63 protein-coding genes (2 of these 63 cut by a window edge) are annotated in these 56262 nt (G+C 43.7%); 45 read left to right on the forward strand and 18 right to left on the reverse strand.

Translation table 11 applies throughout. From position 1 onward, the window contains the following. The 5 genes from sigW to glmM all read left to right on the forward strand — a co-directional run. Positions 1–16, forward strand: partial view of an RNA polymerase sigma factor SigW gene (gene sigW / locus ACTHPA_RS04770; protein ID WP_440499018.1) — the 3' portion only. It extends 548 nt beyond the left edge of the window; only the last 16 of its 564 coding nucleotides appear in the window; its start codon lies off the left edge, out of view; its stop codon occupies positions 14–16. A 13-nt stretch (positions 17–29) separates the two neighbouring features. Then, positions 30–659, forward strand: a complete 630-nt coding sequence (locus ACTHPA_RS04775; RefSeq protein WP_440499019.1) for a zf-HC2 domain-containing protein — start codon at positions 30–32, stop codon at positions 657–659. A 206-nt stretch (positions 660–865) separates the two neighbouring features. Beyond that, the gene (gene cdaA, locus ACTHPA_RS04780) at positions 866–1702 is read left to right on the forward strand and encodes a diadenylate cyclase CdaA (RefSeq protein WP_440499020.1); all 837 of its coding nucleotides are present in this window, start codon (positions 866–868) and stop codon (positions 1700–1702) included. Further along, positions 1695–2966, forward strand: coding sequence for a CdaR family protein (locus tag ACTHPA_RS04785; protein WP_440499021.1), 1272 nt, complete (start codon positions 1695–1697; stop codon positions 2964–2966). Before cdaA ends, ACTHPA_RS04785 begins: the two co-directional genes overlap by 8 nt. A gap of 40 nt (positions 2967–3006) precedes the next feature. Further along, positions 3007–4359 (forward strand): phosphoglucosamine mutase, encoded by a 1353-nt coding sequence (gene glmM, locus ACTHPA_RS04790; RefSeq protein WP_440499022.1) that lies wholly within the window; start codon positions 3007–3009, stop codon positions 4357–4359. A gap of 361 nt (positions 4360–4720) precedes the next feature. Here the strand turns inward: glmM and pstA are convergent, their stop codons facing one another. The 5 genes from pstA to ACTHPA_RS04815 form a co-directional block, all read right to left on the reverse strand. After that, entirely contained in the window at positions 4721–5605 is an 885-nt protein-coding gene (pstA, locus tag ACTHPA_RS04795; RefSeq protein ID WP_440499023.1) for a phosphate ABC transporter permease PstA, read from the reverse strand. Between the two features lies 1 nt (position 5606). Further along, positions 5607–6560: a phosphate ABC transporter permease subunit PstC gene (pstC, locus tag ACTHPA_RS04800; protein WP_440499024.1), complete on the reverse strand. Its 954-nt coding sequence runs from the start codon at positions 6558–6560 to the stop codon at positions 5607–5609. A gap of 104 nt (positions 6561–6664) precedes the next feature. Then, the gene (locus tag ACTHPA_RS04805; RefSeq protein WP_440499025.1) at positions 6665–7645 is read right to left on the reverse strand and encodes a PstS family phosphate ABC transporter substrate-binding protein; all 981 of its coding nucleotides are present in this window, start codon (positions 7643–7645) and stop codon (positions 6665–6667) included. Between the two features lie 175 nt (positions 7646–7820). After that, positions 7821–8642: a phosphate ABC transporter ATP-binding protein PstB gene (gene pstB / locus ACTHPA_RS04810; RefSeq protein WP_440499026.1), complete on the reverse strand. Its 822-nt coding sequence runs from the start codon at positions 8640–8642 to the stop codon at positions 7821–7823. Positions 8643–8768: 126 nt separating this feature from the next. After that, on the reverse strand, positions 8769–9209 hold the full coding sequence (locus tag ACTHPA_RS04815; protein ID WP_381441689.1) for a YtoQ family protein: 441 nt from the start codon (positions 9207–9209) through the stop codon (positions 8769–8771). 107 nt (positions 9210–9316) lie between these two features. On the opposite strand from ACTHPA_RS04815, the gene ACTHPA_RS04820 reads away from it, so the two are divergent. The 3 genes from ACTHPA_RS04820 to ACTHPA_RS04830 all read left to right on the forward strand — a co-directional run bounded on the left by ACTHPA_RS04820 (position 9317) and on the right by ACTHPA_RS04830 (position 11979). Continuing rightward, on the forward strand, positions 9317–10885 hold the full coding sequence (locus ACTHPA_RS04820) for an amidohydrolase (protein ID WP_440499027.1): 1569 nt from the start codon (positions 9317–9319) through the stop codon (positions 10883–10885). Positions 10886–10960: 75 nt separating this feature from the next. Further along, positions 10961–11311 (forward strand): NIPSNAP family protein, encoded by a 351-nt coding sequence (locus ACTHPA_RS04825; protein WP_440499028.1) that lies wholly within the window; start codon positions 10961–10963, stop codon positions 11309–11311. 110 nt (positions 11312–11421) lie between these two features. Next, entirely contained in the window at positions 11422–11979 is a 558-nt protein-coding gene (locus ACTHPA_RS04830) for a GNAT family N-acetyltransferase (protein WP_440499029.1), read from the forward strand. A gap of 81 nt (positions 11980–12060) precedes the next feature. Here the strand turns inward: ACTHPA_RS04830 and ACTHPA_RS04835 are convergent, their stop codons facing one another. From ACTHPA_RS04835 to ACTHPA_RS04850, 4 genes are all read right to left on the reverse strand, one after another. Continuing rightward, positions 12061–14712, reverse strand: a complete 2652-nt coding sequence (locus ACTHPA_RS04835; protein WP_440499030.1) for an MMPL family transporter — start codon at positions 14710–14712, stop codon at positions 12061–12063. A gap of 2 nt (positions 14713–14714) precedes the next feature. Then, positions 14715–15161, reverse strand: coding sequence for a MarR family winged helix-turn-helix transcriptional regulator (locus ACTHPA_RS04840; protein ID WP_440499031.1), 447 nt, complete (start codon positions 15159–15161; stop codon positions 14715–14717). Between the two features lie 204 nt (positions 15162–15365). Next, positions 15366–16520 carry a signal peptidase I gene (lepB, locus tag ACTHPA_RS04845; RefSeq protein WP_440499032.1) on the reverse strand — a complete coding sequence of 385 codons (1155 nt, stop codon included), beginning with the start codon at positions 16518–16520 and terminating at the stop codon, positions 15366–15368. Continuing rightward, positions 16501–17016, reverse strand: a complete 516-nt coding sequence (locus ACTHPA_RS04850; RefSeq protein ID WP_440499033.1) for an RNA polymerase sigma factor — start codon at positions 17014–17016, stop codon at positions 16501–16503. Before ACTHPA_RS04850 ends, lepB begins: the two co-directional genes overlap by 20 nt. A gap of 97 nt (positions 17017–17113) precedes the next feature. Here ACTHPA_RS04850 and ACTHPA_RS04855 point away from each other — a divergent pair, with 97 nt between their 5' ends. Then, positions 17114–17575, forward strand: coding sequence for a DUF2691 family protein (locus tag ACTHPA_RS04855; protein WP_440499034.1), 462 nt, complete (start codon positions 17114–17116; stop codon positions 17573–17575). A gap of 85 nt (positions 17576–17660) precedes the next feature. Here ACTHPA_RS04855 and ACTHPA_RS04860 read toward each other — a convergent pair whose 3' ends face one another. After that, positions 17661–19226, reverse strand: a complete 1566-nt coding sequence (locus tag ACTHPA_RS04860; protein ID WP_440499035.1) for a DUF4179 domain-containing protein — start codon at positions 19224–19226, stop codon at positions 17661–17663. Beyond that, positions 19204–19770 (reverse strand): RNA polymerase sigma factor, encoded by a 567-nt coding sequence (locus tag ACTHPA_RS04865; protein ID WP_440499036.1) that lies wholly within the window; start codon positions 19768–19770, stop codon positions 19204–19206. Before ACTHPA_RS04865 ends, ACTHPA_RS04860 begins: the two co-directional genes overlap by 23 nt. Positions 19771–20128: 358 nt before the next feature. Between ACTHPA_RS04865 and ACTHPA_RS04870 the strand changes: the two genes are divergently transcribed. Continuing rightward, positions 20129–20323 (forward strand): YwbE family protein, encoded by a 195-nt coding sequence (locus tag ACTHPA_RS04870; RefSeq protein WP_440499037.1) that lies wholly within the window; start codon positions 20129–20131, stop codon positions 20321–20323. A 385-nt stretch (positions 20324–20708) separates the two neighbouring features. On the opposite strand, the gene ACTHPA_RS04875 is transcribed toward ACTHPA_RS04870, so the two are convergent. Next, entirely contained in the window at positions 20709–22025 is a 1317-nt protein-coding gene (locus tag ACTHPA_RS04875; RefSeq protein ID WP_440499211.1) for a solute carrier family 23 protein, read from the reverse strand. 182 nt (positions 22026–22207) lie between these two features. On the opposite strand from ACTHPA_RS04875, the gene ACTHPA_RS04880 reads away from it, so the two are divergent. From ACTHPA_RS04880 to ACTHPA_RS04930, 11 genes are all read left to right on the forward strand, one after another. Beyond that, complete coding sequence (locus ACTHPA_RS04880; RefSeq protein WP_440499038.1) at positions 22208–23182, forward strand: Rieske 2Fe-2S domain-containing protein; 975 nt, start codon at positions 22208–22210, stop codon at positions 23180–23182. A gap of 142 nt (positions 23183–23324) precedes the next feature. Continuing rightward, entirely contained in the window at positions 23325–24128 is an 804-nt protein-coding gene (locus ACTHPA_RS04885; protein ID WP_440499039.1) for an ATP-binding cassette domain-containing protein, read from the forward strand. Beyond that, complete coding sequence (locus ACTHPA_RS04890; protein WP_440499040.1) at positions 24128–24832, forward strand: hypothetical protein; 705 nt, start codon at positions 24128–24130, stop codon at positions 24830–24832. Before ACTHPA_RS04885 ends, ACTHPA_RS04890 begins: the two co-directional genes overlap by 1 nt. 99 nt (positions 24833–24931) lie before the next feature. Beyond that, entirely contained in the window at positions 24932–26080 is a 1149-nt protein-coding gene (locus ACTHPA_RS04895; protein WP_440499041.1) for a PstS family phosphate ABC transporter substrate-binding protein, read from the forward strand. Positions 26081–26102: 22 nt separating this feature from the next. Continuing rightward, the gene (locus ACTHPA_RS04900) at positions 26103–26342 is read left to right on the forward strand and encodes a hypothetical protein (RefSeq protein WP_440499042.1); all 240 of its coding nucleotides are present in this window, start codon (positions 26103–26105) and stop codon (positions 26340–26342) included. Next, positions 26339–27358, forward strand: a complete 1020-nt coding sequence (locus ACTHPA_RS04905; protein WP_440499043.1) for an NAD(P)H-dependent flavin oxidoreductase — start codon at positions 26339–26341, stop codon at positions 27356–27358. Before ACTHPA_RS04900 ends, ACTHPA_RS04905 begins: the two co-directional genes overlap by 4 nt. Beyond that, positions 27358–27534: a hypothetical protein gene (locus ACTHPA_RS04910; RefSeq protein WP_440499044.1), complete on the forward strand. Its 177-nt coding sequence runs from the start codon at positions 27358–27360 to the stop codon at positions 27532–27534. The genes ACTHPA_RS04905 and ACTHPA_RS04910 overlap by 1 nt, the downstream gene beginning before the upstream one ends. Positions 27535–27594: 60 nt before the next feature. Continuing rightward, complete coding sequence (locus ACTHPA_RS04915) at positions 27595–28062, forward strand: LytS/YhcK type 5TM receptor domain-containing protein (RefSeq protein ID WP_440499045.1); 468 nt, start codon at positions 27595–27597, stop codon at positions 28060–28062. Positions 28063–28085: 23 nt separating this feature from the next. Beyond that, positions 28086–29339, forward strand: coding sequence for a histidine kinase (locus ACTHPA_RS04920; protein WP_440499046.1), 1254 nt, complete (start codon positions 28086–28088; stop codon positions 29337–29339). Further along, positions 29336–30070: a LytR/AlgR family response regulator transcription factor gene (locus ACTHPA_RS04925; protein WP_440499047.1), complete on the forward strand. Its 735-nt coding sequence runs from the start codon at positions 29336–29338 to the stop codon at positions 30068–30070. The genes ACTHPA_RS04920 and ACTHPA_RS04925 overlap by 4 nt, the downstream gene beginning before the upstream one ends. Positions 30071–30200: 130 nt before the next feature. Next, positions 30201–31658: a carbon starvation CstA family protein gene (locus ACTHPA_RS04930; RefSeq protein WP_440499048.1), complete on the forward strand. Its 1458-nt coding sequence runs from the start codon at positions 30201–30203 to the stop codon at positions 31656–31658. 39 nt (positions 31659–31697) lie between these two features. On the opposite strand, the gene ACTHPA_RS04935 is transcribed toward ACTHPA_RS04930, so the two are convergent. Next, the gene (locus ACTHPA_RS04935; RefSeq protein ID WP_440499049.1) at positions 31698–32447 is read right to left on the reverse strand and encodes a DUF3888 domain-containing protein; all 750 of its coding nucleotides are present in this window, start codon (positions 32445–32447) and stop codon (positions 31698–31700) included. Positions 32448–32585: 138 nt separating this feature from the next. On the opposite strand from ACTHPA_RS04935, the gene ACTHPA_RS04940 reads away from it, so the two are divergent. The 5 genes from ACTHPA_RS04940 (at position 32586) to ACTHPA_RS04960 (ending at position 36536) form a co-directional block, all read left to right on the forward strand. Continuing rightward, positions 32586–33467: a DMT family transporter gene (locus ACTHPA_RS04940; protein WP_440499050.1), complete on the forward strand. Its 882-nt coding sequence runs from the start codon at positions 32586–32588 to the stop codon at positions 33465–33467. A gap of 23 nt (positions 33468–33490) precedes the next feature. Next, positions 33491–34258 carry an aminoglycoside 6-adenylyltransferase gene (locus tag ACTHPA_RS04945; RefSeq protein ID WP_440499051.1) on the forward strand — a complete coding sequence of 256 codons (768 nt, stop codon included), beginning with the start codon at positions 33491–33493 and terminating at the stop codon, positions 34256–34258. A 187-nt stretch (positions 34259–34445) separates the two neighbouring features. Continuing rightward, positions 34446–35189 (forward strand): GyrI-like domain-containing protein, encoded by a 744-nt coding sequence (locus ACTHPA_RS04950; protein WP_440499052.1) that lies wholly within the window; start codon positions 34446–34448, stop codon positions 35187–35189. 25 nt (positions 35190–35214) lie between these two features. Beyond that, positions 35215–35634 (forward strand): GyrI-like domain-containing protein, encoded by a 420-nt coding sequence (locus tag ACTHPA_RS04955; protein WP_440499053.1) that lies wholly within the window; start codon positions 35215–35217, stop codon positions 35632–35634. A 101-nt stretch (positions 35635–35735) separates the two neighbouring features. Next, the gene (locus ACTHPA_RS04960) at positions 35736–36536 is read left to right on the forward strand and encodes a hypothetical protein (RefSeq protein ID WP_440499054.1); all 801 of its coding nucleotides are present in this window, start codon (positions 35736–35738) and stop codon (positions 36534–36536) included. A 36-nt stretch (positions 36537–36572) separates the two neighbouring features. Here the strand turns inward: ACTHPA_RS04960 and ACTHPA_RS04965 are convergent, their stop codons facing one another. Continuing rightward, on the reverse strand, positions 36573–37547 hold the full coding sequence (locus ACTHPA_RS04965) for an MraY family glycosyltransferase (protein ID WP_440499055.1): 975 nt from the start codon (positions 37545–37547) through the stop codon (positions 36573–36575). Positions 37548–37698: 151 nt separating this feature from the next. On the opposite strand from ACTHPA_RS04965, the gene ACTHPA_RS04970 reads away from it, so the two are divergent. From ACTHPA_RS04970 to ACTHPA_RS04990, 5 genes are all read left to right on the forward strand, one after another. Continuing rightward, positions 37699–38421, forward strand: a complete 723-nt coding sequence (locus ACTHPA_RS04970; RefSeq protein ID WP_440499056.1) for a MerR family transcriptional regulator — start codon at positions 37699–37701, stop codon at positions 38419–38421. Positions 38422–38535: 114 nt separating this feature from the next. Continuing rightward, complete coding sequence (locus ACTHPA_RS04975; protein WP_440499057.1) at positions 38536–39717, forward strand: MalY/PatB family protein; 1182 nt, start codon at positions 38536–38538, stop codon at positions 39715–39717. 321 nt (positions 39718–40038) lie between these two features. Beyond that, positions 40039–40635 (forward strand): hypothetical protein, encoded by a 597-nt coding sequence (locus tag ACTHPA_RS04980; RefSeq protein WP_440499058.1) that lies wholly within the window; start codon positions 40039–40041, stop codon positions 40633–40635. Positions 40636–40716: 81 nt separating this feature from the next. Then, positions 40717–41913, forward strand: a complete 1197-nt coding sequence (locus tag ACTHPA_RS04985; protein ID WP_440499059.1) for a class I SAM-dependent rRNA methyltransferase — start codon at positions 40717–40719, stop codon at positions 41911–41913. 117 nt (positions 41914–42030) lie between these two features. Then, positions 42031–42651 (forward strand): LysE/ArgO family amino acid transporter, encoded by a 621-nt coding sequence (locus ACTHPA_RS04990; RefSeq protein ID WP_440499060.1) that lies wholly within the window; start codon positions 42031–42033, stop codon positions 42649–42651. A 222-nt stretch (positions 42652–42873) separates the two neighbouring features. Here the strand turns inward: ACTHPA_RS04990 and ACTHPA_RS04995 are convergent, their stop codons facing one another. From ACTHPA_RS04995 to ACTHPA_RS05010, 4 genes are read right to left on the reverse strand one after another with little or no spacing between them, the layout of a single operon-like run. Then, complete coding sequence (locus ACTHPA_RS04995; protein WP_440499061.1) at positions 42874–43284, reverse strand: DUF3021 domain-containing protein; 411 nt, start codon at positions 43282–43284, stop codon at positions 42874–42876. Beyond that, positions 43281–43739: a LytTR family DNA-binding domain-containing protein gene (locus ACTHPA_RS05000; protein WP_440499062.1), complete on the reverse strand. Its 459-nt coding sequence runs from the start codon at positions 43737–43739 to the stop codon at positions 43281–43283. The genes ACTHPA_RS04995 and ACTHPA_RS05000 overlap by 4 nt, the downstream gene beginning before the upstream one ends. After that, positions 43717–44532, reverse strand: a complete 816-nt coding sequence (locus tag ACTHPA_RS05005; protein ID WP_440499063.1) for an ABC transporter permease — start codon at positions 44530–44532, stop codon at positions 43717–43719. Before ACTHPA_RS05005 ends, ACTHPA_RS05000 begins: the two co-directional genes overlap by 23 nt. A gap of 12 nt (positions 44533–44544) precedes the next feature. Continuing rightward, positions 44545–45411 carry an ABC transporter ATP-binding protein gene (locus ACTHPA_RS05010; RefSeq protein ID WP_440499064.1) on the reverse strand — a complete coding sequence of 289 codons (867 nt, stop codon included), beginning with the start codon at positions 45409–45411 and terminating at the stop codon, positions 44545–44547. 30 nt (positions 45412–45441) lie between these two features. Between ACTHPA_RS05010 and ACTHPA_RS05015 the strand changes: the two genes are divergently transcribed. The 14 genes from ACTHPA_RS05015 to ACTHPA_RS05080 form a co-directional block, all read left to right on the forward strand. After that, a complete protein-coding gene (locus ACTHPA_RS05015) occupies positions 45442–46272 on the forward strand; it encodes a VanW family protein (RefSeq protein ID WP_440499065.1) in 831 nt (276 codons plus the stop codon). Beyond that, a complete protein-coding gene (locus tag ACTHPA_RS05020; protein ID WP_440499066.1) occupies positions 46269–46808 on the forward strand; it encodes an AAA family ATPase in 540 nt (179 codons plus the stop codon). Before ACTHPA_RS05015 ends, ACTHPA_RS05020 begins: the two co-directional genes overlap by 4 nt. Positions 46809–46915: 107 nt before the next feature. Next, positions 46916–47680, forward strand: coding sequence for a DUF817 domain-containing protein (locus ACTHPA_RS05025; protein ID WP_440499212.1), 765 nt, complete (start codon positions 46916–46918; stop codon positions 47678–47680). Positions 47681–47780: 100 nt separating this feature from the next. Further along, positions 47781–49469, forward strand: coding sequence for a methyl-accepting chemotaxis protein (locus tag ACTHPA_RS05030; RefSeq protein ID WP_440499213.1), 1689 nt, complete (start codon positions 47781–47783; stop codon positions 49467–49469). A gap of 18 nt (positions 49470–49487) precedes the next feature. Next, complete coding sequence (locus ACTHPA_RS05035) at positions 49488–50135, forward strand: HAD family hydrolase (RefSeq protein WP_440499214.1); 648 nt, start codon at positions 49488–49490, stop codon at positions 50133–50135. After that, positions 50132–50749 carry an NUDIX hydrolase gene (locus ACTHPA_RS05040; protein ID WP_440499067.1) on the forward strand — a complete coding sequence of 206 codons (618 nt, stop codon included), beginning with the start codon at positions 50132–50134 and terminating at the stop codon, positions 50747–50749. Before ACTHPA_RS05035 ends, ACTHPA_RS05040 begins: the two co-directional genes overlap by 4 nt. Positions 50750–50926: 177 nt before the next feature. After that, entirely contained in the window at positions 50927–51184 is a 258-nt protein-coding gene (locus tag ACTHPA_RS05045) for a hypothetical protein (protein ID WP_440499068.1), read from the forward strand. Positions 51185–51408: 224 nt separating this feature from the next. Continuing rightward, complete coding sequence (locus tag ACTHPA_RS05050) at positions 51409–52599, forward strand: hypothetical protein (protein ID WP_440499069.1); 1191 nt, start codon at positions 51409–51411, stop codon at positions 52597–52599. A 165-nt stretch (positions 52600–52764) separates the two neighbouring features. Further along, positions 52765–53685 (forward strand): helix-turn-helix domain-containing protein, encoded by a 921-nt coding sequence (locus ACTHPA_RS05055; RefSeq protein ID WP_440499070.1) that lies wholly within the window; start codon positions 52765–52767, stop codon positions 53683–53685. A gap of 173 nt (positions 53686–53858) precedes the next feature. Next, positions 53859–54398 carry a GNAT family N-acetyltransferase gene (locus ACTHPA_RS05060; protein WP_440499071.1) on the forward strand — a complete coding sequence of 180 codons (540 nt, stop codon included), beginning with the start codon at positions 53859–53861 and terminating at the stop codon, positions 54396–54398. Between the two features lie 10 nt (positions 54399–54408). Beyond that, a complete protein-coding gene (locus tag ACTHPA_RS05065) occupies positions 54409–54804 on the forward strand; it encodes an NUDIX hydrolase (protein WP_440499215.1) in 396 nt (131 codons plus the stop codon). Positions 54805–54826: 22 nt separating this feature from the next. Next, complete coding sequence (locus tag ACTHPA_RS05070; protein WP_440499072.1) at positions 54827–55543, forward strand: nucleotidyltransferase domain-containing protein; 717 nt, start codon at positions 54827–54829, stop codon at positions 55541–55543. 10 nt (positions 55544–55553) lie between these two features. Further along, positions 55554–56057, forward strand: coding sequence for an NUDIX hydrolase (locus tag ACTHPA_RS05075; protein ID WP_440499073.1), 504 nt, complete (start codon positions 55554–55556; stop codon positions 56055–56057). A gap of 101 nt (positions 56058–56158) precedes the next feature. Next, positions 56159–56262, forward strand: the beginning of a protein-coding gene (locus ACTHPA_RS05080; RefSeq protein ID WP_440499074.1) for a GNAT family N-acetyltransferase. It continues 349 nt past the right edge of the window; 104 of the gene's 453 nt are visible here — the first part of the coding sequence; its start codon is at positions 56159–56161; the stop codon falls past the right edge of the window.

Consider the following 56262-nt stretch of genomic DNA (forward strand, 5'->3'; position numbering starts at 1 on the left):
GATGGGTAATATGTAGGAGGGAATTAAGTATGAATACGTGTCAGGAACCAGTGATCCATTTAATGCACGCGTATTTAGACGGAGACATTAGCCGCCAGGATGAGCAATTGCTGCAGAAGCATTTAGCTGACTGTGAACATTGCAGGGAAATGATGGATGAATTCAAAATGTCGGCTTTATTCCTGAAGGAAGCTGCTCCAATCCAAGCCCCGGACGGATTTGTCTCAGGCGTCATGGCACGTCTCCCGAAAGAAAAATCGCAAGCAGGTTTTCAACGGTTTTTACGCAGGCACCCACTCGTGGCTGCGGCTGCACTGTTTTTAATATTAATGAGCGCGACGCTCTTTTCTAGCTTCGGCAATAATCAGCAGTTTTCATTCACGAAGCAGCCAAATCTGATCGTTGAAGGGGAAACGGTCGTCGTCCCTGCTGGCGAAGTGGTGAAGGGGGATATCGTCGTCAAAAACGGCAATCTTCGAATTGAAGGAGAAGTGGACGGCAATGTGACTGTCATCCGCGGTACGAAATACATGGCTTCGACGGCAGTAGTTACAGGAAAAAGCGAAGAAATTGATCAGGCCTTTGATTGGTTATGGTATAAAATAAAGTCGACAGTCAAAGATATTTTCCCTTCTAGCGATGGAGAGTCGGGGGAATAATGATTGCACGATCGCCTTCCCGGCATAGGGTGGGCGATTGTTTTTTATTTTTTATGAATGAACGATTGGTACATAGGGAAAGGAAACAATACACCAATCAAAAACGTTCCCATTAGTAGCCAGTCCTTGTTCGTTTTCAAGAGCACTGAAACTGGGCTGTATGATATACTGAAGTAAAGAATATGCGATGAAGGTGAGGGAAGCGCATGCCTGGTTGGGAAATGATTACAAACTCAAGTCCGATTGAAATACTGAAAAATATAGTGGATGTGCTTCTCGTTTGGTTTGTTTTCTATAAATTAATCACCATCATAAAAGGCACGAAAGCCGTACAGCTATTAAAAGGTATTTTCGTTATTTTATTTGCCCGTATTCTTACTGAATATCTTGGACTTGATACATTGAAATGGATGTTGGATCAAGTGTTGATGTTCGGGTTCCTTGCTATTATTATCCTCTTTCAACCCGAAATACGCCGTGCGCTGGAACAACTTGGTCGAGGCCGTTTGTTTGCGAGGTCTGCAATGCAGGAAGAAGAGGAACGTGATCGCATGATCGACGCTTTCAACAAGTCGGTGAGCTATATGGCGAAACGACGGATTGGAGCGCTTATATCGATTGAACGGGAGACAGGGCTTAGTGAGTATATTGAAACAGGGACTCCGTTGAACTCGATCGTCACTTCGGAATTGCTTATCAATATATTCATCCCAAATACTCCGTTGCATGACGGGGCTGTCATTTTACAAAAAAATCGCATCGCTGCTGCAGGATGCTATCTACCGCTTTCGGAAAATCCTTTCATTTCAAAAGAGCTCGGAACCCGACACCGGGCAGCTCTCGGTATCAGTGAAGTGACCGATGCAATCACAATTGTCGTTTCCGAAGAGACAGGTGCAGTAAGTCTTACGACAAATGGAGATATTAACAGGAACTTGTCAATGGATGAATTTGAGCAGCAACTGCGGAAAGTATGGTTTGGAGCAGAACCTGAAACCTCGTCTACTTCATTCTGGAAATGGGGGAAACAGAAAAATGGATAATCTAATGGACCGCCCATGGTTTCTCCGTATTACGGCATTGGCGCTTGCCATTATCCTTTTCTTTTCCGTTCAGGCGGAAGAAGATAAAAAGACAGGCTCCACAATCGGTGATTCACAGGATGTCCTTCGCGACGTCCCAGTAGAAGTTTTTTATGATAATGAAAATCTCGTCGTCACAGGAGTGCCGAAGACCGTCAATATGTCGATTGACGGTCCCGCCAACCTTGTCCAGACGACAAAGTTGTTGAAGGATTTTACATTGAAGGTCGACTTGAGAAGCCTCGAATTGGGAAGGCATACAGTTAAGATCCAAGCTGAGAACCTTTCGGAAAAATTGGATGTGCGATTGGACCCAGCAACGGTGGACGTCGTCATCGAAGAGAAAATATCGAAATCATTCCCGGTAGAGCCTGAGTTTAACGAGCGATTACTTGCAGAAGGTTTCAATGCAGTTAGAAAAGAAGTGGAGCCTTCTATGATCCAAGTGACAGGCGCCAAAAGTGTCATTGAATCCATCAGCTTTGTAAAGGTTTCAGCAACAGGCGAGCAGGGCATTGATAAATCGTTTGAGCAAAAAGCCCGTGTCCGCGTGCTTGACCGGGATCTGAATAAATTGAATGTCATAATTGAACCCGAAGATGTGACTGTCAAAGTGGAAGTGAAGGAAAATAGTAAAGAGGTGCCGATCGTTCTAAGGGAAAAAGGTGTTCCGGGTGAGAACATTGTAATCGACTCCGTTTTCTCAGAGATGAAGACAGTGACACTTTACGGACCGCAGAAGACGTTGGAGTCTATTGGCGAAATCCGGGTAGATGTTGATGTTTCGAAAGTGAAGGAGTCAGGGACAGTAGAGTTGAATGTTCCAAAACCGAAGGGAGTTTCAAAACTTTCGGAGGACAAGGTCAAAGTGAATATTCGAGTTACGACTATGAATGGAGAAGATCCTCCTCCTGACGTATCGATGGAACCGACTGAGGAGGATGTTACTAAGGAATTCAAAAACATTCCTGTCGCTGTGAAAGGGCTTGATGAGAAATTTAGCAGTTCCTTTCTGAAACCAACTGAAGGTGTCGTTGATGTAACAGTGACGGCTAAAGAGGAAGTTATTAATTCACTAGACGTTTCAGACTTCGATATTAGCGTCGATGCTTCCGGGACGAATGAGGAAGGCGAACACTCATATCCGCTTTCTGTAGTTGCGCCTGACGATATTGCTTGGAAGATTTCAGAGGATGAAGTGACGCTTGAAATAAAACTCGCATAATGAAGAAGTTGATTATGAGCATTGAAAGGGAGTATGGATAATGACAAAGTATTTTGGAACAGATGGCGTCCGTGGGATTGCAAATAAAGAATTAACGCCTGAGCTTGCTTTTAAACTTGGTAGAATTGGCGGATATGTGCTGACGAAAGATTCACAGGAGACGTCACAAGTTCTTGTCGGCAGGGATACTCGCATATCTGGGCACTTATTGGAAAACGCTTTGATTGCAGGCCTATTGTCTATGGGAATCGAAGTAATGAGGCTCGGGATCATCAGTACGCCAGGTGTAGCTTACTTGACACGTGTCATGAATGCCCAGGCAGGTGTCATGATATCGGCATCCCATAATCCATTTGAGGATAACGGCATCAAATTTTTCGGAGCAGACGGGTTCAAACTGACAGATGAGCAGGAAGATGAAATTGAAACCCTCTTGCACGAAGAGACGGATAACCTGCCTCGCCCGGTAGGAGCGGATGTTGGAACTGTAACGGATTATTTTGAAGGTGGCCACAAATACATCCAATACTTGAAACAGACGGTTGATGAGGAGTTTACAGACCTCCATATCGCCCTGGATTGCGCGCATGGTGCTACTTCTTCATTGGCAACACATGTCTTTGCTGATTTGGATGCGGACTTGTCAACGATAGGTGTCTCACCGAATGGTGTGAATATCAATGACGGCGTCGGATCGACACATCCGGAAGGACTCAGCCAGCTCGTAATCGATAAAGGCGCAGACATCGGACTTGCTTTTGATGGTGATGGAGACCGCCTCATTGCAGTCGATGAACTGGGTAGGATCATTAACGGAGACCAAATCATGTTCATCATAGGGCGTCACCTCCAATCGAAAGGCCGCCTAAAATCCGACACGATTGTTTCTACTATCATGAGCAACCTCGGCTTTTATAAAGCGTTGGAGCGACAAGGCATGATGAGCGTCAAAACAGCTGTTGGAGACCGATACGTCGTCGAAGAAATGAAAAAAGGGAACTATAATCTCGGCGGTGAGCAATCTGGCCACATCATCTTGCTTGATTACAATACGACAGGAGACGGCCTATTGACGGCGTTACAGCTTGTCAACATCATGAAACGGACAGGAAGAAAGCTATCCGAACTTGCGAACGAGATGACGATTTACCCGCAGGAGCTCGTGAACGTCCGTGTTACAGATAAAAACAAAGTGACCGAAAATGCAAAAGTTGCTGCTGTTATTAAGGATGTAGAAGAGGAAATGGCCGGAAACGGCAGAGTACTCGTCCGTCCATCAGGAACGGAGCCACTCGTCCGTGTAATGGTTGAATCACCAGACCATGATACTTGCAAACGCTTTGTCAATCGCATTGCAGAAGTCGTTCGTGCAGAAATGGGAACGGAAGAATAAGAAACAGAATGAAGCTGTAGCAGAAAGTCGATAATTGACTTTTTGCTACAGCTTTTTTGTGTCAGTGGAAAGCCGCATTTATAGAAAATGCGTCATCCGCTCAAGAAAGTGGAAGCGCGCTCAAGAAAACGAATTAGCGCTCAAGAAATTGGAATTGCGCTCAAGAAAACGAATTAGCGCTCAAGAAATTGGAATTACGCTCAAGAAAAACGATTTGGCGCTCTAGAAAGTGAAATCGCGCTAAAGATTACGATTTTGCGCCCAAGAAAGTAGTTTCCATGCTCAAGGATAGCGAAATTGCCTCTCCTAGAATTATTCAAAAAAAATCGCACCCATAATGGGATGCGATGGAAAATACCACTTAGAATACACGCTGGAATTTATTCCGAATGATGATTGCTGTGGAATTTAAAATGAACAGTGCCACAAGCAATACGATGATCGTGGCGGCTGCCAAATTGGCGTATTCCGCAACTAATGAAGCATCCAACGTCCAGTAATAAATCTGTACCGGCAACACCGTAAAACGGTCCATAATGCCTCCTGGGAACGGTATGAGCAATGCAGGAATGCCTATGACGACGAGTGGTGCTGTTTCTCCAATTGCACGAGATAAGGAAAGAATTGCGCCTGTCAGGATTCCTGGCAATGCTGCCGGTAGGATGATCCGCTGAATCGTTTGCCATTTAGTTGCCCCTAATCCATAAGAACCTTCGCTTAAATGGAAAGGAATTGACCGAATTGCTTCTTGGCTTGCCACGATCACAATCGGCAAAATCAGCAGCGACATTGCCAAACCGCCAGCAAGGACGACGTTTCCAAGGTTTAACGCTCGTACAAATACTGTCATTCCAAGTATTCCGTAAACAATGGAAGGAACGCCCGCTAAGTTGGAGATATTCGTTTGAATGAACCCGAGTACTCGACCTTTCTTCGCGTACATCTCTAAGAAAATCGCAGTACCAACCCCTAAAAACATCGTGACTGGAGCAACGACAAGCATGAGCCAAAACGTTCCGAGAATTGCTCCCATAATTCCCGCGCGCTCCGGTTGTGTAGATAATTTACCTGTTAGGAATTCCATGTTAATGGAACCAATGCCGTCAGCTACAACTTTGTATAGTAAAACGACGAGAAAGAACAAGCCGAAAAAGGCGGACAGCATAAAAATGTACTTCGAAAATTGATTCAAGAGCATACGGAACTTAGTTCGACGGATATGTTGGTTTTCGTTTAGATGTTTCATGTTAGTATTCCTCCCTGAACTTCTTGGAAACAGCCCTTGCAAGAAGGTTCATAATGAGTGTGAAAACGAATAGCGTCATCGCCACTGCGTATAAGCTATAGTAAACTGTTGACCCAGCAGGAGCATCTCCGCCCGTTACCTCTACAATATAAGCGGTCATCGTCTGCATCGACTGTGTAATGTCAAAAGTGAAGTTTTTCGTACTGCCGCTCGCAATTGTCACAATCATTGTTTCTCCAATAGCTCGTGATATTCCAAGGACAAACGAAGCGATGATGCCGGATAAAGCAGCAGGTATGACAACTTTGCGAGTTATTTCAAGCTTTGTGGCGCCTAATCCTGCCGCTCCTTCACGCATTGCGTTTGGAACGGAGCTCATTGCATCTTCGGATAGGGAAGCAATCATCGGGATGATCATGACACCCATGACTAAACCTGGACTAAGAATATTCGTCGCTTGAAGGCTTGGAATGAATTCACGCAAAAGTGGCGTCACAAAAGTGAAGGCGAAAAAGCCATAGACGATTGTCGGTACGCCTGCCAGCAGCTCAAGCACCGGTTTGACGACTTTTCTAACTTTCGGAGACGCATATTCACTCAAGTAAATGGCGGCCATCAACCCGATTGGTGCGGCTACAGCCATTGCTATTAAAGACGAAGTTAAAGTACCCATCAATAAAGGGAGCAGTCCAAACTCAGGGTTCTGGCTTAGTGGTCTCAAGACAGTGCCCGTAAAGAAATCGAGGAATGGCACCCGTTTAAAAAACTCCACCGTTTCGGATAACAGTGTCCAAATGATGCCGATTGTCGTCAGGACAGATATGGAAGCGATCAATGTGAGGAAGATGGGAATTAGCTTTTCGATTCTTCTTCTGATTGAATTGCTGCGCTGATTTTGGTCGATCATGTCTCTAATATTCACTTTATCTGCTTTTGGAAATTCATGATTTATCATTATTGAAACTCCTTCCGGTAAGATGCAAGAGGATGAAGACTGCAGGCAGCCCTCATCCTTTTCTCGTCTAGACTCAATAGCCTAGGCGCTTGCGCTTTTGTTGCTTACAGGCCTTCGAGGAAGCTGACGTTTTCTTTTACTTCAGATTCTGGAATTGGTGCAAAGCCTGTTTCACCAGCGAAAGTATTAATATTGTTCATAACGTAAATTGCAAAATCTTTTACTTGCGGTTTTTCTTTTGCATGGTTCACATTCAAGTATGTGAAGACCGGGCGAGTGAAGTCCGCGTAAGCTCCGTCTTCAGCAATCGTATCTAATGCCGGCTCTACTGGACCATTTCCGAAGTCGACCGCGACAGCGTTCAACTTATCTTGGTTATTGACGTAGTAGCCGAATCCGAAGAACGCGATACCGTTTTTATCTTCAGAAACGAGGTTTACAAGTGTCGAATATTCTTGCTGTAAGTTGACTGAGCTATCCATATCTTGCTTATCAAGAATGCTTTCATAGAAGAACTCATATGTTCCGTGGTTTTCATTCGGTCCCATAGCATTGATCTTTTCATTCGGCCAATCTGGATTAATGTCAGACCAGTTTTCAACAGTGCTATCTGCAAGGAAAATGCTAATTAATTGTTCAGGCGTCATTTCTGTCGCCCAATCATTATCTTTATTGATGACGAAAGTAAGACCGTCCAAAGCAACTTTCAATTCTTTTACTTCAATACCGAGCTTATCCGCTTCTGCAGCTTCTTCGTCTTTGATTTGTCGGGAAGCATCGTTGAAGTCTGTACCATTTTCAACGAGGAATTTCTTGAAGCCTGCACTTGTACCTGCACGGCTCACTTCAACAGAGACGTTCTCTTGTTCGTTCACCATGTACTCCTCAGCAAGACGAGCCATGAGCGGGTATACTGTTCCGGAACCGTCGATTGCAACGCTGCCTTCCAGCTCTTCGCCAGAAGATCCTTGCGCGGAAGCTTTGCCGCTGCCTGAATCTGTGTTGTCATCATCTTTGCCGCATGCTGCAAGGACAACTGCAAACGCAGCCATGACCATGAATAAAAGAAACTTGTTGAACTTCATTGATAAATCCTCCCCTGAGTTATGTTCTAATGTAGATGAAGGAATCTCCCTCACAACTAAATCATAACGGCTGTTTGTTAAGTGAGTATTGTAAAAGTGTAAATGTATTGTAAATTGATTTTAAATGAAAAAATAAAAACCCGCTTTTAATAAGCGGGTTTCTATATCGTAAAGTTTAACCGAATCGGCCGTTAATATAGTCTTCTGTCATCTTATCTGAAGGATTGTTGAAGATAGTCGTCGTGCGGTCATGTTCAACCACTTCGCCATTGAGGAAAAATGCAGTACGGTCGGAAATACGTGAAGCTTGCTGCATATTATGTGTGACGATGGCGATTGTAACATCATTCTTAATAGAACGGATCAATTCTTCGATCTTATGTGTAGATACTGGATCGAGTGCCGAGGTCGGTTCGTCCATCAAAATCACTTCAGGATCGATGGCGAGACATCTAGCGATACATAGCCGTTGCTGCTGTCCGCCGGAAAGACCGTATGCGCTCTTATGCAACCTGTCTTTTACTTCGTCCCATAATGCTGCTTTCCGTAAACTCTCTTCCACGATGACGTCGAGCATCGCCTTGTTGCGGATGCCGTGGACTCTTGGTCCGAAAGCGACGTTTTCATAAATTGATTTTGGGAAAGGGTTCGGCTTTTGGAATACCATGCCGACTTTCGAACGGAGAATTTCGACAGGCATCGCCTTGCCTAAAATATTATTCCCTTTGAAAGTTACATTTCCTGAGATGGAGACATCGGCTGCTGTTTCCACCATCCGATTCAATGTTTTTATGAATGTAGATTTGCCACAACCTGATGGGCCAATGATAGCTGTAACTTCGCGTTCATTAATTGCCAAGTCTATATTCTTTAAAGCATGCGACGTGCCGTACCAGAGATTCAAGCCGTTCGTTTCATAAATCGGCTTCCGCCAGCTTTCATTTCGTACGACTGATAATGGTTTTTCCTTTATACGTTCATGAAGTGAAATTGTCATTTGAAATCCTCCTAGTTGGATTGAGGCTTACGTATAGTGTACGGGAGGATTATTGAGTGAGTATGAAGGCGATGTAAAGATTTTGTAAATGAAAAAGGCCATCCCCGACTCGGATAGCCTTTCATTTCATTCAAAAATATAATGCAATGCCTTCACGGCTTGGTCGACGGTTTCGACAGTGGCATGTGCTTTGCGTGATAGCTCTTTTAACGGATGATGATGCTGTTCGGAACGGATAAGGATAAGCGGCTTGCCGTATGCGACTGCAGCACTCGCATCCATTGCCGTGTTCCATTGCTTGTATTGCTCACCGAATAGAGCGATAACAAGATCGGCTTTCTTCATTAATAGTTCTGTCCGTAAATTGTTAAAGCTAGAAGCGGCTGCGTCTTTAAAAATCGCATTCGGCTGTTTGCCTAAAATCTCTTCACCGATATTATCTGAGCGATCGTGGTCTTCCATCGGGCCGACGAAGTCAATCGGCAAGTTTAAAGCAGCAACTTTCTGTTTCACTTCTTCGCGCCAAGATGTATGGATTTCCCCTGCAAGATAAACCGTTAATCTCATAAAAAATCCCTCCCTGAAATGATGGTTCCATTATAGCATTCATTCGAATTAGATTGCCCAACGTTGCATGAAAGTTTAGAATTAAGGAAAGAAAAGGGGGAATATGAATGAAAACGATTTGGCACAATGGCAAATTGTATACGATGGAAAAGGAAGGAGAAACCGTCGAGGCGTTGCTGACGGAAAACGGTAAAATTATCGCGGTAGGCGATTATCATGAATTAAAAGGTGAAGCGAATAACGAAATCGACCTTAATGGAGCGGTACTCTACCCTGGGTTCATCGACAATCATATGCATATAATCGGGCACGGTCAGAAGCTGCTTAGTCTGGATTTGTCGAAGGCGAAGTCCGCTGATGACATGATGGATATGCTCATGAACGCTTATCCTGATTTGAAAGCGGACGAGTGGTTCATTGGTGAAGGATGGAATGAGAACAATTTTGCGGATAAAAAGATTTTCACTCGCCACGAATTAGACAAAGTGACTGATTCGCCGATGTTTCTGAAACGGACGTGCAGGCATGCGGCTATTGCCAATTCAAAAGCACTTGAACTCGCAGGTATTACGAAAGATACACCAGATCCGGATGATGGGGTCATTGAGCGGGATGAAAATGGAGAGCCGACTGGCGTATTGAAGGAAGGTCCGATGGATCGGATGCTGCAGCTTATTCCAGAGCCGACCGAGGAGATGCTGACAAAAGCGCTTGAGAAATCGGTCGATGATTTGCTGTCGCTTGGATTGACCGGTGCAGTGACGGATGACTTAGGCTATTACGGTGATTATCGAAATCCGTTGCAAGCGTTCAGAAATGTCATAGGGGAAAAGAAAAAGTTTCGTGCGCATTTATTGCGGAGATCGACGGTATTTACGCAATTGATGGAAGACGAAGCAACGTATGATGAGCCGTGGATCGAACCGGGAGAAATGAAGTTCTTCATCGATGGATCGCTTGGTGGAAGCACAGCTTTGTTAGGGGGACCATATGCGAATGATCCATCTACTTCGGGCACAGCAGTGTTGACAGATAAGGAGATCGATGAACATGTGGCTACTGCACGGAAATATGGGCAGGCTGTTGCGATGCATATGATCGGGGACGGGGCGGTTGAAAAAGGATTGGACGCAATTGAGCGCCATCCAGTGCCGGAAGGGAAGCGGGACCGGCTTATCCATGTGAATGTGCTACGTGATGATTTAGTGGAACGAATGAAGAAACTTCCTGTCGTTTTGGATATCCAGCCAGTATTCGTATCGTCCGATTTTCCGTGGGTGATGGAAAAGTTAGGGGAAGACCGATTGGATTGGGCGTATGCATGGAAGCGGTTGATTGACGAAGGATTCATTTGCGGGGCAGGGTCGGATGCGCCGATCGAAGAGGTTGATCCGTTGCTTGGCATTTATGCAGCGGTGACAAGAAGGAAGCCGGGTGAGGCGCATGAAGGGTATTTGCCTCAAGAAAAGTTGAGCATGTTCGAGGCGGTGAGTTTATTCACATCAGGCAGCGCTGCTACAATTGGCAAAGCAGATTCACGAGGTAAGTTAGGTGTCGGTTTTGATGCGGATTTTACAGTGTTGGATAGGGATTTGTTTGAAGTGGATGAAGAGGAGATTCTTGAAACGGCTGTTGAGATGACAGTAGTGGCAGGGGAAGTTATGTATCGGAAATAACAAAAGTATTTTTGGAAGGAAGATAACATGATGTTAATCGTCTGTTATCTTCTTTTCAGCATGTGGGGGGATCTTATGTTTTATAGAAAAAAGTTTTATACTGTGAAAAAAGAGTTTGTCGAAATCTTTAATGAACATTTCAATAAAACCAACTTGCCTAACCAGTTAAAACACGGGTCCAGGTTAATTGGTCGTTGGATGAAGGAAAATGAAGACGATACTGTCGAGATTTTTGCTATTTGGGAATATGACAGTTATGAGGATTATGTGGAAATTGAAACTAAGATAAGAAATGATCATGCTCATGTGGAGCGTGTGAAGGACTGGTACGCAAAGAACGGTGGCCGAGGTTATGTATTGAAGGAATATATTCTAGAGGTTAAAAATGAAGCCATCACATCGACTCTCGAAGAAAAGGCACAGTGATTGACACACTTGGGAAAACGAACTTGCTCAGGCTGATATAGTAATTGATGCTTGCTAAGGTTGAAAACAATGTTAGGCATGGAATTTTTCAATTAATGGAGTGAGAATAAATGATCGATTTAAGTCACAAACCACTACTACAAGGGGAAAAAGTTATACTCAGACCTTTTAAAGATGAAGACTTCCCCTATATTAAAGAATGCTTGCTAGATCCAGAGGTACTAAAATTGACAGGAAGCAGTTCAGATTTTGATTGGGATAAAACTCTTCAGTGGTACAACACAAGAAATGCACAAACGGATCGCCTGGATCTTGCGATTGTTGACCAATCTCAAGGAAACTTAGTGGGAGAGGCTGTGATCAATTTATATGATGAACAGAATCATAGCATGAATTTCAGGATCCTAATTGGACCAAGAGGAAGGAATCGAGGATTCGGAACAGAAGCAATACAACTTATCATTGAATACATATTTACAAATACGACACTTTACGAACTGACCTTAAGTGTGTTTGACTTTAATCCAAGGGCGAAACATGTGTATGAAAAGTTAGGCTTTGTGCAGGTAAGTATCGATAAAAATGATTTGGAGTTTGAAGGACAATGGATTGATTCGATTAATATGAAATTGACGAGGGAAGATTGGCTGGAAAGAAGAATTGTTTAGCGCACAGAAATTGCTTGATCACGGATGAAAAATTAGAAAACGGAGCAGAAAGGCACCTTCCCCTTCCTGCTCTGTTTATATTTATCCTCTAAACGGCCACCAAACTCCACGGCCAAACGATACAGTAATTGCCGGAATAAGCAACGGCAAGATAATCAAACCGTATAACAGCAATCCGGTAATAACAATCGTCGCGATTTGCACGAGGCTCAATACGCCGGATGGCATCATCGCACCGAATGTACCTGCCAAAATGATCGCTGCAGTAATGATGACCGTCCCCATTTTCGCCATGGAAGTAACTAAAGCGTCCCGGACATTCTTCCCGTTTATGCTCTCTTCACGGAACCGGTCGAGCAGGAAGATCGAATAGTCGACGCCTAACGCAATCAGCATAATGAAGCCGAAGAACGGAACTGCCCAGCTAATGCCGTCATATCCGAGACCGTTGACGAAGATGAGCTCTGTAATGGACACCGATGTATAATAAGTGAGCAACAATGAACCAATCATATACGCTGGCATGATTGCCGAACGGAACAGGATGAACAGCACGACGAACAAGCCGACGAGCATGATCGTCACAGTCCGTGTAAAGTCCTTCGTTGAAATATCATTCAAATCGGCATTCATGACGGAAATCCCGCTGAATGCAATATTCGCTTCTTCGAAAGGAGTTCCGATGACAGACCTGTGAATCGTGTTTTCGATATCCTCCACTGTCCCGATTGCTTCGCGGGAATATGGATCCTGTTCGAGAATGACTTCAAGGATGATGCCCGTTTGCTCATCAATCGTATACCGGTCAATGACAGGTTCGAACTCTTCTTCTGCAAGCGTTCCTTTTGGAATGAACAGCCCTGTATCTCGGACGCTCTTCGTGTCTCCCATATCTTTCATCATATCAGCAAGTTCCGAAAGTCCTTCGTGAATCTCGCCAAGACCTCCGTTAGCTGCATCTACACCATTAGCAAGCTCTTTCAAACCACCAGCAAGCTCGCCCATCTGACCCCCTGCTCCGTCTAACTGATTTGCAGCGCCATACAAGCTATTGCTAACTTTGCCAAGCTCGGTTCCTAACGCTTTCAAACCGCCGGCAGCTTGTGCAGCAGGCATTCCTTGTTCAAGTCCACCGGCAATTTGTGCTAACTGATCGTTGATTTGCTTAATGCCGCCAGCAGCCTGACGCAATCCTGCACCTCCTGAAGAAGCTGAATCCGAAGGCAATTCTCCTGTAACTTCATTCAATCCGCCCTGCACTTGGCGTAGCCCGTCTTGAACTTCTGCAAGTCCGTCGACTGCTTCATTCAACCCATCTGCCATCAGCGCAATTTGATGATCGACATACAAGTCTTCAATTAATTCACCAGTCGGGCGGGTAATGGTGCGAACGCTTTTGACGCCATCGACTTTTTCGAGATCTTTGCTGATGGATTCCAAATAGGTGACATCTTGTTCATTTACAATCTTCGTATCTTTTTTCAAAATGACTTGGACTGGCAATGAATCCCCTTCACCGAACGCTTCGGAAATCCGATTCAGTCCCATGACGGATTCCTTGCTGTCATCGATCTCGTCGACTGTGTTGAACGACAAGTCATTGTCATACGTCATCAGAAGCGGAATTGTAATAACAGCAACAATCAGCATCGAAATGAGCGGGCGTGAAACCGACACTTTGCTGAACGCAATCCATACTTTACTGTCTTTATGCGATGCAGCGCCTTTGGAAGGCCAGAACAATTTATCTTTCAATAAAACCATAAATAACGGAACGACCGTGTAAAGAATGAGTAGTAGAACAGCTATCCCGACTGCAACGGCGACTGCTGATTTGAAAATAGGGAAGTCTGCGAATCCGATCGCTGCAAATCCGATGAATACTGCAGCGGCACTGATGAATAGCGTGCGGCCTGCTGTTTTGTATGTGTTAATAACCGCGTCTTCCACGGCGTGACCTTCTAGCAATTCCTCTTTATAGCGGCTTAACAAGAGAATACAATAGTCGGTTCCTAAGCCGAACAGAATCGCCACGAGGAAGATCTGCGTATAGTTTGAAACAGGAAAGCCGAACCAATCGATGAAAAACGCAACAAATGATTGGCTGAGCAAATACGAAATTCCAACTGCCAATAGTGGAACGAAAGGTGTCACGATCGAGCGGAATACAATCAGTAACAAAGCAAAGATCAGAACGACTGTAATCAATTCCGTCTTTTTCAACCCTTCCTGCGCGCTAATATTAACGTCATTGTTAATGATTGCTTCACCTGTCAAATAGACTGTTTCATCTTTAGGCAGAATGTCTGCATGGATTTTATCCGCAAGCTCAATAATTTCTTCCTGAGTTCCGTCCACTGTAACTGGAACGAGGATCGTTTTCTTATCCTCCGAAACGAGCTGTTTCTCCATATCTTCACTTTCAAACGGATCGAGTACATCCTTCACCGGTTTCCCGATCGTTTGGATTTTTTGTGCCACTGCTGAGACATCTTTCTTTAATGCCTCATCGACTGGCTTGTCGAGTGCATATACGAGGGATATCGTATCTTCCGAAGCGCCTGCTTTCTCCAGTATGTCTGCAGCTTTTTGTGACTCCGCCGTATCCGGCAACTGGAACGAACCAGCGTTCTCTGCCTGTTTCGCTAGGTCAGGAGACAAGATGAATAAGATCGCAGTAAGCGCAACAATCCCGATAAAAATGGGCCATTTGAATTTCAGCACATGTTTCATACTTACATTCCTTTCATATGTAAAATATCTTTTAATTTCCGAAACGTGTTAACGAACGTATCAATTTCATGTTCCTCTACTTTTCCGACGAACAGCTTTTCAATGCTTTCATAGACGGCTTCGTCGGACTTTCTGAGAACTTCTTCTCCAGAAGTGGTCAACCGAACAATTTTCGCACGTTGATCATTCGGATCCTTATCGGAGGCAACAAGCCCTTTTTCTACCAACTTCTTTAACCGGGTTGAAATTGCACTCTTATGCACTCCTTGTATTTCGGCCAACTTTCCATTTGATAAGGGACCTTGCGTTGAAAGTATTTTCAGCACTTGAATCTGCTCAGGTGAGTATTCATCCCAAACATCGACATTGACCGATTTTACAACATGCTCGGATCCGTAAATTAACACTTCCTGAAACAACTCGATCGCTTCTTCCAGTTTCTCTCTCAATATAGTAGACCCCCTCAACTAATATACATAGTTTAGGGGGTCTACTAATTTGCGTCAATGGATAAGATAGGTCGCTTGGGAGGGGAGGACGCGAGAAAGCTTGATAGGATGGGGCGTAGGAGGATTGTGACAAAATCGTGGCAGAAACAGAAGACAAACTGAAAGGCACTACGGATGTACCGCGTGCCTTTACTGGATAAGGTATTACTCCGCAGTGCCTGTAATAATTCCTTCAATCTCTCCAATCGGCAGAGGACCATACTCGCGGCTATCGTATCCCCGCCACCATTGATCAACGAGAATGAACACCGTATTTTCTTCAACAGGTACGGCTGCCATGTTCATATTGAAGTACTCCCTTGTTGATTGTTCATCCCTATATACGCTCCTCGGTACCGTATTGAAATACTCTTCCTCACCTGCGCCGCGCCTGGTTGCTTTCCCGTAAAACGTATCAAGCCTCTTTCCGTCGATAAACACTTGACCGCCTTTAATTTCAACCATTTCACCGGGCAATCCGACGACTCTTCCAATATACATGTCAGGAACGGCCGAATTTTTGGCAATGACGGATGCAGGCATACGATAGTAAACGGCTTGCCCCCGCTGTAACTCTTCGAAATCAGTTGAAACGACAAGCTGCCCATGCTCATGGAATTCGAAGTCATGATTACCCCTATCCATTGAATCTATGCTCCATTCGATCAAAAATGTATGTTCCGTCTGTGGGGCGTAATCCAAACGTTCGGGTGTTATGTCATCGGTGATTACCTCAAGAGTGTCCAAATAAATCCTTGTGGAATATTCGACACCGTCTTCACCGGCAAGGATTCGCGGTCCAAGTTTCTCGAAGTGATAAGTGAACCCCGTCTTGCCATCGACCTTAAGTGTGTACGTATCGCCCCTCTGTGTAACTGTGTAATTTTCGTACGTTCCAGGGATTAACAAGGGCTCCTTAATTTTGTAGCCACGTAAGTATGCTTCCCTATCCACTTTGCCTGATATAAAACTTGAACCAAGGAAGTCATCTTTAATTGTCAAGGAAGTTCCATTGAATTCCAAAACGTATCTTGTAGGACTCGTTAGACTTGATTGTTCTAAAAGCATGCCATCCCATGAAGCCGTTACATTCCTTGTATCAGAACCACCAATGGTTGCATATAATCCGACGCTAACTGAAAGTAGAACAATAAGTGAGATGAAGGTAGGGAGCAATGTATTTATCCGAAACGTTTTCTTAGGGTGGGTTGAAGTAAAGATACTCCGGTGTATTTTCTCTTTCTGTAGGGAGGAAGGTTTAAATGGTTGGCCTAGCTTCTCCAACTCTTGCGCTATATCATCATCGGATAAGTGTTTCATTCGTAAAACCACCTTTCTCTAATTCCTCTTTGAACGCGGCAAGTGCCCTCGATAGGCTCATCTTCACTTTTCCTTCCGACCAATTAAGGACGGCCGACGTTTCTTTTGTCGAAAACCCTTGGATTTTCCGCAGGATAATGACTTGCTGGTAACTTGGCTTTAGTTGGTTGAGCGCTTCGTAAAATTGCTTTTGCTGTGTATTAAGAAGGACAATTTCCTCCGATGAACGTTCGTGCTTGGGGTTATGCATATCAAAATAATACGTAATGGGATTCCTCTTTCTGAAATAACTCATCGTCGTCGTGTAGGCGATACGGAAAATCCAAGTTTTGACGAGAGAGTCCCCTTTGAATTGATGTTCATTCCGGATAACCTTCATAAATGTCTCTTGCGACAAGTCCTCGGCTGTATGGGAATCTTTCACGAGCATGAGGATGTAACTATAGACGGCATCATAATATTCATCAAACCACGCTTCACTCGACAAATCATTCACCTCACTTGTTACTTACTTAGACGCAAACTATGAAAATCGGTAACGGGTTTATAGTAAGATTAGGGAAAATCATTAAATAGATAGGGGGGCAAGAGGAATGAGGGGTATTAAGTTTCAAATAAGGAACGTTTACGGCAAACAGTTGGCTGATCTCTTAGTGGATATAGTCGACCCGAAGTGGGTGTGGTCCATCGATCCGGTCGAATCGTATAAGGTGAAGAACGACGCCTTGTCAGATCCGCTTTTTTCGGAAGCAGTTATGGATGGTCCGGAGTTTTTGGAGTTTATAGATACACACGTCCATTATCTCATATTTGCAGACTTGAAAGCTTTCCCAATACGAAAAAATATCGTCGAAGTGAAAAACTATGAAGACTTTATGCGCACTGATTGCCAGCTGGCATTTCTATTAATCGATTCTGTGTACACGCACATTCTATCTAAAGATGAAGAGATAATCCGCAAGTTTGGTGAACGTGCGCGGTCGAAAGGCTTCGCGGAAATCGAGTACCTAACGGATGAAAGGGTGAGTGGAATGCTGCTGACGGTTTGGGGGTAGAGGGGGGCGGCTGTTCAATCGAAAGCCTAGAACGATCCCAACAAAAAACGGCTGCCTATTATACCTAGGCAGCTGTTCTATTTATTCATTCACCAGTCAACGGGACTCTCCATTGCTTCTCAGCAGGGTAATAACTTGTCATTGAAACAAGATACAATGTCAATTCCTCTGGCACTTTTTCCAAACCGTCCAATCGCAAATCGATTGTTGCTATGTGCCGGCCGTTTTTATCCTTTTTATCCAAGATGGAGCTGCTGAAGTTGGCAGGGTAGCTGTTCCCATTGTCATCAACGGCAATATAGCTGCCTAAGTCTGCATCAAGCGAGTCGGCGCTGCCTTCCATTTTGATGACGACAGAACGATCCTTGCCAATCAAAGGTTTTTTCACGCTTTTAATCTCTAATTGAACTCCTTTATAGTCAAAGGCAACTGGATGCTTGTTACTGTCTTTCGGATTAAATGTAAATGAAAGATCTGTAGGTTCCTTTTTATAGACGCCATCTAATACAAATGTCAGCTGTTCTTCATTCTTCGGTACGAATGAATGGATCCAAGCAGTGCCCCTTGATGTACTCAGTTCCTCTCCCAAGCCTTGCAACATGCCTGCCGTGTCTGAATTAGGATTACGTGCTGTTGTATAGATCACTTCTCCTTCTGCATTTTCAATATGATATTCGATTGAAGAGTTATTGCCTAAGATAAGTGAATCCATGCTTCCTTTGCCAAACTGCTCCTCAAACTTGCGCATTGCCTCTTTCGACTTTTTTCTCTCTTCTTCCGTGAAAGCTGTCTCGAAAAACAACTCCATGGAAGAAGGGGCGATTTGCAGTTTCTTCAAACCGACTTCTACACCGTGATGGACAGATCTTGCACTTGTTAAGTCTACCATTTTTGTCAGTTTGCGGTTTTCATGCAAGTCGACAGGGACGTCCAATTGCCAGTTGCCTTTCACTCCATCTAGTTCTGTAAGGTCAAATTGAATTGTCATGTGCTCAATATCGTCTTGATCACGAAGAGAGAACTCGATGAGCCCATAGTCGCTTCCTTGCTGCCAGCCTGTTCCTAATGTGTCTAATACTTCGCCATTTTGATCAACCGCTGTAATTGTGTTTTCATTCAAATACGTATCTTGCGGTTTTCCACCTTTGTTTAACACTTTATACGAAAGAGAGACCCTTGATGAGTCGGCAATAACGTCTTCCACAACAAATGTCAGTCCCTGATCTTCAACTTGCAAATCAACCCGCTGTGTAAGACCAGCATCCGCTGCTATATTCAACCCTTTATCAACTTGGTCGGAAGAAAACAGTCCACCTATAAAATGAGCAAAGGCAGGGTTGACGGTTGCACCGATGCCTACCGCTAAAATAATACCCGCAGCAGTAAGTACTACTCGTTTCCAAACGGCTTTTCGTTGTTTTTTCAATTTCCCGTATGGCTCCAACTGATCCAATACAAGATCAGTGAAATTCTCAGGCAAGGTAGGTGTTTGCAACGTTTCTTCAATGAAGCGCAGTTCCTCTCGAAATGCATTCACAACATTTCCGCAGGACTTGCATGACTGTACATGCGCTTCAATTTCTGCCATCTCCTGTTTAGGTAGCAACTGATCTACAAATTGCGATAGCTTATCCGCCATTGGACATTTCATGAAAATAGCCTCCTTCACGTTTCACTGTTTCTCTCATCTTTTTCTTAGCCCGATGCAGTTTATTGCGAACTGTCGATGTAGGCACTTCCATCACTTCACCGATTTCTTCGTAACTGATTTCATTCACATAACGGAGAAGAATGATGAGGCGTTCGTCTTCGGGCAAAGTAGCAATCAGCCGCTCCAATTGGCGGCTTTTCTCTTTCTTCAGAAAAACCAATTCAGGATGATTCGGTTCGACTACTCTTTCTTCGTCTATTACGATTTGGGTCATCGAATAACGTTTCTTCCGAAATTCATCCATGCAATGATTGATAGCCACCCGGTAGATCCAGCCGGAAAATGAACCGCTGGCGTCATATTTATCAAGGTTACGGTACACTTTGATGAACGCATCTTGAACAAAATCTTGTGCGTCTTGCGGATTTTTCGTCATACGTAAAATGGTCGCATACAGTTGATTTTTATATTTGTTAATAATATGTGCATAGGCTTGTTTGTCGCCCGCTAACACTTGCTGTACCCAAAGCTGTTCCTGTTCCATGGTGACCTCCTAACTGAAACGGACATGCGCATGTCTTTTGGTGTTTCATATAGTATAACGGGTTTACTTACGAGAAAATTTCATGTTAGGTACTTTTATTGAAATGAAAGTTGAAGAAGTATGAAGAAACGGTGGTAAAGTGATGAGAAGCGGTGGTAAAGTATCGAGCATCGATGGTAAATGGTTGTGCATCGGTGGTAAACTGTCAAGCCATGGAAGTAAGGCTTTAAGGTTTGCAAAGATAGAGCGAAAGTCGATAATGTTTTAAGTGCATTATGATAGAATGAGGGCAATTCATTCGAAAAGGGCAAGCCCATGTTGTTCAAAGTATTTTTCAAAAGAGAGAGGAAGCGTAAAGATGGATGGACGTAATCGAAGTGATGTGAAGCCGGGATTGAAAGTCGCTGTTATTCTAAAAAAGGACCAGCGTACCGGTGTAAAGACGGAAGGCATCGTCAAGGATTTATTGACGAACTCGAGCTTCCACCCACATGGTATTAAAGTACGGCTGGAAGACGGGCAAGTCGGAAGAGTAAGCGATATCCTAGAGTAATCTTGCTTAGGGCAATCGCGTTTAGAACGATCCGCCGCGCGCCCAAAGTCAAGAGTACCGCGTCCAAAGCGGGCTGCCGGGCGTTCAAAGTCCAGGGTGCCGCGTCCAAAGCGAGTCGTCGCGCGTCCAAAGTCAAAGGTTCCGCGTCCAAAGTCAAGGTTACCGCGTCCAAAGCGAATCGTCGCGCGTCCAAAGTCAAGGGTTCCACGTCCAAAGCGAGTCGTCGCGCGTCTAAAGTCAAAGGTTCCGCGTCCAAAGCGGGCTGCCGGGCGTCCAAAGTCGAAGGTTACGCGTCCAAAGCGATCCGCCGCGCACCAATAGAAAAATCCAACACATACCAAAAACCGGCGAAAGGACATCATTGTCCTTCGCCGGTTTTCCTATTCTACTCTTTCGCCTTATTCGGCGGAATAATCAAGTTCAACAGCACAGTCGCCATCGCGCCGACTGTAATGCCTGAGGACAAAATATAGTTCGCCCAATCTGGTACAGTTGCGAGTACTTCTTTCGGCAAGACGGTCACTGCGATTGTTAATAAAATTGGAATGCCGATCACCATCATATTGCGGTCGTCGATAATAATTGGCTGAATAACTTTCATGCCGTTCGTAACGATTGCTACGCAGACGATACCAAAAATGCCGTTAATGACAGGTTCTGGTATGCAAGTGATTGCTGTTGATAGTTTTGGGATGAGTCCAAGGCAGACTAAAATGCCGCCGCTTACCATAATGACCGTACGGCTTGCTACACCTGTAATGGCAAGCAGCCCTGCATTTGAGGAATAGCCCGTCATCGGCGTGCTGCCGACGAGTGCACCTGCGAAACAACCTAACCCTTCACCGACGGAAGCGCGGTTCAGACGTTTTTCATCCAACTCTTCTCCCGTGACGGAGGAAACGACAAACCATGTTCCTGTCGTTTCAATTAAGATGATCAAATAGACGAAAATCATGGAAATGATAGCGCCTACGTCAAATATCGGTTTTCCGAAAGGGAGCAGTGATGGCAATGAAAACCATGCCGCTTCCTTCACCGGACTGAAGTCGACTGTACCAAAGAAGCTTGCTGTTATAATTCCGCCTAAAATGGCAAGCAACACCGAAACGAGGCGGAAGAATGTGCCTAATCCTCCTAATCGGCGTCCGAGCAACATGCAAATGATGACGATTGCTGCGGATACTGAGGCAATGATAATGTTGTCACCAATATTTCCTTCCGCAATAAAGATATTATTCAAGCCGACAGGCATAAGTGCGATGCCAACAATAATAATAACTGTTCCGCCGACTAAAGGAGGAATTACTTTTCTCACTGCCTTAGCAAACCATTTTAGCGGATAGCCGATTAAAGCGATCAAAATTGCCCCGGGTATCAAGCTCCCTGCAATGGCTCCAAGCCCCAGCTTCCCGCCGATTGCCGCGATAGCACCAATCGGCACATAAGAAGGTCCTTGAACGACAGGCATTTTAATGCCAGCCCCTGTTTGGATCAACGTCGCGATTCCTGTCGCTAAAAAGCACATCTGAATGAAAAATGCTGTATTTTCGATAGTTAATGATAGCAGCCCTGCAATAATGATAGGAGCAATGTATAAATCCATTGCAAGCACATGCTGTAATCCTAGGATTAATGCTTTTGGTGCACGCACTTTATCATTTACTCCAATTATAATTCCGTTCCTATCATTCTTTTCCACAATTCATTTCCCCACTTTCGTGTGTTGGATTGGTTTAGTTGAATTATAGTTGAAAAAATGACTTTTGTATATAAAAAACCGAACTATTTTAGTTGGTTATTATTATACGTTCGTATTTTATGTTGACGTACCTATATTTTATTGAGTAAAATGAACATACGATAACAAGTCGGGAGGAAGTTGAAATGGTAGAAGATCAAGTATTGCTGGAAGATTGGATTGTCGCTTGTCGTTCGACGGATGTAAAAGAAAAGCCGATCCAAGTCATTTTAATGGGGGAGAGGCTCGCCATTTTCCGAAACAGCAAAGGTGTCCATGCGTTCAAAGATTTATGTATCCATCGAGGGGCGGCTTTATCGCTTGGCGAAGTGAAGAATGATTGTCTCGTCTGCCCGTATCACGCTTGGGAGTATGATGATTCAGGCGCTTGTGTACACATTCCACAATTGCCTGAAGGAAGAGCGATCCCGAAAAAAGCGAAAGCATCGTCGTATAGCTGCATCGAGAAGTATGGCCTCATTTGGGTGAACTTCGCGGGGAATGAACCGGAGATTTTCGACTACAAACCAATGGCAGATAATAGTTACCATAACGTCATTTGGGGACCGCAAGAAGTTGTTGCGAAACCGCCGCGAATTATTGAAAACTTCCTCGATGTCGGCCATCTTGCTGTTGTGCATGTCGGCGCATTGGGAACGGAAACGCATCGTGAAGTAATGGATTACAAAGTGAATAGAGAAGGGGATCGTATCTTTTCGGATGAAATTGCAATTTTCCAACCAGACCCAGATGGTTCGGGTATTCCGAAATACGTTTATTACACATATGAAATCCATCGTCCATTCACGGTCAGCTTCACGAAAAGGGACAAAGAAAACGATACATTGATGACGATATTATTGACTGTTCGCCCGATTGATGAAGAACGCTCAGTGGCATATGGCATCTTGTCTTTCAATTATGAAACAGGTCTTTCAGATGAAGCGATCATTACATTCCAAGATGAGATTTTTGCGCAAGACAAGCCGATCGTGGAAAATCAAAAGCCAGAAGAACTACCTCTTGACTTGCAAGTTGAACTATCGTTAGTATGCGATCGGATGAGCATCGCTTATAGACAGTATTTGAAGGAACTTGGCGTAGAATTAGGAACTGCATAATAATAAGGTGCTGGACAGATTGTTTCTGTTCAGCACCTTTTTTCATTAGTCTGTCGAACAAAGTGAACGTAGACCATCCATTTCCAAATGCTGTATACTTTTGCTAAATGACTAAGCGCTAAAGCAAAGGGGATGAGTGCATATGTCTCTCATTTTAGAAGCTGTTCAAGTTAGTAAGGAAATAGAAGGAAGACCCATCCTGCAAAATATCTCGTTTGGATGCTCCGCTGATACGAGGTTATTAATTCGCGGAAAAAACGGGTCGGGAAAAAGCACTTTGCTTAAAATGCTGGCCGGGATTACTGAACCTTCCAGCGGAAAAATAATAGGAAGTGCTCAAAAAATCGGGTATGTGCCTGAGCATTTTCCGGAGAGCCTGCGATTCAGAGTGAAAGAGTATTTGTTGTTGACTTCATCTTTTCAAGGTGGCTCGAAAGTTTCTATTGAACAAGAACTATTGAAGTTGGCTGGGTTGTTCAGTCTAGAACCGTTTCTCCATACTTCACTTAAAGCGTGTTCAAAAGGAACAAGGCAAAAGGTAGGCATTATTCAGGCTCTCATTACGAAACCAGATCTTCTATTATTGGATGAACCTCTTACAGGGTTGGACGCAGAATCACAGCAGGTCCTCATACAATTGCTGAAAGAAGAACAAATCCCAATCATTTTCACTTCTCATGAGGATACACTCGTTACTAATTTAGCAAAGGAAGTTTTACAGATTGAAACCGGGCAAATCACGCTTCAAATCGGGAAAACAGTACCGAAAAAGAGGATTAGCGTTAATTGCCGTATGAGGGAAGATTTGAATGACCTTCCTGTCAGTCAATTGCACTTCGATGGAAAGATTGCAGTCTTCACAGTCGAAGGGGATGCAAGTGATCACGTACTGCGAGAACTGTTGCGGAAAAATTGTTCCATTTTAGATGTGAGGGAGTTGACGTAATGGTTTCGGGGTTCATTCGCTATCAATTCAGCAGTTATATTCGATCGTTGACATTCATACCTCCGCTCACAATATTCATCGGCTGGATCATTCTTTTCTATACATATAGTGGTGTTCCGATCATGAGCAGCTATGCAGTCACGTGCATCTCGCTATACTTAGTCATGACATGGGTGGCAATGAATGTCTTTGCTTTGGAAGGGGAAAGTGAAAAGAATTTACTTTTTGTGCAACTGCCTAGCAAAAAAGATTATTTATGGGGGAAATGGGTTGTTTGCTTTCTTATTGCGTCTATTTTAGAATTCATAGCGATTGTTTATCCGTTGCTAATAAACAGTTTTAAAGAGACACCTCAGCTTGTTCACATAAGCCTAGCGATTTATGGACACCTTTTTTTTGCGGCTTTCGGTATTATAGTCGGTTCGTTTTTTTCCAATAGTAAAGTGGAATCCAAGAGATTCGCCTGGCTATCGGTGATGCTAGTTATCGCTATTTCGATTGCCCAAGAAGGCATTATCGAGAAAGCGAATATCTTTAAATGGTTGCTGCTACCTTTTCCGCCCGTGTCGCAAATTCTTCGTCATTTCACAGACGAAGCGTTATCGATCGGTAAAAACTTTTGGATGGATGCCGCTTGGGTTGTCTTCTATTCCTTCATTTATCTTCTACTAATAACCCGGCTGTTCTATCGGAAAGAGCGATAAGACAAAATGCAGATGCTGGACGGAATCATACCGTTCAGTATCTTTTTTTAATTCAAAATAATGTATACTAGATGAAAGAGAGATTACGAGGGGGATGGCATGAAAACTCTTTGGGGCATTCTGTCTGTATTGTTCATCTGGGCGCTTGTATTTCCGTTCGCGGCTTTCGGGGCGTTCCTGTTATATGCTTCCAATAAGGCGTTTTTGCTGCCAATGGTTGCTGCGCTTTATCTGGCTTTTGGGGCGATGCTCGTCATGGCACGGTTCGAACTGTACAAGTTTAAAAAGCAGTTCTGGCTCGGTTCGGCCGCACTTGTTGTGATATCGCTCGTATTTGCCATTCCAAGCGTCTATGAAAAAACACGGCCGGTCATCACGGATGGGCAAGTGGATCTGGCTTCCTACCAGCCGCACCAAAAGGGAACAAAGGCAGTAAAATTAGAGAACCCTGCCTCCTTACAGCTTGAGGATAATTTGCCGGTCATCGATGGGGCGACGGCATTGTATCCGATTTACGCTGCTTTCGCACAAGCCGTTTATCCCGAAAAGGAGTATCCGCCGTTCGAAGGCGAGGTCATGTCCAACCGGACGGGGCAGGCGTATACGAATTTGATTAACGGCACGGCCGATATCATTTTTGTATTGGGACCGTCGAAGCTTCAGCTGAACCAGGCGGAAAGTGCGGGCAAGGAACTGAAGCTGACGCCCATCGGAAAAGAGGCGTTTGTCTTTTTCGTCAATGAGAAAAATCGTGTAAAAAGCTTGACGGAGGATGAAATCAAGGAGATTTATTCCGGAAAAATCACCAATTGGGCTGAAGTCGGCGGGCGGAACGATGATATCCGAGCCTTCCAACGTCCAGAAAACAGCGGGAGCCAGACGGCCCTGCAGGACTTCATGGGTCTGACGCCTATCATGAAACCGCCGACAGAAGACGTCATGTCACTCATGGGAACGATCGTCGGCGAAGTGTCCGACTATAAAAATCACCGGAATGCGATCGGCTATACATTCCGATACTATTCGGAGCAGATGGTGAAAAACAATAAAATCCGTCTTCTTCAAGTAAACGGTGTTGAACCGACAGTGGATACGATTCGATCTGGAGAATATCCGATTACGAACGAATTTTACGCCGTGACGGCAGGAAGCGACAATCCACATGTCGAAGCTTTCATCGAATGGATTTTGTCAGATGAAGGACAGGAAATCATAGAGAAGACCGGCTATGTTCCAGTCGGTGAGTGAGTAGATTAATAGGAAGGAGTGCTTGAACTTGATCGTCGCACTTTGGCAAGCATCATTGGTCATTTCGTTTCTTTCATTCTTTTTCGGTTTATTCACCAAGTCGAAAACGTCATTGCTCATCAGCTTTTTAACTTCTTTGCCAATCGCCTATTACTTCTTAGGCGCTAATAATGCATTTAAATTAATGGCGCTGTTTTCGGTATTTCCCTTAGTGATCATGTATTTGTTTTATCGGCATGAAAGAAGGAGAGTAGGCACATGACTCTTCCAAAAAATTTAGGTATCGAGCATCCAATCATCCAAGCACCGATGGCGGGGATTACGACACCGGAATTTGTCGCGGCATGTGCGGAAGCAGGGGTTTTGGGATCCATCGGGGCAGGTTATTTATCAGCAGAAGCTACAAGGGATAGTATCCGCGAAGTGAAGAGGCTTACGAATAAGCCGTTTGCCGTTAATCTATTTGTTCCGGAACAGACCGAAATGGATCAAGAGCAGCTGCGCCAGGCATATTTAGCATTGCACCCGATCGGCAAAAAAATCGGCTTGCCGTTTTGGAAGGCTCCCTTGTCCGAATCGTCATTTGACGCACAAATTGCCGTTATCATCGACGAAGGCGTTAATATTTGCTCCTTTACATTTGGCTTGCCGGACGAAACAGTTATCCGGGACTTGAAGGAGCATGGAGTCTATTTAATCGGCACTGCGACAAACGTTGAAGAAGCGATTCTCGCCGAAAAAGTCGGGATGGATGCAGTCGTTGTGCAAGGCAAGGAGGCGGGCGGGCATCGTGGTTCTTTCCTAAGTGAAGAACTTATAACGCTCGATGAACTGCTGCCTTCCAGTATAGAAGCTGTCCGTATTCCGATTATTGCAGCTGGTGGAATTGCGAACAGGGAACAGCTTGAACTGCAGCTTTCCCGCGGAGCACAAGCCGTCCAGATCGGCACCGCCTTGCTTGCGGCAGATGAAAGCGGGGCGCATCCGCTCCACAAAGAAGCGGTCCTCGCAGCGACTGGGAATTCCACTGTGCTGACGAAGGCTTTCTCCGGAAAACCGGCAAGGGGAATCCGCAATCAGTTCATCGACATGATGGAAGGTGTGCCGATTGCGCCGTATCCGTATCAGAATGATTTGACGAAAAAGATCAGGGCTGAAGCCGCTTCGAAAGGAAATTTGGAGTTCATGTCGCTGTGGGCTGGAGAACGTGTAGGAGAGACAGCCGGGGGAACAGTTGAGGAGATTGTCGGGAGATTTGTAGGGAAGGCGGACGGGTAATGAAAGGCATACTACTTTCTCTATGTGTTGCGCTGTTGCTCGTCGGCTGTTCAAAAGAGAATGTCGAGTCGGATGACGATTACGCATGTACAGACCACTACGGGTCGGTGCATGCTTTTTTTATGGCAAGTTGTTCATTCTTAAATTTTCTTCCATATGAAAAGTTGACAGAATAGAATGATTTGACGTCCTCTTTGCAGTATAATCAGTTACAAACATCACAAGTTGCTGGGGGAATGGATATGTTGGATCTTCTTGTGATCATGCTGGAGCGGGTTGGGACGATTGTGGCGGTGGCGTTCATCTTGACGCGGTTCCGCTTCTTTAAAAATATGGTCCATCAGGATTCGCTTGACCGAAAGCAGGAAATCACGGCCATCCTGTTTTTCGGCTTCTTCGGCATCATCGGGACTTATTTTGGCGTAGCATTCAATACGCAGACGCTACATTTCAATAGTGTGTCGATTGAGTTGACGACGGATGAGGCAATTGCAAATTCGCGTGTCATCGGCATCGTCGTGGCGGGCCTTTTGGGCGGATACCGGCTCGGTGTGGGGGCTGGGTTGATTGCCGGACTCCATCGGATGTCGCTTGGCGGGTTCACCGCTATTTCGTGTGGAATTTCAACAATCATTTCAGGCATATTGGCGAGCGCGTTTTACAAGCGGGGTAACACATCAAGCCACTTGCCGCGTTCGGCATAGGTGCGCTTGCGGAGACGATGCAAATGGGACTCATTTTAGTCCTTTCTGAGCCGTTCGAAAAGGCTCTCTCCTTAGTCCAGACGATTGGAATGCCGATGATCCTCGCGAACGGCATCGGAACAGCGCTTTTCCTGCTCATCGTCTATAACGTCATTAGCGACCAGGAAAAGGCGACGGCCATCCAGGCGCAGAAATCATTGCGGATCGCCGACCAGACAATCGGTTATTTGCGAAAAGGCATGAATACGGAAACGGCCCTCGCTGTGTGTAACATACTGTTCCGTGAGTTGAAGCCGAGCGCCGTTGCCATGACGAATAAAACAGAAATCCTCGCCCATGTGGGACTGGCCGATGACCACCACCAGGCATTCAGTCCGCTTCAGACGCATATTACGAAAGAAGTGCTTCAAAACGGGGAGCTCGTTCTTGCGAATGAGGAAACGATCCATTGCGTCCGCAATGATTGTCCGTTAGGTGCAGCTGTCATAGCTCCGCTGAAATTGAGAGATGAGACAATCGGTACATTGAAGCTTTATTACCCTTCCGAAAAAGCGATCACGAATGTCACGGTTGAATTGATTGCAGGACTTAGCTCCCTTCTGAGCAACCAGCTTGAAATTGCGGAAGCGGATCGTGCATTCCAGCTTGCGAAAGATGCGGAAATCAAAGCCTTGCAAGCGCAGATCAGTCCGCATTTCTTGTTTAACTCGATGAACATCATTGTTTCCTTGATCCGGACAAATCCGGATGAGGCGAGGAGGCTGCTCACATCCCTTTCCTATTTCCTCCGTCAGAACCTTGAAGGGACAACGGTAGATAAAATTACGTTAGAACAAGAGCTTTCTCATGTGAAAGCTTACTTGAAGATCGAAGAGGCCCGCTTCATCGACAAACTGAAGGTTTGCATAGATGTGGATCCATCCATCCTTCACATTACGATTCCGCCCCTCACGCTCCAGCCTCTCGTGGAAAATGCTATTAAGCACGGCATTAAAGACATGCAGAAGAACAGCGTTGTGCAAGTGAGAATACAGGATGAAGGGGACGCGATCAGCATCCTTGTCCAAGACAATGGCACTGGGATTTCAAAGGAAAAACTTCCCCTTCTTTGTGCCAATCAAATCGAATCCGAAACAGGTACAGGAATGGGGCTGTACAACGTGAACCGGCGACTTATGATGACGTTCGGAAAACAGGCGGCACTGCATATTGAAAGCGAAGACGACAACGGCACGGAAATTTCATTCCTAATTCCGAAATTGGAGGTGGCTACATGAATCAGATGATACGCGCGGTCGTCGTGGATGACGAGCGCTATGCAAGGGAAGAGCTGATTTTTTTAATTGAACAGCAGCCTTTTTTCCAAGTCGTTGGGGAGGCGGATTCTGGGGAGGCAGCCATCATGAAGGCAATTCAGCTGCAGCCTGATGTCCTTTTTTTGGACGTTGAGATGCCGAAGATGTCCGGGATGGAAGCCGCGAAAGCGCTGATGGAATTAAAGAAGGTGCCCCTTATCGTTTTCGCGACCGCTTATCCTCAATTTGCAGCTGAAGCGTTCCGAATTAATGCTGTCGACTATTTATTGAAACCGTATGATGATATGCAAGTGAAGCAGGCGGTCATCCGAATTCAGGAGAAATTGATGCCAAAACTGGGCTCGGAAAAAGGGGGACATTTAGGTAAGCTTGCCATCGAGATGGATGGGGAGATTGACTATATTCCCATTCATGAAATCCTATATATGTTCCGCGATGAAAAAGTGACGAAAATCATCACAGCAAGGAAGGAATACGAATTGCGAATGTCTTTGAAGGAACTGGAAAGCAGGCTTGCGCCGTACTCGTTTTTCCGCATCCATAAAGGCTATCTCGTCAACCTTCTGCATGTAAGCCGCCTGACGCCTTGGTTTAACGGTGCGTATCAGCTGGAAATGGAAGGGCGCAGCGAGAAGTTATCCGTAAGCCGGAATTATGTCCGGGATTTGCGGCAACGATTGGAGCTTTATTAAATTTGCATTTCATAACGCCTCTTCTGCATGTCACTCTATGATTTGAGCATCTTGCGATAGAAGAGCCCCTTTTCGGAACATTTACTATAAACTGAATGAAACCGCTATCATTTGGGAAGGGGAAAAAGAGATGGTTACATTTTTATTTGGTATTGTTTTATTAATTGTCGGTTACTTCACGTATGGCAAGTTCATCGAGAAGATGTTCGGAGTGAAGGACGACCGCGCGACGCCTGCATATACGAGCGGGGATGGAGTGGACTATGTGCCAATGAGCACAAAGAAGAACTCGCTCATCCAGCTCTTGAATATTGCAGGGGTCGGCCCGATTTTTGGACCGATCATGGGAGCGCTATATGGTCCGGTCGCGTTTATCTGGATTGTTTTCGGTGCGATTTTCGCCGGTGCAGTGCATGACTATTTGACAGGGATGATTTCCATCCGTAATCGAGGTGCGCATTTGCCGGAGCTAGCGGGCAAGTTTTTAGGGAAATTTATGAAACATATCGTAAATGCATTTGCACTTCTTTTATTGGTACTCGTCGGAACAGTTTTCGTTTCTGCGCCGGCAGGATTGCTGTACAACTTGATGAACGGCTGGATGGCAATGGGGATTATCGTAGCGTTGATTTTCCTTTATTACATTTTGGCAACGCTGCTGCCTGTCGATAAAATCATCGGCCGCTTCTATCCGATTTTCGGTGCGCTTCTTATTATCAGTGCAGTCGGAGTGGGCGGAATGATGGTCATTAAAGGGGTGCCCATTCCGGAATTGACGTTTGAGAACATGCATCCTGGTAATTTGGCGATCTTCCCGCTTCTGTTCTTGACGATTTCTTGCGGGGCATTGTCCGGTTTCCATGCGACACAGTCGCCCATCATCTCACGCACGACGCAAAAAGAAGGACAAGGCCGCAAAATTTTCTACGGCATGATGATTGCTGAAGCGATTATCGCAATGATCTGGGCGGCGGCAGGCATGTCCTTGTTCAACGGCTACGGCGGCTTGAATGAAATGCTTGCAGCGGGCGGTCCGGCATTGATCGTCAGCGAAGCGTCTACGCTTATGCTTGGCGCAGTCGGCGGAACGCTTGCCGTCCTTGGGGTTATCGTTCTTCCCATTACATCTGGCGACACGGCTTTCCGCAGCGCCCGGATGATCATTGCCGACTATTTCAAAATTTCACAGGTGAAAATGTCAAGCCGTCTATGGATTGCGGTTCCTATGTTCGCAATTTCCATCGGATTGACGCAAGTGGATTTTGATATTCTATGGCGCTATTTCTCATGGGCAAACCAATCGACGGCGGTCATTGCCTTGTTCGTCGGGGCGATGTACTTATTCATTGCCAGGAAGAACTACTGGGTGGCGCTCATTCCAGGGACATTCATGCTCATGGCAACGACAACATATATATTGAATGCGAAAATCGGTTTCCGTCTGCCTATGGATGTGTCGTATATCGGAGCATCGGTCATTTCAATCTTCCTCGTCACGCTATTTTTCTTTGCTGCAGTTCGTGCACGGGCATCGCAAGTTCCTTTGGAAGAAGACATTTCTCATTGGAAAGGCGCAGCAACAAACTAATACTATTGAAGAGACGGCTTCGGCCGCCTCTTTTATTATTTACATATACCAAAGCAAGTCGTACTCCATCTTTTTCCCTTGTTCGCTGTCTTTGTCAATGACTTTCCAAATGCCATTCTCCTTTAGAACTTTGTAATAGAAATTAGTTCCATCAGCTTTTTTGAATAGGATGAAGCCGTCATTGCCTTTAACGAAAGTTACCGGGTTGATCACATTTTTATAAGGCGGTTGGATTTCTGTGCTTAAGATATTAATGACAATTTCCTCTGCGATATGTGCGAGTGAATTGAAATCATTTTGTTTTTCGGCCTTATACCGTAACTGGTTGTAGTCGTATCGTTCATAAGGCAATAAATTCAAGTGGAACGACTGTTTAATATCGATGAGAACTTCTTTATAAAACTTCTGGATTTTCTTTTCTTCATCATCGCCTTCATGAGCAAAATCGAGCAATTTAATACCTTTCGGACTTATCCCGAATTGCAATGTCTCCTTACCGTAAGGCGGATTTTCCGCTGTCTCGAAAGTGTTTACTTGCACTTCCACTGTGAAAGAAAATCCTCCTTTTTCCTCCCTCTGGATGCTTACTATTTTCGCATCATACAATCCATACGATTTGTCGTAGCCGTAATATTCAATGACTCCTTCCGAAATATATGGCTGGAGTGTTGTTAACAGTGCATCTTGGATGGATTGTTGGTCATTGGTTGCCTGTTCTGCTTGGGACAATATAGGATGAATGAACATCGAAGTCATGAGGATTGGAATTATGAAATGCAATAGTTTCAATAGGGAAACCTCCTAACCGGGTTTTATGCTTATGTTTTCCTATGTGAATGAAACGATACGTTATACAAAAAAATCGCCTTGCATGAAGTCGGTTGAGCTATAATAAATTCAATTGAAAAACTGGTATTGGAGGATGCTATGCGAAAATATTATGGTGAAATCGGATTGCTGCTAACAGCGATCATTTGGGGAAGTGGATTTGTTGGAAGTGCGGTTGCATTGGATTCCTATACGCCTTATCAAATTTTGGCAGGAAGATTTCTAATTGGAGCCGTGTTACTATGTGCGGTTTTTTATAAAAAATTGAAGTTTATTTCAAAAAGCGCATTGATCAAAGGGGCTATTCTAGGTGTCTTCCTTTACATAGCATTTGCGTTGCAGACAGTCGGCCTTCAATTTACGACGCCATCGAAAAATGCATTTTTGACAGCGGTGAACGTCGTTATTGTACCATTTATCGGGTTGGTGATTTATCGAAGGAAACTGGATATGTTTGAAGTGTTTGGTGCATTTTTAGCGATGTTTGGCGTGGCGGTTTTGTCACTTCAATGGTCAGCAGGCATCAATATCGGGGATTTCCTGTCATTCTGCTGTGCGATTGGCTTTGCGTTCCATATTTTCTATACGGCTCAATTCGTAAAACAGGAAGATCCGATTGCCTTGACGATCGTACAGATGGCAACAGCAACTGTCATTAGCTTCATCGTCGTCTTAATGAAAGGCGAGATGGCGTTCAGCATGCAGCTTGAAGGATTGACGTCTTTGCTCTATTTAGGCATTTTCTCGACAACAATCGCTTTTTTATTGCAAACCATCTCGCAGAAATTCATTACAGAAACGAAGGCAGCAATCATCCTTTCGACGGAATCATTATGGGGGATGGTCTTCTCCGTCATTCTATTGAGTGAAGTTCTTACGCTTAAGATGGGAATCGGTGCGGTTTTGATACTTGCTGCTATCATCTTATCGGAAACGAAATTGAGTTTTTTGAAAGGCAGTAATCCAGCTAGATTGGGATAGAACAATTAATAAGGGGTGAATGTATGTATAGTGCTGAAGAGAGAAATGATTTTTTCATTAAAACGGTTGAGAGATTAGAGTCTTCTAATTTAGTTGAAGGAATTGTTCAATTAGGTTCCGGAGTGATTGGATATAAGGATGAATACTCAGATATTGATTTGATGGTTGCGACTTCTCTAGATGTTGAGAGCACAAAAAGACTTGTGTATCAGACACTTGGTGATTTCAATCCTATCTATATAAAAGAAAAGCAGTTTAGCAAGGATATCTATCTGTTGATCGCATTTCTGGGGAATTCACTGGAGTTTAATGTGTCCATTCTTCCTAGGGAATTATTGAATGTGAAATCACCTTTGTGGAAAGTGATTGTCGATAATACCGGATATATTTCCGAAAAGATGAATGCTGAAAATGAAGTATTTCAAAATAAGCCTGTCCAATACGAGGTAAATTTTGATATCGCTTTTGAGTTCGTTTATTGTGCATTGAGTGTGGACAAAGAGATGAAGAGAAATAATTTCATCTATGCGTTGAAGATGCTTGATAGTATGAGAGAGTACACGCTAATTGTACAAGCAATGAACGAGCAAAAGAAGCTTCACCAATTTAAAGCGTATGAAACATTAAACCCTTCCTTTATTAATGCTTATCTATCGACATATCCGGCTGAGCTAACTATGGAAAGCTTGGAGGCTTCATCAAAACAATTAAAAGAACTATTCGCCAATGTTGTTGAGCAGAGTTCTACTATTACGATGGATAAGGAATTACGAAATCTCCTCAAATTTTAATGAAAAATCCTTGACCTGTCCCTTGGAGGCAAGTTTAAGATGGAAATAGCAAAAGCGGAAGGTGGCGTATAGCTGTGACAGGCATAAGACAGATCTGCGAAACGGCGAACTTTGCCGTGCAGCGGAGCTGGCTTATGACCCGAGCAGCTGCCGCCTGGAGCTAGATGAGACAAGGGGGAGGGGAACTATGCTATCAATCGGGAAGACAGCCTATCTTGTCGGGCTCACGACGAAGGCGATTAAACATTACGAGGAAATCGGACTTGTCCAGCCTGCTTATGTGAGTCCGGAGACGGGATACCGGTTTTATTCGCAAAAAGAACAGCAACAGCTCGTGCGAATCAAGACATTGAGGAATTTCGGCGTCTCCCTTTCTGATATTTTGCGGGAAGGAGATGACCAAATGGATCGGTTGTTGATGAATCGAAAAAAAGAAATTGAGCAGGAAATTAATGAGCTGCAAGGGAAGATGGAAGGAATCGATCAATTACTAACAAAAGGGGAGAAGGAAATGGAAACACGCATCGTGGAAAGCGAAGGGTTTACAGTAAAAGGGTATGAGATGCAAGGTCCAGTATCGGACATTCCAGCAGAATGGGATCGGTTAATCAAGGAAATTAACGAGAAAAGTGTCGTCGTAGAAGAATCATTTGGTGTTTGCTTAAGTATGGAGAATGATATCATCCATTATATTGCAGGGCTGAAATCAGAGTTGGCGGAAGGGTTCCCGGACACGAAAGAAGTTGTCATTCCGGCTGGCAAGTTCGTCGTTGCAAAGGTGGAAGGCGGCATTCCAGGCATCCCAGCTGCATATGACTACATCATTCAAATGGAAGGCATTCAATTGCGGGATTGCTACGATTTCGAGCGATACGTCCATCCGGAGGGGGCGGCGGAAGACGTTATCGAGATTTGGATGCCAATTGAATAAGTAAGTCCAAAAGGGGATGGAATCAGTGGAGACACGTATTGAACATGTAGAACATTTCACAGTGAAAGGCTATGAAATGAATGGCTCGGTTTCGGAGATTCCGAAGCTATGGGATAAATTGAATGGAATTATAAAAGAAAACGGCGCAAAGCCTGAAGATTCTTTTGGGGTTACGCTAGGCATGGAGAATGGCAATTTTCATTACTTGGCGGGTATTGATGCGCAATTAGCGGAGGGTTTCACAGATGCGAAGGAATTGACAATTCCGGAAGGTAAATTTATCGTCGCGAAAGTTGAAGGAGGAGTCGAAGCAATTCCAGCAGCATTTGATGCGTTGCTCCGAAATCCGGGTGTGAAGCTTAGACACAGCTATGGGTTTGAAAGATACATTCATCCGATTGGTTCCGACGGGTATGAGACGGAAGTTTGGGTGGCGATAGAATAATGAGAGATCTGGCTTTCGCCGGGTCTTTTTTATTTATTCCCCATTTGTGAATCCAAATGGTTTTCGTAACGTAGATGAGAGTAAAGCAAGGGGGTGGCATCATGAAAGAAATTTATCGAAAGACGTCGATTTTTGGATTCATTGGCGGTACAGGGATGATCCTATTTTGTATTCTCTATTATTTCATTTGGTATGAGGGCTTTGCCGTAAATGGTGATGTTTTATTTGAAATAGGAATTGGCGGATTGGCTGCGCTTGGTGCGGGATTTTATTTCAAACATGCATCTGAAAAGATGGTTGACCCTGAAGTGGTCGAAAGTAAATGGGATATGGAAAGTGTCGGGGAATTAATTCTGAAAAGAGTGCCGTCGTTGCTGCCGAAAACGTACAACGTCGATCATAACGGACAACCTTTATTTCAAATCCAACCTACAAAAGGAAGATTTCTTAATAATCTTCTCTTTTTCTCATCTTTTGAAAAAGGAATGGTGTTTCCTGTCGAATACGACATATTATCAATGGACGGGTTTCCAATTGCCACATTTCACATCAGGAACAATGTGAAACAGTTTACGTTAACGTTGAAGCAACCGGATGGCACGGTCATCGGATATTACATACAAAAGCTGTCAAAATCAGCAATGAAAAATCGCGGGACACTTTATCACGCAGATGGCTCAGTCTGGAGACTGCTTGAGGCTAAAACCATGGCAGGGGATATCGATGTAGTAGATGAGGAAGGCAGGAGAACTGCGTCTTATCGCTATGGGTTGTTTCCTTATGCTGCGAACCCTGCATTTCAAAGCACCGCCCATCATGAATATGTGAGGTTTGGCGAGCATGTTTCGGTAGAGGAAAAGCTAGCTTATGTAATGATTTTCTTCTTTTGGTTGGATACGTGATGTGACCATATAAAAAAACCACCAGATAGGTGGCGATTAAATTTGTATGAGCAACAAAATGATTGAAGATAAACAGAGACAAGCGCTTGCCAAATATAAAAAGACAAGTACCTGCTTTGGCTTTAGGCCCGCGCGCAACAGCCGATAGTGAATCTGACTGGCATCTGCCTGAAAGATAGATTTGCCTTGCATATAACGTTTGGCTATGACAAAGAGATTATCAAAGATCGGCACTCCCAAAGCCAAGATGGGAATAAACAATGAGAGAACGGTCGCTTGTTTAAACGCTCCATCCAAGGCGATCACCGCAAGCATAAAACCGAGGAAACTTGCACCCGCGTCTCCCATGAAAATCTTTGCAGGCGGTTTATTAAAGCGTAAATAGGCGACGGAAATCCCTACTAAAACAATGGCCATCATGGCTGAATTCGGTTGTCCTTTCGCAACGGCGACAATAAAAAGCGTGACGGCAGATATCGCGACAAGCCCTCCCGCAAGCCCATCCATGCCGTCCGAGAAATTAATTACCGTTGTCACCCCGAATATCCATAAGATCGTCAGTATAAACTGCAGAATAAATGGAAGGGTGACATATTCACCTGATAGCGGATTTACAAAACCGTTGAACGTAATACCTGAAAAGAAGACTAAAATCGCCGCAGAAACCTGCACAATGAATTTCGGCAACGCCGGAAAATCTTTCCCTTTCGTCTTAAACCAATCATCAATCGTCCCAATCGTTAACAGTAATACGCCGCCTCCGAAAAGTGCACCGGTCTCCCAAGTGAACTCTCTCGTAAAAAGAAGATAGACGGAAAAAAAGCCGATAAAAAGCGCATAACTCGCCGTCAGCGGAATTGGTTTACGGTGTAATTTACGTTCAACGTTCACCTGCGGCTTGTCCACAAAATCAAGATGGAATGCGAGCTTTCGCAGCGGGGGAATTAGAGCATATACAATAAGAAATGACGCAAAAAAAGCTGATATGTAAAAGATTTTTCTCACCACCATTTTATTAATTTTCTATTAATAGCAACTATAATAGCAGACGAATTTCTCTGTAATTGGTTCCCCATTTTCCTTTGAAAATTCTTTGCTGATTTGTGTTGACTCTTACGTTACGTCATACTTTATAGTCAATAGTGAAGGGAGACGGGGAACTATGAAAGTGAAGGAAGTGGCGGATTTGACCGGTGTGAGTGTGCGCACGCTCCATCATTACGATGATATCGGTTTACTCGTTCCGGACGAAGTGACGGAGGCAGGCTATCGGGTTTATTCCGATGAAAACTTGACGACCCTCCAGCAAATTCTATTCTTTCGTGAAGTCGGCTTCCCTTTGAAGAAAATCAAGGAGCTGCTCGATAGTCCATCATTTAACCGATTGGAGGCGTTCGAGCTGCAGCGCGACATGCTGCTGTCAAAGCGCCGTCAGTTGGATGTAATGATTAAGACGATTGAAAAAACGCTCCAATCCGAGAGAGGAGAAATGACAATGACGAACGAAGAGAAATTCAAAGGATTCGACTTCAGTTCGAATCCATATGAACAGGAAGCAAGAGAACGGTGGGGAGATGAAGCGGTCGACAAGGCGAACAAAAATGTTGCCCAGTTCGGCGAGAAAGAACAGCAGGAGATGAATCGGATTTATTCCAATCTAGCGGCACTTCGCGGCACTGATCCCGCTTCATCGGAAGCACAAGCAGCAATCGCTGATTGGTATGCGTTTTTGAATAAAATCGCTCATTACTCGCCGGAAGCATTTGCTGGTTTAGGTGAAATGTACGTCGCGGACGAACGATTCACGAAAAATATTGATCAATTCGGCGAAGGATTGGCTGTATTCATGCGGGATGCGATGAAGGCATATGCGGATAAAAACTGATTGTATTTTTGACACCCGAATTTTCCGGGTGTCTTTTTAATGGAAAAAACTATCTAGACGTTCTAATCGTGTTGGCGTATTGTTATATAAATAAGAAAACGGGAGGAATTGCAAATGAACGTTGCTGAATTTTGCGAGCGGTATGCGGTAGAGCGAAAAGGAACTAATTCATTGAAATGGGATGCATTAGACGTGCGATTCGGTGATCCGGATTTGATTGCCGCTTGGGTTGCTGATATGGAATTCAAAGCACCGGAAGCTGTTCTGGATGCATTGCACGAGCGAATCGAACATGGTGTATTCGGTTATTCTTACGTACCGGATTCTTTCTATGAGGCATTCATCGATTGGGAGAAACGCCATCACGGTTATGAAGTGAAAAAAGAGTGGATGCGATTTTCTACAGGAGTTGTTACTGCGCTTTATTGGTTCGTCAATGCTTTCACGAAACTAGACGAGTCTGTTCTATTATTGACGCCTGTCTATTACCCATTCCATAATGCCGTTAAGGACACTGGTCGGAAATTGGTAACATGCGGACTTGTGAATGAAAATGGAAAGTACCATATTGACTTTGACGCATTCGAGAAAAGCATCGTTGACAACGACGTAAAGCTATTCATCCAATGCTCCCCGCATAATCCGGTCGGCAGAGTATGGACTGAAGAGGAATTGACGACAATCCTATCGATTTGCAAGAAGCATGGCGTCCTCGTCGTTTCGGATGAAATTCATCAAGACCTCGTCATGGAAGGTCATAAGCATATCCCTTCGGCAATTATTAATGATGGAGAGTTTGCAGATCGACTCATTACGGTAACTGCTCCATCCAAAACATTTAATTTAGCAGGACTCTTAACTTCTCATATTATTATCGAGAATGAACAGCTTCGAGCTGAATTTGATGCCTATGTGAAGACAGTGAACCAAACAGAAGTGAACATCTTGGGACTTACTGCGGCGGAAGCAGCTTATCGGCGCGGACAAGAATGGTTGGATGGCCTGTTGGCAGTCATTCGGTATAACTATGAGCATGTGAAACAGCACATACAGGAAAAAGCACCTGAAATCATCATCTCCCCATTGGAAGGTACATATTTAATTTGGCTTGATATGAGGAATGTCATCGAGGAGGGCCAAACGAAAGAGTTCATTCAAGACCGTTGTCGAATTGCTGTCGATTTTGGGGAGTGGTTTGGTTCGGAAGGGAAAGGATTTATTCGCTTAAACATGGCCACAGAGCCAAGATTTGTTGAACTTGCCGTCGGAAATATTTTGTCGAACCTTGGAAAGTGAAAACTGCTTTTACTTTATTTTCAAGAAAAGCGGGAAAGTCGTCGTGTTTCGTAGTATAATAGGAAAATCATCGATAGATGTGAAATCGTTACTCCCATGACAACCGTTGCCATCGCTTTCCGATAGAATTGAAAAATCTTGGGAAAGTGAAACTCTCCATATAGTTAAAACGTATAATACATATATAGAAAAATACTTGAACTGTCCGCCCCCAATTCATGTCTACAACTTAGGGCTTAGAAGTTTTCAATCTGCAGACGGTTTAGGTTCCTGAAAAAATTGTACATACTTGTAGAGAGAGATGAGTTAGGGGTTGGAATAATGGGGAAAACAATCTATATCGTGCTCACTGACACGGGAACGCTGCTGTCAAAGGCGATTGGCATGTATACAAGAAAGGATTTGAATCATGCCTCTATCGCATTCGACGAGCAATTGACCGAAATTTATAGTTTCGGTCGGAAGCAGCAATACAATCCGTTCCTCGGTGGGTTCGTACGTGAAAATGTTGCGGAGGGCATCTTCCAGGAGGCCGATTGCGCCGTCTACCGTTGTGAAGTGACAACGGAAGCTTATATGCGGATTCGTCAGAAAATCGTTCAATTCGAGTTGAATCAAAGTGACTATAAATATAATTTTATCGGTTTGTTCGGCGTGGCGCTGAATAGAGAGATTCAACGGAAAAGAGCCTTTTTCTGTTCGCAATTCGTCGCAACCATCATGCAGGAGAGCGAAACACACCGACTGCTGACGAGACCTTGCCTGACAATGCCGCATCATCTGGCGTATTTGCCGCATATGGAACTAGTGTATGAAGGCGACTTGAAAACGTATTTAAATAAGGTAAGAGGGCCGCAAATGGAACGTCCGATTCGAATGGGACTTTGGAAAAGTTTGGCGTTCCGCCTACTCGCCTAATGTGGAAGCTTCTCCGTTATGAGAAGCTTTTTTCATATTTACGTGCGATAATGAAAAAAATGATGGAAAAAGGATGACACGATGACGAAAACAATTGATGTACAAGTGAACGCTCAAAGCATAGCAGCCTTTAAAAAGGGCTACCCATTGATTTTAAAAGACGCAGTGATGAATCCGGAAGTGCTGATGGAAGAGGGGACAATCATCCGTTTGGTTGATAGATACCGTAAATTCATCGCAAAAGGTTATTATGGCAATCAAAACAAAGGAATTGGCTGGGTTCTGACAAGGGACGATAATGAAGAAATTGATTTCACATTTTTCGAATCAAAGATCTCTGCGGCCCTTTCACGACGGGAATCATTTTTCGAGGATAGCGAGACAACCGCATTCCGTATCTTCAATGGTGAAGGCGATGGTATAGGCGGGTTGACGATTGATTATTTCGATGGCTATTACATGGTGAGCTGGTATAGCGAAGGGATTTATTCCTTGAAGCATCATGTATACGGTGTGTTGGACAAGCTTGTGGATTACAAAGCGATCTATGAGAAAAAACGATTTGATACAAAAGGTCAATATATTGAACAGGATGATTTCGTAAAGGGAACTCCAGGCGATTTCCCGATTATCGTGAAGGAGAACGGCATGAATTTTGCCGTCGATTTGAATGATGGTGCAATGACGGGGATTTTCCTCGATCAGCGCGATGTGCGTAAAGCGTTGCGCGACAAATATTCCGAAGGTAAGCATGTGTTAAATACTTTCTCGTATACTGGCGCATTTTCGGTTGCGGCGGCTCTTGGCGGAGCGCGCGAAACGACGAGCGTCGATTTGGCGAAGCGCAGTTTGCCGAAGACAATCGAACAGTTTAGCGTAAACGGAATTGACTACGAAGCACAGAACATCAAAGTGATGGATGTGTTCGATTATTTCCGTTATGCGAAACGTCATGAGCTGAAATTCGATGTTGTTGTTTTAGATCCGCCAAGTTTTGCACGCTCCAAGAAATACACATTCAGTACAGCGAAGGATTACCCGGCGCTGTTGCAGGATGCGATTGCTATTACTGAAAAGAACGGCATCATCATTGCATCGACGAATAACGCAAGCTTCAGCATGAAGAAGTTCAAGACGTTCATTGAAAAAGGATTCGCGGATGCTGGTTCGCGCTATAAGATCCTAGAGGAATCTTCATTGCCGAAGGATTTCCGTACAAATCGCGACTTCCCGGAATTCAATTACTTGAAAGTCGTCATTTTGCAGAAGTTGAAATAAAAAATGAGAAGCCATCTCCACTGTGGAGGTGGTTTTTTCGGTTATGGCGCTATTCCTATTGCAAATGCCAATAGAAAGCCGTTCAATAGATAGAAAGAGTAAAAGGGGGAAGAGAGGATGGTCGAGGCGATTCTGCATGGCGTCATTCTTGCGATCGGGCTTATTTTACCGTTAGGCGCACAAAATGTGTTTGTGTTCAACCAAGGGGCATTGCAGCCAAAGCTAGTGAGGGCACTTCCTGTTGTTGTGACCGCTGGGGTTTGTGACACAATATTAATTGTGGCGGCTGTATCGGGAGTTTCATTGCTCATCTTGACGTTCCATTGGTTGGAAATGATCATGTTTGCTGTCGGAATACTATTTTTACTGTACATCGGAATTTCACTTTGGCGAAGCACCCCTTCCTCAGTAGAGGTGGAAGCAGAAAGATTTTCTCCTAAAAAGCAAATCTTATTCGCCGCGTCCGTTTCTTTATTGAACCCCCATGCGATCATCGACACGATTGGCGTCATCGGGTCAAATGCCTTAAGTTATTCAGGAGAGGCTCGTTTTGCATTCACATTGACGACGATCATCATTTCATGGTGCTGGTTTTTCGGGCTTGCACTCGCTGGACGGATGCTCGGCAAGATGGATACGAGCGGGAAATTTATTGGCATGTTGAATAAAATCTCCGCATTCGTCGTCTGGGGAGTTGCGCTCTATATGGCAATCAGGCTACTCGGCAAGTTTCTTTGAAGATCTATTGAATCCGGAAAGTTATCTATCGAATCTGCAGTTTTATCAATCGAATAACGATACTTATCACCAAATCAGGACTTAAGACCCGATAAAATAGGGGGCGTTACTTGATGGTGCCTATGCAAGACACATTTAAGCCAACGAAACTTATTTTCGCTGGCTTTTTCATATTCATTATGCAATTGTAGTTATTAGTCAGAATACTTTAACAGGTATCTTTTATAGCTCTTTTAATTCTTCATTTAATGCAGTTGCCTGCTTTTTGAAGTACAGATAGAAGGCGGTCCAAATGATTGCATAGATGACGATGAAAAGACTGAGTATGCTTAGGAATCCTATCGCTGTAAAAGGTACCCATCCTATTACGAATGCTACGATGAAATACAGAACTGACACACAGATGAAATGGAATATCGTTTGAACGGGCAATGTAAGCTTTTCATTTTCAAAAAATAATGGTGTCACTGTAAAAAACCATCCACAAAAAACTGTTCCGACTGCATTTTTGACAAGAATTGACGAATTCAATGTTTCATTGTTGCCAGCGTAAATGACAAAAAATAAGACGACGAGTGTAAGAAATGACCCAAAAAAGATGCCTAATATGCTTCTGATTGCAAACGTTTTCATCCGTTTTTCCTCCTGTTCATCTTCAAGGCTTCCTTGATGCCGCTTACGTAAGTGCGCGACACGTATTCCTTCGCCCCAGATTTAAAGTGGACGACTAACGTACCATTGAAAGAGGCTTCAAAACGGCTTAGCTCATGGAGGTTGGCGATGACCGATTTTGATAGCCTGATGAATTTTGTGGAAGGCAACATTTCCTCAAGCTCATAAAGCTTCTCTTTTAATGAAAATGTTCCGGCAGCCGTTACTGCCATGACGCCTTCCTTTTCTGTATGAAAGTAATGAATGTCATCAGGCTTCAAAATATGTTGCATCTCGCCATCTCTTCCGACGAGAAACTCCGTTTTCTTCCCCTTTAAAAAATCAAGGATTTCCTTTATCGAATCATCCACTTCATTACAATGGATTGTCACTTTCGTCTCTTCGTAAATTTCATCAATGTCCAGTGAAACTTTCATTTCGCACATCTCCTCCTCGATCCCTATTAATAGGATACCATTTGAAGGAAGATTTTCGCAGACGATTTCCAAAACGCAATACGAATAAAGAGAGAGCTGTGACGATCAATATATAGCCGATGGAAATGAACGTAACCCCGTTCCATTCCAACTGACCGTTCCAAACAGCAATGAATAATTGATTCATATGATAGACTGGGTTGAAATCGGCAATGACCTGCACGAACTTTGGCATCATGGCAATCGGCATCGTGAATCCTCCTGTAAACATGACGACTTGAAAGATGACAATGGAGAAAACGAGCGCGCCATTCATGCTTGTGAAAAGAGAGTAGATCGCTGAAGAAATGACGAGCAATGCCGCATTCAACATGATGAACGTACCGAATGCCAAGATGAAATTCAACGGCTGGAATGAAAGATCATAAGCGATCATGCCGATGAAGAATACAAGGAAATAGCCGAGGCTCGTAATGATGATTGACCTCAATATATTTGAAAGCAGCAATGTCCTCTTCGGAACAGGCGATAAAATAATCCTCTTTTCCACGCCAGTCGTACGGTTCATCACTTGATCAAACCCGAATGCGAAAAAGACGACACCGAATGTGATGAGCAAAATGAAGGAAGGGGTATACGTTTCCGCATAATTAAGATTGCCAGTATACGTGGCGTCTCCGAAAAGCTGCCCCATGAATAAATACGTAACCGGCGGAACGATGATTGTAAATACCATATAAAAAATTTCCCGTGTAAACATGAGCAGATCATACTTCAATTGAGTGAGTAACATTTGAATTCCTCCTTATATAGACACTTTTGATAAGTAAAAGTCGTTGATTGATTTGTAACCGGTAGACAAAATTCCTTCCGTCGAATCGAACACTTCATTAAGACCTTCATTCAACAGCATCACTTTGTCGCAATACAATTCGACTTCGTCCATATTATGCGTCGTCAAAATGACCGTGCCGCCTGTACGTTTGTTGTAGTCGGTAATATACGTCCAAAGCGTATTTCGCATATGCGGATCTAACCCGGTTGTCGGCTCATCCAAAATGAGCAATTTTGGTTCGGATAAAAAGGCGATGGCCAGACTAACAATTTGCTTCCAGCCTCCCGATAATTTATCGAAGTATTTTTTACGGTGAGGCTCCAATTTGAAATCACTGACAATCTGTTCAATGTCTACAGTTGAGTTGTAATACGCTTTGAATAGCTTCAGCAATTCGATCACCTTCAGCGTTTTGTAAAACTGAGTTGGCTGCAGAACGGCTGATATGTTCTTGCGTATATGTTCAATCTGGCTCGTCGTTAACGTATTCAATTCATTGTCCAATATGGCGACATTCCCATTGTCGTACGGCTTTAGCGTCATTAATATTTCTAGAAACGTAGATTTTCCTGCTCCGTTTTTGCCGATAACTCCAATAATTTCTCCAGCATTCGCTGTAAAATCGATTCCCTTCAAAACGTTGTTCTCCCCATATGCCTTTTGCAAATTGCTGACCCGCACAATTTCCATTTGCCATCCCTCCGTCGCTGTTCTTTGTACCCTTACTATATCCAGCTGATCCGATTCAGTCTGCCGGTTTTCGATGACCGGTCGTTTTTCTACGGTCAGTTGCAAAAAAGCACCTGTCAGTTGCATCCGATAAAAAGGAGAATCCATAATTATTGTGGAATCTAGTAGAAAAGAGAGATGGTTCAATTGGTTTCATTACAACCGAAAAAACGAAGCAAACTAAGGATTTTTGCAGGAAAGAAAGTGTATAGGCTGAAACGGTATAGTGAATGGTTGTTTGACGGGAAAAAGTATGCGCGAAAAAGGCTTGCCGATAAACTTCCCTATGTAATTATGAAGCATCGTACTCCTTTGCTAAGGCAATTGAAGGACGTTGACATGCAACTGCAAAGGAATAAAATAACGAATCTTCAACTCGCCGCAAAGCGATTGCATAAAATTGTCATTGAGCCAGGAGAAACTTTCTCATACTGGCGTCTTATCGGCAGTACGACAAAACGGAAAGGGTATGTGGACGGCATGATTCTCCATTACGGAAGAGTGACTGTCGGAACGGGCGGGGGCCTTTGCCAACTGTCGAATCTTATTTATTGGATCACGTTGCATACACCGCTAACTGTGACGGAGCGCTATCGTCATAGCTATGACGTCTTCCCTGATTCGAATCGCAGACAGCCATTCGGCAGTGGGGCGACATGTGCTTACAATTATTTGGATTTACAAATAAAGAACGAAACACAAACGCCATACCAGTTGATGATCTATTTAACAGATACACATCTTAACGGTGAATGGCGCTCGATTGTGCCGGCGACACGGACGTATGAAATCTACGAGAAACATCATCATTTCACGAGGGAATTATGGGGTGGCTACGTCCGCCATAATTCGATTTTTCGGAAAGTGATAGACGCGCAAGGGAACCAGATTGACGATGAATTCGTCACAGAGAATCATGCGATAACAATGTATGAGCCATTTCTTACATACGGGGGGGATGAGAAATGATTGTTATGATCAACGGAGCGTTCGGTGCGGGAAAGACATCTGTAGCGGATGAACTGCTGCGGAGATTAGATGGAGCGATGCTGTTTGACCCGGAAATGGTCGGATTCATGCTTAGGCATATCATACCGGATGATATGAAATTGGAAGGAGAGAAAACGGGGGATTTTCAAGACTTGGAAATGTGGAAACCATTGACGGTCTACGTTGCTAGACAACTGCGCGAGACGTACGGCAAGGATTTGATTGTGCCAATGACAATTTACAACAAGGATTATTTCAATGTGATTCATGGCGGCTTTGTAGAGATTGACCCTGAAACATATCATTTCTGTTTGACTGCGAAAAAGGAGACGATCCATGAGCGGTTGCTGGAACGTGGTGAGGAGCAAGGCAATTGGTGCTTTGCACAGACAGATAAATGTATTGCCGGGTTTGAAGATCCATGTTTCGAGCAATTTATTTCTACGGAAAATGTCGGAATCGAAGAGATTGCCGACGTTATTTGCAAACAAATTGGGGTGGCATCTGTGTATTAGATCCGAATGTGGAAGTAGCTGATTGAAATGAAGGCTTATGCAGCGGGAGGAAAATATAAATGAGACAGCAGGATATGCATCCGGAAAAACAGCCAGCGTTAAACATCATAAGAGCATGTAAACAACTCGTCCATTTCGGCTGGCAGCAGTCTCTTTCCTGTTTGTTCCCAGTCGTTATTTTCGCCTCCTTGGCACTGACAAAAATCATACCACTACCATTTCTTCCCCGATATGACTGGCTTCTGATCATTTGCGTTCTCATGCAATGGTGGATGTTGCGTTCAGGGCTGGAAACAAAAGATGAACTAAAAGTAATTACGTTATTCCACGTCATCGGACTCACTCTTGAAATTTTTAAGGTGAATATGGGCTCGTGGTCTTATCCAGAGGAAGGATACTTTAAAGTTTTTGGAGTGCCTTTATATAGCGGCTTCATGTATGCAAGTGTAGCGAGCTATTTATGCCAAGCGTGGAGGAGGCTGGATGTCGACCTTATTAAATGGCCGCCTTTTTGGATAGTAGTGCCTCTCGCATCTGCGATTTACTTGAACTTTTTCACCCATCACTATTGGATCGACATTCGTTGGTGGTTATCTGCACTTGTCATCATTGTCTTTTGGAAATCGTGGGTGAGCTATAAAGTGAATGGAACCCAGTACCGGATGCCGATTGCCTTATCATTTATCCTTATCGGATTTTTCATATGGGTAGCTGAAAATATCGCAACGTTCTTCGGTGCATGGCAATATCCAAACCAAGCCGATGCTTGGAGCCTCGTTCACCTAGGAAAGGTGAGCTCATGGCTTTTATTAGTGATTGTCAGCTTTCTTATCGTAGCGACATTGAAGCTAGTGAAAGGGAAAAACCCGTAAGATCGATGCAATCTTAACAAACACTTTACATCATACTTTGTCCCTATGACCTATAATCGTAATTGACTATAGATCGTTAAGGGGATGCTAAGATTTGAGAATGACAGTCGGGAAAAAGTTATGGGTTGGTTTTTTAGCGATTCTATCAATAGTTCTGTTAGTCGGAGTATCCGGATTATGGGCCCTATCCAAATTGGATGGAGAGTACCGTTATTTAATTGACGACAAGATTAATAATGTCATGCTCTTGGAACAGTTATTATCAGCCCAACATGCCGATGCAAAAAACATTCGGGGCTACATCATTTACAAAGATGAATCTTATATCGAACAACGAAAAGAAATTATGGACGCCATTAAGGGAAAAATAAAAGCGTTAGATCAATCGATACATACGCAATCCGAACGTGAGATTATGAAAGAAGTAAAGGAGACTTCTAAAAGCGCCGAGCAAATCAGTGAACTGATTGTCCGGGATGTCCAAGCAGGGAATACAGATAGTGCAATGGACTTGGCAAAGGAAGTTTCATTTTATCAAGAAGAAGTCTCTGCTAATCTTCAGCAGCTCATTCACCAGCAAGAAACCGAACAGAAACATACTGAAGAACAGCTACAAACCGTATTAAAGTGGATATATGTAAGTATTGGGGGCTTAATCGGCATCGCAGTAGTGGCGAGTATCATCATTGCCCGAATCATTAGCCGTAGCATTGCTCGACCAGTAAGAAAGATGACTGCTTCTCTTTTACAACTTGCAAACGGAGATTTTACAGCAGGGCCGATTTCCGTCCGAAACAAAGATGAAATAGGGGAAATGGCTATCGCGCTGAATGGAATGACAGAAGACTTAAGAGGAATTCTGACAACCGTCAAAGAATCGGCTGTCCAACTTGCAGTCCATGCAGAAGAATTATCCGCGAGCTCAGAAGAAAGTCTTGCCGCTTCGGAAACCGTTGCAGAAATAACTGAACGGAATTTGATGGCGAGTGATGTCCAAGTAACGAAAGTGAATGAATCTAACCTTTCATTGAATGAAATGCTAAAAGGAATTACCCGAATCAGCGATGATAATGAAAGAATGCAACATGCATCGACGGAAGTTGCTGTTCTCGTTACGGATGGAGCCTCACAGATGAAAGAAGTGAATGAGCAAATGGGTAAAATCAGCTCGTCCATTAAGAGATCATCCGACACGATCGGTCAACTGGCAACCCATTCGGAAAAGATTCGCGAAGTGACTTCGGTTATTACGATGATGGCGGAGCAGACGAACTTATTGGCGCTGAATGCAGCAATTGAAGCTGCGCGAGCGGGGGAACATGGCAAAGGATTCGCTGTAGTAGCTGAAGAGGTGCGCCAGCTTGCAGACCAATCGAAGCGGTCAGCAGGACATATTGGCCGAATGATTGATGAGATGGTGCATAACGTCGAGAGATCAATCATAACAGCGGAAGAAGGCAATTCATTTATTGCCAAAGGAAGGGCATTGTCTGAAAGCACTGGAGAGGTGTTTCAAAGGATTGAAAGTGCAACAGTAATGATGAACGATGCAATGAATGCTGTCTCTACAAATATTCAGGAATTGAGGTCAATGACGGATATCATCTCTGCTGAATCGCTAAGCGTACTAGATCTCGCTTTGCAAACATCAGCGGAAGCTCAATCCGCAAGTGCAGCGACAGAGGAACAGCTATCCGCAAATGCAGAAATATCATCACATGCACAGACGTTGGCAATTCTATCGGATCGTCTACGTGGGGATGTAAACCGGTTTGCGATATCTGAGTAATGGAATATGGGGGAATTAATGGTGAGAGCGATTATATTTGATTTTGATGGGACATTGGCGAATACATTGCCAATTTGTTATTACGCATTTCAAAGTGTGTTTAAAGAATTTGATAACAGAGAGCTTACGCCAAACGAAATTTTAGGTATGTTCGGTCCTTCAGAAGTTGGCATTATTAGAGAAAATCTTTTAAGCCCTCATAAAGAAGAGGCGATTGAGTATTTCTATAAACAATATTCACAGTCCCATATTGATTTAGTGGAAGCCAATCACGACATATATGAATTAGTCACGTCCTTAAAAGGGACGGACATAAAGTTAGGGATTTTCACAGGCAAGGCAAAAAGAAGCTTAGATATATCCTTGGAAAAATTACATTTAGAAGGGTTGTTTGATGTCATTATAACCGGCGATGATGTACGCAATCCAAAGCCTGATCCAGAAGGGCTATTGAAAGCTTTATCTATATTAGATGTGAAGAACTCCGAAGCGATATTTGTTGGTGATAGTGATGCAGATGTAATTGCCGGAAAGCAATCCGATGTTTTTACAATTGGCGTTCAATGGCTGCCTGAATATCAAACTGCAACATTTAGCGAGCAACCCAATTTGCTTATGAATAGCGTGACGGAATTTGAGGATTACGTAAAGGCGGGGGTCAAATGAGTACGTCATGGTTAGATTGGGCAAAAAGGATTCAAGCATTGTCTCAGTCTGGGTTAGCTTTTTCGAAGGACATATATGATATCGAGCGTTACGAAGAGTTACGTCAAATTAGTGTAGAGATTATGGCGGAGTATACCGACCTTGAAATTAATAAAATTGAAGGCTTGTTTACGAATGAAACAGGCTACCAAACGCCAAAAGTGGACGTTCGAGGCGTCGTTTTTAGAGATGGTCAAATATTAATGGTGAAAGAAAATATCGATGATCAATGGGCTTTGCCAGGTGGTTTTTGTGATATTGGATTATCTCCTTCAGAAAATATAGTGAAGGAGATTAAAGAGGAATCTGGTTATGATGTCTTCCCGGTGAAATTACTCGCCTTACTGGATAAAAACAAGCATCCGCATCCTCCAGAACCATACCATTACTATAAAATTTTCATTTTGTGCGAAATTATCGGAGGGAAGCCAGCTGTAGGACCGGAAACGAATCAAGTTAATTTCTTTTCGGAACACAATTTACCCCTTCTTTCTGCGAATCGAAATACCGAATCGCAAATTAAAACAATGTTTGAATACTTGAAGGACCCTGAAAAAGAAACGATATTTGATTGATATTTTTCCTGCAGATTTCCGTTCAATGGCTTGAACGGTCTTTTTTTGCTGTTTTCGTAAACTTTTTTGCTTTTATTAATTTTGAAGCCTTGATGAATTTCTGATAAAATATATAGTAGAATTTGTAAATGCAATATACAATGAAATATTCAGCATAGTGATAGGAGGTTTTGTAAAATGGATTTAGGTTTAACTGCATCCTTGATTTTAAACGTGGCATTGCTGATTGTAATTTTTGGTCAATCCAAGGAAATCAAGGTTTTAAGGAAAGAGAACCAAAAATCGCTTCCTAATAAAAGCAATGATGAATTAATTGCCGTAGCAAGTGGAAAATTGAAATCTATAGGTGATATAAAAACTATAAAGTATCTGAGAGAAGAAAAGGGCATGTCAATGTTAGAGGCAAAACAATTTGTGGATACCCTAAAAGAATAGATTAATTAAAGGTCGCAAATTTTTGCGGCTTTTTTTATGCTCTTCTTAACGTCTGAACGAATCAAAAATTTCCTAGTCACATTGCACCGCCCCCGTAAAAGCAACAATCTATACGAAAACAGCCTTTATTTATGAATAATAATGTTGGAAAGATTGAGGAAACTATTGATGGGCTATAACGTATACGTACTATTACTAAAACTATGAGTGTTAGGAGAATGATTATGGCCATAGAATTGCGTGCAATTATCCCTTATTTGACTGAGGAAAGATTGTCCGCTTTCTGGACGGATTTCCAGGTAGGTGCGTATGCGTTATATACAGATGAATCTGTGTATTTGTTTCATCATCCTGCCTATCCTGAGACAATGCAATCTTTTGTACAGCTTCCATGGAGTGAGGAGTTTGCTGGGAATACGTCGATTTTGTTTCATGATTACCCAACAGCCATTGTCCAAATGGACAGCGGTATAGATGAGAACCGTTTGTACTCAGTACTTGCGCATGAGTTGTTTCATGGATTGCAGTATGTCAAAGGCGAGTCAAGGTTCCCCGATGAAGTGCTCGGGATCACGTACCCGCTAGTTGCCGAGAACGTGGAGTTGCGCCAACAGGAGCGGTTTCATTTGTATAATGCTGTTACCGCGATGGGCGCAGAAAAAAGAAAACATCATCTAAACCAATTCATTTTGTATCGTGAGAAAAGAGCAGAAGTCATCGGTCCATTTATGAAATATGAGCAGTTGATAGAAACGGTTGAAGGTCCTGCATTTTATGTAGAGTTACATGCGTATGTTGCGAAAAGCGGTGTTTCAAAGGAAAGAGAAATCAAGTCTTACGGTGAACCTTTGCTTGACATAGCAGATGCAACTAGACATTTACGCAGAAGTTGCTATAGTGCTGGGTTGTTCCTTTGCATTCTATTAGACGAAATTTCCCCAGGATGGCAAGCGGGCTTCATGCAATCCGAGTTGACGTTATACGAGTATTTCAGACAGTTTGTCGATCCTATTCAAGAAAAGGCACTAGAAAGTGATTCATCAGTGGACATCAGTGAACTCGTCACCACTATAATGAACGAGCGAGATGAAAGGATCGCGGAATCTCTACAGCAGGCTAAATATGTACTTAGCATTCAGGGAGAAATCAAAGTTACAGGAATTGACCCGATGAACATTATCGTCAGCGGAAATAAATTGCTGCATCAAAATTTTGTTCGTTTGAAGATGAATGAACAGGATTATTTATTTCGGCTGCCAGTCATCGCTTTGATAGAAGACAGCATCTTTGGTTGTAAATATGTTCAAATTCTGTTGAATGAGAAATTGGTTGTAGAAGAAGGGGGAATTTTCATTCCGGGTGTCGGTATCGTTGAAGGTAGATTCGATGAAGTAGAATCGACTTTGTGGATATAAAAAGATTTTCTTCGCAATAGCTTAGAATGAATGTAAGGTGTTACTATTCTAATTCCACCGTTAGTAGAATCCTCGTATTCAACCGATAGTTGATAGGCGACTAAAGGGCGATATGCTACGCTGAATGTACAGTGCGCGCTGAAACTTAATGGGGAGGTTGTTTGGATGTTGGATACTCTGAAGGTTGGGAGCTTCATATCAAAGCTGCGAAAAGAAAAAGACTGGACGCAAATGGAATTGGCGGATCGTTTAAACGTAAGTCATCAAGCTGTTTCAAAATGGGAGCGTGGCGATTCGTTGCCGGATATCGGAACGTTGATGCAGATTGGGCAAATTTTCGGTGTGTCAGTTGATGAGTTGATGAATGGGGGAGCCGATAAGGAAAGCTCGACTTATATCCATAATCTCGGAAGGATCATGACAGGGTTTACTGAAAACCGTCGGGATGAAGTTGCTAAGATGATCAATACGGGAGAAGCGGATATGGAAGGGTTGATTGAAGTGGCGCCATTACTAAAAGCAAGCGAATTGGCGGAAGTGACCGAACGAGTGGACAAGCGGTTATTCAACCAAGATTTGGTCGTGCGGTTGGCTCCATTTGTCGAAACTGAATTGTTGGATGGATTGGTGACAGAGGCGATGGAAGACGACGTCGATATGAAATTCGTTCAAAAACTGGCTCCGTTCATTAGCAGAAATGCTTTGCTCCGTTTAGTTGATAAAGCAAATAAAGATGGAATGGATTTGAATGTCGTTGTTCGCCTAGCGCCGTTTATCGGGAAGGAAGCCGTAGATGAACTCATTGAGCAAGCGATAGATGAAGGGATTGAATGGAATCTCATCGTCCGCTTGGCACCTTTCTGCAGCAAGGAAAAATTAATGAGCTTAGTAGATCGGACTGTGGATGGCAAGTTGGATTCAAGTTGTCTTATTTCGCTTGCACCTTTTCTCGGAAGGGAATCTTTGAAACGGCTTGTGGATGAAAAGGAAATTGGCAATATGGATCCAGAGACAATTGCGCGTCTAGCGCCTTTTGTTGACAAGGCGACGCTGAGCGGATGGATTCAAGCGTTATTGGTGAAGTAAGAAGTGAAGCAGCACTGTAAATCGGTGCTGTTTTTTTGTTCTGAAAAAAGGAATTACGTGACGTATTGTTGAATAATAGCAGATGAGAATACAATATGTATTTTTATGTATTCTTTTGGTAGTTTTATGTATTATTGATGTTTCTGCTTATTAATCCGATTGGGGGATGAGTAATGAGAATAAGAAATGGCCAGTTGCTTGTCCGGGATTTAATTGAAGGGGACAAGCTTTTGTTGGTGAAGTGGTTGTCCGATCTAGAAGTTCTTCAGTATTACGAAGGTAGAGATCGTCCATTGGATTTAGCGCAAGTCGAAGAGGATTTTTTTGGGGAAGCGGAGGAAGAGACGAGGTGTCTCATTTTATTTGATGAGAAGCCGATAGGATATGTGCAATTCTATCCGGTTGGGGATGAGGAAAGAAGGATCTATGGCTATTCTGATCCGTCAGAAATTCTTTATGGTATGGACCAGTTTATCGGCGAACCTGATTATTGGAATAAAGGAATCGGGACGCAACTTGTTGAAATGATTGTAGCGTATTTATTGACTGAAAAAAATGTAGACCGCATCGTTATGGATCCACAAACGTGGAATGAGCGGGCAATCCGTTGCTATGAGAAATGCGGGTTCAAGAAAGTGAAGCTTTTGCCTAAGCATGAATGGCATGAAGGGGAGTATCGGGATTGCTGGCTGATTGAATATATCGGGAAGTGATATTGTGAATATAAGGGATCGAGGATCTGCCGTTATTATTGAGGGAGATAAGATTGTACTTATTAAGAGAAATCGTGATGGAGAGGAATATTACGTCTTTCCAGGTGGCGGAATTGAAAAAGGTGAAAGCCCTGAACAGGCTACAATTCGGGAAGCGTTCGAGGAGCTAGGTGTTCGGATTGATGTAATAAAATGTCTTGGGACTGTTGAATTCAAAGGCAAGCAGCATTATTTCATTTCCAAAATTGTCGGAGGGGAATTTGGAACAGGACAGGGCGAGGAATACGAAGAAAATCGTAACCGCGGAATCTATGAGCCGATGTGGATACCGATTTCTGAGCTCGACTCGTTAGATGTTCGCCCAATGGAAATTGCTAAGATATTGATTGAACAGAAGGAAATCTGAAAAGTGGTTGGAGGAACCAGGGATGAGAAGAATGAAAAGAATGAAAGCACCGTTTGCAGCCAAACGATTTGTCGATGAAGAATTTCCTCATTGCCAAGCTGCGCTTCTCGCGGGAAGCGTAATTAGAGGCGAAGAAACCCCAACATCTGATCTGGATATCATAATTTTTGATAATCAAATCGAAGAAGCCTATCGTGAATCCCGTATTGAATACGGCTGGCCGATTGAAGTATTCGTACATTCTTTGACTTCCTATAAAGACTACTTTAGAAGTGATGCTGAAAGAGCACGTCCCTCGCTGCCTCGAATGGTGGCGGAAGGAATTGTGTTGAAGGACTCCGGAATTTTATCCACGATTAAAAACGAAGCTGCGGAGCTGTTAAATAATGGGCCTGCCTATTGGTCAGAACAAACATTAACGACAAAGCGGTATATGTTGACAGACGCACTTGGGGATTTGATAGGCACACAAAATGAAGCGGAAGCCCTTTTTATCGCCAATACGCTTGCCGAAGCAATCCATGAATTTGTACTACGGACGAACGGGCAGTGGATCGGCGCTTCCAAATGGATCGTGCGGGCTTTGAAACAATACGACGAGGATTTTGCAGAAAGATTTGTGAAAGCATTTGACGCTTTTTATAAAACGGGCAATCGAGAAGGAATCATCAAAATCGCAGACGAAGTACTAGCACCATTTGGCGGAAGATTATTTGAAGGGTACTCTGTTGGGAAATGAGGCGTTGAAGATGACGGTCACATACGTTGATTGGGGCGGACATAAGTTAAAGCTCACATGGATGCAAGGGTTGATGCCCACTAGGGAGTTGATTACGAGTGTGCATGCATTTTGTTTTCATGAGGGGCGGCTGCTCATGGTTAATTTGAATGATCGTGGTTGGGACTTCCCAGGAGGGCATATCGAGGCAGGCGAAACTGTGGAAGCGTGTGTCTGTCGAGAAGTGGTGGAGGAGGCTTACGTGACTGGTGATTGCACGCTGTTAGGTGCCCTTGAAGTGAATCATGAAGAGAATCCGTTATGGCATCCATCCAGCCCCTATCCGAAAGTGGGTTATCAAATGTTTTACCGGATGGACATTACGGAATTTCTCCCGTTTGAGGCGGGTTTTGAATCGTCGGAGAGGTTGCTGATCCAGCCGGAAGAAGCTGCTCACTATCATAAGGGATGGCAGACTGGCTTTGATGAAATTATGGATGCAGCAATACGTGTTCATGAGTTATCTATTGAATAAAGTGAAATATCTATTGGATACCAAGAGTTATCTATTGAATATCACAATTTATCACCAAAATAGAACCTTTGATTCATATAAAAGAAAGGCGGTCAGCTTAAATGAAGATACGAAAATTACAGCATGATGAAACACCGCCATATGAATTGCTTCTACTTGCCGATCCATCGCGTGAACTTGTAGAAGCATACGTAGCAGAAGGAGA

This window comes from Sporosarcina sp. SAFN-015, from assembly GCF_051966875.1.
In the GTDB taxonomy this organism is placed as follows: Bacteria; Bacillota; Bacilli; order Bacillales_A; family Planococcaceae; genus Sporosarcina.

What these genes read in the sequence shown, in the direction of transcription:
- ACTHPA_RS04775 (WP_440499019.1), top strand. Translation starts at nt 30, where the DNA reads ATGAATACGTGTCAGGAACCAGTGATCCATTTAATGCACGCGTATTTA.
- cdaA (WP_440499020.1), top strand. Translation starts at nt 866, where the DNA reads ATGCCTGGTTGGGAAATGATTACAAACTCAAGTCCGATTGAAATACTG.
- ACTHPA_RS04785 (WP_440499021.1), top strand. Translation starts at nt 1,695, where the DNA reads ATGGATAATCTAATGGACCGCCCATGGTTTCTCCGTATTACGGCATTG.
- glmM (WP_440499022.1), top strand. Translation starts at nt 3,007, where the DNA reads ATGACAAAGTATTTTGGAACAGATGGCGTCCGTGGGATTGCAAATAAA.
- pstA (WP_440499023.1), bottom strand. Translation starts at nt 5,605, where the DNA reads ATGAAACATCTAAACGAAAACCAACATATCCGTCGAACTAAGTTCCGT.
- pstC (WP_440499024.1), bottom strand. Translation starts at nt 6,560, where the DNA reads ATGATAAATCATGAATTTCCAAAAGCAGATAAAGTGAATATTAGAGAC.
- ACTHPA_RS04805 (WP_440499025.1), bottom strand. Translation starts at nt 7,645, where the DNA reads ATGAAGTTCAACAAGTTTCTTTTATTCATGGTCATGGCTGCGTTTGCA.
- pstB (WP_440499026.1), bottom strand. Translation starts at nt 8,642, where the DNA reads ATGACAATTTCACTTCATGAACGTATAAAGGAAAAACCATTATCAGTC.
- ACTHPA_RS04815 (WP_381441689.1), bottom strand. Translation starts at nt 9,209, where the DNA reads ATGAGATTAACGGTTTATCTTGCAGGGGAAATCCATACATCTTGGCGC.
- ACTHPA_RS04820 (WP_440499027.1), top strand. Translation starts at nt 9,317, where the DNA reads ATGAAAACGATTTGGCACAATGGCAAATTGTATACGATGGAAAAGGAA.
- ACTHPA_RS04825 (WP_440499028.1), top strand. Translation starts at nt 10,961, where the DNA reads ATGTTTTATAGAAAAAAGTTTTATACTGTGAAAAAAGAGTTTGTCGAA.
- ACTHPA_RS04830 (WP_440499029.1), top strand. Translation starts at nt 11,422, where the DNA reads ATGATCGATTTAAGTCACAAACCACTACTACAAGGGGAAAAAGTTATA.
- ACTHPA_RS04835 (WP_440499030.1), bottom strand. Translation starts at nt 14,712, where the DNA reads ATGAAACATGTGCTGAAATTCAAATGGCCCATTTTTATCGGGATTGTT.
- lepB (WP_440499032.1), bottom strand. Translation starts at nt 16,520, where the DNA reads ATGAAACACTTATCCGATGATGATATAGCGCAAGAGTTGGAGAAGCTA.
- ACTHPA_RS04855 (WP_440499034.1), top strand. Translation starts at nt 17,114, where the DNA reads ATGAGGGGTATTAAGTTTCAAATAAGGAACGTTTACGGCAAACAGTTG.
- ACTHPA_RS04860 (WP_440499035.1), bottom strand. Translation starts at nt 19,226, where the DNA reads ATGAAATGTCCAATGGCGGATAAGCTATCGCAATTTGTAGATCAGTTG.
- ACTHPA_RS04865 (WP_440499036.1), bottom strand. Translation starts at nt 19,770, where the DNA reads ATGGAACAGGAACAGCTTTGGGTACAGCAAGTGTTAGCGGGCGACAAA.
- ACTHPA_RS04870 (WP_440499037.1), top strand. Translation starts at nt 20,129, where the DNA reads ATGGATGGACGTAATCGAAGTGATGTGAAGCCGGGATTGAAAGTCGCT.
- ACTHPA_RS04880 (WP_440499038.1), top strand. Translation starts at nt 22,208, where the DNA reads ATGGTAGAAGATCAAGTATTGCTGGAAGATTGGATTGTCGCTTGTCGT.
- ACTHPA_RS04885 (WP_440499039.1), top strand. Translation starts at nt 23,325, where the DNA reads ATGTCTCTCATTTTAGAAGCTGTTCAAGTTAGTAAGGAAATAGAAGGA.
- ACTHPA_RS04890 (WP_440499040.1), top strand. Translation starts at nt 24,128, where the DNA reads ATGGTTTCGGGGTTCATTCGCTATCAATTCAGCAGTTATATTCGATCG.
- ACTHPA_RS04895 (WP_440499041.1), top strand. Translation starts at nt 24,932, where the DNA reads ATGAAAACTCTTTGGGGCATTCTGTCTGTATTGTTCATCTGGGCGCTT.
- ACTHPA_RS04905 (WP_440499043.1), top strand. Translation starts at nt 26,339, where the DNA reads ATGACTCTTCCAAAAAATTTAGGTATCGAGCATCCAATCATCCAAGCA.
- ACTHPA_RS04910 (WP_440499044.1), top strand. Translation starts at nt 27,358, where the DNA reads ATGAAAGGCATACTACTTTCTCTATGTGTTGCGCTGTTGCTCGTCGGC.
- ACTHPA_RS04915 (WP_440499045.1), top strand. Translation starts at nt 27,595, where the DNA reads ATGGATATGTTGGATCTTCTTGTGATCATGCTGGAGCGGGTTGGGACG.
- ACTHPA_RS04920 (WP_440499046.1), top strand. Translation starts at nt 28,086, where the DNA reads ATGGGACTCATTTTAGTCCTTTCTGAGCCGTTCGAAAAGGCTCTCTCC.
- ACTHPA_RS04925 (WP_440499047.1), top strand. Translation starts at nt 29,336, where the DNA reads ATGAATCAGATGATACGCGCGGTCGTCGTGGATGACGAGCGCTATGCA.
- ACTHPA_RS04930 (WP_440499048.1), top strand. Translation starts at nt 30,201, where the DNA reads ATGGTTACATTTTTATTTGGTATTGTTTTATTAATTGTCGGTTACTTC.
- ACTHPA_RS04940 (WP_440499050.1), top strand. Translation starts at nt 32,586, where the DNA reads ATGCGAAAATATTATGGTGAAATCGGATTGCTGCTAACAGCGATCATT.
- ACTHPA_RS04945 (WP_440499051.1), top strand. Translation starts at nt 33,491, where the DNA reads ATGTATAGTGCTGAAGAGAGAAATGATTTTTTCATTAAAACGGTTGAG.
- ACTHPA_RS04950 (WP_440499052.1), top strand. Translation starts at nt 34,446, where the DNA reads ATGCTATCAATCGGGAAGACAGCCTATCTTGTCGGGCTCACGACGAAG.
- ACTHPA_RS04960 (WP_440499054.1), top strand. Translation starts at nt 35,736, where the DNA reads ATGAAAGAAATTTATCGAAAGACGTCGATTTTTGGATTCATTGGCGGT.
- ACTHPA_RS04965 (WP_440499055.1), bottom strand. Translation starts at nt 37,547, where the DNA reads ATGGTGGTGAGAAAAATCTTTTACATATCAGCTTTTTTTGCGTCATTT.
- ACTHPA_RS04970 (WP_440499056.1), top strand. Translation starts at nt 37,699, where the DNA reads ATGAAAGTGAAGGAAGTGGCGGATTTGACCGGTGTGAGTGTGCGCACG.
- ACTHPA_RS04975 (WP_440499057.1), top strand. Translation starts at nt 38,536, where the DNA reads ATGAACGTTGCTGAATTTTGCGAGCGGTATGCGGTAGAGCGAAAAGGA.
- ACTHPA_RS04980 (WP_440499058.1), top strand. Translation starts at nt 40,039, where the DNA reads ATGGGGAAAACAATCTATATCGTGCTCACTGACACGGGAACGCTGCTG.
- ACTHPA_RS04985 (WP_440499059.1), top strand. Translation starts at nt 40,717, where the DNA reads ATGACGAAAACAATTGATGTACAAGTGAACGCTCAAAGCATAGCAGCC.
- ACTHPA_RS04990 (WP_440499060.1), top strand. Translation starts at nt 42,031, where the DNA reads ATGGTCGAGGCGATTCTGCATGGCGTCATTCTTGCGATCGGGCTTATT.
- ACTHPA_RS04995 (WP_440499061.1), bottom strand. Translation starts at nt 43,284, where the DNA reads ATGAAAACGTTTGCAATCAGAAGCATATTAGGCATCTTTTTTGGGTCA.
- ACTHPA_RS05000 (WP_440499062.1), bottom strand. Translation starts at nt 43,739, where the DNA reads ATGAAAGTTTCACTGGACATTGATGAAATTTACGAAGAGACGAAAGTG.
- ACTHPA_RS05005 (WP_440499063.1), bottom strand. Translation starts at nt 44,532, where the DNA reads ATGTTACTCACTCAATTGAAGTATGATCTGCTCATGTTTACACGGGAA.
- ACTHPA_RS05010 (WP_440499064.1), bottom strand. Translation starts at nt 45,411, where the DNA reads ATGGATTCTCCTTTTTATCGGATGCAACTGACAGGTGCTTTTTTGCAA.
- ACTHPA_RS05015 (WP_440499065.1), top strand. Translation starts at nt 45,442, where the DNA reads ATGGTTCAATTGGTTTCATTACAACCGAAAAAACGAAGCAAACTAAGG.
- ACTHPA_RS05020 (WP_440499066.1), top strand. Translation starts at nt 46,269, where the DNA reads ATGATTGTTATGATCAACGGAGCGTTCGGTGCGGGAAAGACATCTGTA.
- ACTHPA_RS05030 (WP_440499213.1), top strand. Translation starts at nt 47,781, where the DNA reads ATGACAGTCGGGAAAAAGTTATGGGTTGGTTTTTTAGCGATTCTATCA.
- ACTHPA_RS05035 (WP_440499214.1), top strand. Translation starts at nt 49,488, where the DNA reads ATGGTGAGAGCGATTATATTTGATTTTGATGGGACATTGGCGAATACA.
- ACTHPA_RS05040 (WP_440499067.1), top strand. Translation starts at nt 50,132, where the DNA reads ATGAGTACGTCATGGTTAGATTGGGCAAAAAGGATTCAAGCATTGTCT.
- ACTHPA_RS05045 (WP_440499068.1), top strand. Translation starts at nt 50,927, where the DNA reads ATGGATTTAGGTTTAACTGCATCCTTGATTTTAAACGTGGCATTGCTG.
- ACTHPA_RS05050 (WP_440499069.1), top strand. Translation starts at nt 51,409, where the DNA reads ATGGCCATAGAATTGCGTGCAATTATCCCTTATTTGACTGAGGAAAGA.
- ACTHPA_RS05055 (WP_440499070.1), top strand. Translation starts at nt 52,765, where the DNA reads ATGTTGGATACTCTGAAGGTTGGGAGCTTCATATCAAAGCTGCGAAAA.
- ACTHPA_RS05060 (WP_440499071.1), top strand. Translation starts at nt 53,859, where the DNA reads ATGAGAATAAGAAATGGCCAGTTGCTTGTCCGGGATTTAATTGAAGGG.
- ACTHPA_RS05070 (WP_440499072.1), top strand. Translation starts at nt 54,827, where the DNA reads ATGAGAAGAATGAAAAGAATGAAAGCACCGTTTGCAGCCAAACGATTT.
- ACTHPA_RS05075 (WP_440499073.1), top strand. Translation starts at nt 55,554, where the DNA reads ATGACGGTCACATACGTTGATTGGGGCGGACATAAGTTAAAGCTCACA.